This window comes from Mycobacterium simulans, from assembly GCF_900232995.1.
In the GTDB taxonomy this organism is placed as follows: domain Bacteria; phylum Actinomycetota; class Actinomycetes; order Mycobacteriales; family Mycobacteriaceae; genus Mycobacterium; species Mycobacterium simulans.
This window is the reverse complement of the sequence record NZ_OCVX01000002.1, coordinates 1-50,020: the sequence shown is the minus strand read 5'-3', so window position 1 is coordinate 50,020 and position 50,020 is coordinate 1. Positions and strand designations below refer to the sequence as shown.

General features: G+C 63.8%; 35 protein-coding genes and 7 pseudogenes. 25 read left to right on the top strand and 17 right to left on the bottom strand.

The genetic code is table 11. The annotated features are described in order from the left end of the window. The 3 genes from MSIMFI_RS00605 to MSIMFI_RS00595 form a co-directional block, all read right to left on the bottom strand. Positions 1-6,682, bottom strand: a 6,682-nt coding sequence (locus MSIMFI_RS00605; RefSeq protein ID WP_191495745.1) for a non-ribosomal peptide synthetase, incomplete at its 3' end; no start/stop codon positions are given. Between the two features lie 184 nt (positions 6,683-6,866). Next, positions 6,867-9,080 (bottom strand): CaiB/BaiF CoA transferase family protein, encoded by a 2,214-nt coding sequence (locus tag MSIMFI_RS00600; RefSeq protein ID WP_191495744.1) that lies wholly within the window; start codon positions 9,078-9,080, stop codon positions 6,867-6,869. Then, on the bottom strand, positions 9,080-10,522 hold the full coding sequence (locus MSIMFI_RS00595) for an aldehyde dehydrogenase family protein (RefSeq protein ID WP_191495743.1): 1,443 nt from the start codon (positions 10,520-10,522) through the stop codon (positions 9,080-9,082). The genes MSIMFI_RS00600 and MSIMFI_RS00595 overlap by 1 nt, the downstream gene beginning before the upstream one ends. 181 nt (positions 10,523-10,703) lie before the next feature. On the opposite strand from MSIMFI_RS00595, the gene MSIMFI_RS00590 reads away from it, so the two are divergent. The 9 genes from MSIMFI_RS00590 to MSIMFI_RS00550 are packed head-to-tail and all read left to right on the top strand — an operon-like array spanning position 10,704 to position 18,441. Further along, complete coding sequence (locus MSIMFI_RS00590) at positions 10,704-11,861, top strand: cytochrome P450 (RefSeq protein WP_191495748.1); 1,158 nt, start codon at positions 10,704-10,706, stop codon at positions 11,859-11,861. Between the two features lie 3 nt (positions 11,862-11,864). Beyond that, positions 11,865-13,082 carry an acyl-CoA dehydrogenase family protein gene (locus MSIMFI_RS00585; protein WP_191495742.1) on the top strand — a complete coding sequence of 406 codons (1,218 nt, stop codon included), beginning with the start codon at positions 11,865-11,867 and terminating at the stop codon, positions 13,080-13,082. Beyond that, a complete protein-coding gene (locus tag MSIMFI_RS00580) occupies positions 13,079-13,621 on the top strand; it encodes an FAS1-like dehydratase domain-containing protein (RefSeq protein ID WP_191495741.1) in 543 nt (180 codons plus the stop codon). Before MSIMFI_RS00585 ends, MSIMFI_RS00580 begins: the two co-directional genes overlap by 4 nt. After that, complete coding sequence (locus MSIMFI_RS00575; protein ID WP_191495740.1) at positions 13,621-14,019, top strand: Zn-ribbon domain-containing OB-fold protein; 399 nt, start codon at positions 13,621-13,623, stop codon at positions 14,017-14,019. Before MSIMFI_RS00580 ends, MSIMFI_RS00575 begins: the two co-directional genes overlap by 1 nt. 6 nt (positions 14,020-14,025) lie before the next feature. Beyond that, a complete protein-coding gene (locus MSIMFI_RS00570) occupies positions 14,026-15,135 on the top strand; it encodes an acyl-CoA dehydrogenase family protein (protein ID WP_191495739.1) in 1,110 nt (369 codons plus the stop codon). After that, positions 15,132-15,575, top strand: a complete 444-nt coding sequence (locus MSIMFI_RS00565) for a MaoC family dehydratase (protein ID WP_191495738.1) — start codon at positions 15,132-15,134, stop codon at positions 15,573-15,575. Before MSIMFI_RS00570 ends, MSIMFI_RS00565 begins: the two co-directional genes overlap by 4 nt. After that, positions 15,572-16,741: a lipid-transfer protein gene (locus tag MSIMFI_RS00560; protein WP_186242305.1), complete on the top strand. Its 1,170-nt coding sequence runs from the start codon at positions 15,572-15,574 to the stop codon at positions 16,739-16,741. Before MSIMFI_RS00565 ends, MSIMFI_RS00560 begins: the two co-directional genes overlap by 4 nt. Before the next feature lie 12 nt (positions 16,742-16,753). Beyond that, positions 16,754-17,824, top strand: a complete 1,071-nt coding sequence (locus tag MSIMFI_RS00555; protein WP_191495737.1) for a zinc-binding dehydrogenase — start codon at positions 16,754-16,756, stop codon at positions 17,822-17,824. Further along, positions 17,824-18,441 carry a TetR/AcrR family transcriptional regulator gene (locus tag MSIMFI_RS00550; RefSeq protein WP_191495736.1) on the top strand — a complete coding sequence of 206 codons (618 nt, stop codon included), beginning with the start codon at positions 17,824-17,826 and terminating at the stop codon, positions 18,439-18,441. Before MSIMFI_RS00555 ends, MSIMFI_RS00550 begins: the two co-directional genes overlap by 1 nt. Positions 18,442-18,450: 9 nt before the next feature. On the opposite strand, the gene MSIMFI_RS00545 is transcribed toward MSIMFI_RS00550, so the two are convergent. Beyond that, on the bottom strand, positions 18,451-19,629 hold the full coding sequence (locus tag MSIMFI_RS00545) for a PE family protein (RefSeq protein ID WP_191495735.1): 1,179 nt from the start codon (positions 19,627-19,629) through the stop codon (positions 18,451-18,453). Between the two features lie 407 nt (positions 19,630-20,036). Continuing rightward, positions 20,037-20,222 carry a hypothetical protein gene (locus MSIMFI_RS00540; RefSeq protein WP_191495734.1) on the bottom strand — a complete coding sequence of 62 codons (186 nt, stop codon included), beginning with the start codon at positions 20,220-20,222 and terminating at the stop codon, positions 20,037-20,039. Positions 20,223-20,225: 3 nt separating this feature from the next. Between MSIMFI_RS00540 and MSIMFI_RS00535 the strand changes: the two genes are divergently transcribed. Next, a complete protein-coding gene (locus MSIMFI_RS00535; RefSeq protein WP_449867705.1) occupies positions 20,226-21,764 on the top strand; it encodes a hypothetical protein in 1,539 nt (512 codons plus the stop codon). 32 nt (positions 21,765-21,796) lie between these two features. Here MSIMFI_RS00535 and MSIMFI_RS00530 read toward each other — a convergent pair whose 3' ends face one another. Both MSIMFI_RS00530 and MSIMFI_RS00525 read right to left on the bottom strand, forming a co-directional pair. Next, a complete protein-coding gene (locus MSIMFI_RS00530) occupies positions 21,797-24,160 on the bottom strand; it encodes an arylsulfatase (RefSeq protein WP_191495732.1) in 2,364 nt (787 codons plus the stop codon). A gap of 140 nt (positions 24,161-24,300) precedes the next feature. Next, positions 24,301-25,779: pseudogene (locus MSIMFI_RS00525) on the bottom strand (FAD-dependent monooxygenase); the annotation flags it as partial. Positions 25,780-25,973: 194 nt separating this feature from the next. Between MSIMFI_RS00525 and MSIMFI_RS00520 the strand changes: the two are divergent. The 5 genes from MSIMFI_RS00520 to MSIMFI_RS00500 all read left to right on the top strand — a co-directional run bounded on the left by MSIMFI_RS00520 (position 25,974) and on the right by MSIMFI_RS00500 (position 30,098). Continuing rightward, positions 25,974-27,338, top strand: a complete 1,365-nt coding sequence (locus tag MSIMFI_RS00520; RefSeq protein WP_191495731.1) for a cytochrome P450 — start codon at positions 25,974-25,976, stop codon at positions 27,336-27,338. Then, on the top strand, positions 27,335-28,021 hold the full coding sequence (locus MSIMFI_RS00515; protein WP_191495730.1) for a TetR/AcrR family transcriptional regulator: 687 nt from the start codon (positions 27,335-27,337) through the stop codon (positions 28,019-28,021). The genes MSIMFI_RS00520 and MSIMFI_RS00515 overlap by 4 nt, the downstream gene beginning before the upstream one ends. Then, positions 28,018-29,247: an oxidoreductase gene (locus tag MSIMFI_RS00510; RefSeq protein ID WP_191495729.1), complete on the top strand. Its 1,230-nt coding sequence runs from the start codon at positions 28,018-28,020 to the stop codon at positions 29,245-29,247. The genes MSIMFI_RS00515 and MSIMFI_RS00510 overlap by 4 nt, the downstream gene beginning before the upstream one ends. 133 nt (positions 29,248-29,380) lie before the next feature. Further along, complete coding sequence (locus MSIMFI_RS00505) at positions 29,381-29,743, top strand: ArsR/SmtB family transcription factor (protein WP_191495728.1); 363 nt, start codon at positions 29,381-29,383, stop codon at positions 29,741-29,743. Continuing rightward, the gene (locus MSIMFI_RS00500) at positions 29,709-30,098 is read left to right on the top strand and encodes a VOC family protein (RefSeq protein ID WP_191495727.1); all 390 of its coding nucleotides are present in this window, start codon (positions 29,709-29,711) and stop codon (positions 30,096-30,098) included. The genes MSIMFI_RS00505 and MSIMFI_RS00500 overlap by 35 nt, the downstream gene beginning before the upstream one ends. Here the strand turns inward: MSIMFI_RS00500 and MSIMFI_RS28840 are convergent. Further along, a pseudogene (locus MSIMFI_RS28840) lies at positions 30,095-30,987 on the bottom strand (FAD-dependent monooxygenase). The gene MSIMFI_RS00500 and the pseudogene MSIMFI_RS28840 overlap by 4 nt on opposite strands. A gap of 323 nt (positions 30,988-31,310) precedes the next feature. After that, complete coding sequence (locus MSIMFI_RS00490) at positions 31,311-31,724, bottom strand: DoxX family protein (protein ID WP_186240951.1); 414 nt, start codon at positions 31,722-31,724, stop codon at positions 31,311-31,313. 74 nt (positions 31,725-31,798) lie between these two features. Here MSIMFI_RS00490 and MSIMFI_RS00485 point away from each other — a divergent pair, with 74 nt between their 5' ends. After that, entirely contained in the window at positions 31,799-32,680 is an 882-nt protein-coding gene (locus MSIMFI_RS00485) for a sigma-70 family RNA polymerase sigma factor (RefSeq protein WP_191495726.1), read from the top strand. Positions 32,681-32,728: 48 nt separating this feature from the next. Here MSIMFI_RS00485 and MSIMFI_RS00480 read toward each other — a convergent pair whose 3' ends face one another. Next, positions 32,729-33,199 (bottom strand): hypothetical protein, encoded by a 471-nt coding sequence (locus MSIMFI_RS00480; protein ID WP_191495725.1) that lies wholly within the window; start codon positions 33,197-33,199, stop codon positions 32,729-32,731. 669 nt (positions 33,200-33,868) lie between these two features. Between MSIMFI_RS00480 and MSIMFI_RS00475 the strand changes: the two genes are divergently transcribed. From MSIMFI_RS00475 to MSIMFI_RS00465, 3 genes are all read left to right on the top strand, one after another. Next, positions 33,869-34,063, top strand: a complete 195-nt coding sequence (locus MSIMFI_RS00475) for a hypothetical protein (RefSeq protein WP_186240948.1) — start codon at positions 33,869-33,871, stop codon at positions 34,061-34,063. Further along, the gene (locus MSIMFI_RS00470) at positions 34,054-34,467 is read left to right on the top strand and encodes a PIN domain nuclease (protein ID WP_191495724.1); all 414 of its coding nucleotides are present in this window, start codon (positions 34,054-34,056) and stop codon (positions 34,465-34,467) included. The genes MSIMFI_RS00475 and MSIMFI_RS00470 overlap by 10 nt, the downstream gene beginning before the upstream one ends. 486 nt (positions 34,468-34,953) lie before the next feature. Next, positions 34,954-35,700, top strand: a complete 747-nt coding sequence (locus MSIMFI_RS00465) for a GIY-YIG nuclease family protein (RefSeq protein ID WP_191495723.1) — start codon at positions 34,954-34,956, stop codon at positions 35,698-35,700. A gap of 187 nt (positions 35,701-35,887) precedes the next feature. Here MSIMFI_RS00465 and MSIMFI_RS00460 read toward each other — a convergent pair whose 3' ends face one another. The 4 genes and pseudogenes from MSIMFI_RS00460 to MSIMFI_RS00445 all read right to left on the bottom strand — a co-directional run bounded on the left by MSIMFI_RS00460 (position 35,888) and on the right by MSIMFI_RS00445 (position 41,332). Beyond that, complete coding sequence (locus MSIMFI_RS00460; RefSeq protein ID WP_191495722.1) at positions 35,888-38,305, bottom strand: SIR2 family protein; 2,418 nt, start codon at positions 38,303-38,305, stop codon at positions 35,888-35,890. A 117-nt stretch (positions 38,306-38,422) separates the two neighbouring features. Then, positions 38,423-39,881 (bottom strand): annotated as a pseudogene (locus MSIMFI_RS00455) (Fis family transcriptional regulator). Continuing rightward, a complete protein-coding gene (locus MSIMFI_RS00450) occupies positions 39,859-40,221 on the bottom strand; it encodes a helix-turn-helix domain-containing protein (protein ID WP_191495721.1) in 363 nt (120 codons plus the stop codon). Before MSIMFI_RS00450 ends, MSIMFI_RS00455 begins: the two are co-directional and overlap by 23 nt. Continuing rightward, a complete protein-coding gene (locus tag MSIMFI_RS00445) occupies positions 40,214-41,332 on the bottom strand; it encodes a tyrosine-type recombinase/integrase (protein ID WP_191495720.1) in 1,119 nt (372 codons plus the stop codon). The genes MSIMFI_RS00450 and MSIMFI_RS00445 overlap by 8 nt, the downstream gene beginning before the upstream one ends. Before the next feature lie 638 nt (positions 41,333-41,970). Between MSIMFI_RS00445 and MSIMFI_RS00440 the strand changes: the two are divergent. From MSIMFI_RS00440 to MSIMFI_RS00425, 4 genes and pseudogenes are all read left to right on the top strand, one after another. After that, a pseudogene (locus MSIMFI_RS00440) lies at positions 41,971-43,078 on the top strand (tyrosine-type recombinase/integrase). Continuing rightward, positions 43,075-43,422: a helix-turn-helix domain-containing protein gene (locus tag MSIMFI_RS00435; RefSeq protein WP_191495719.1), complete on the top strand. Its 348-nt coding sequence runs from the start codon at positions 43,075-43,077 to the stop codon at positions 43,420-43,422. Before MSIMFI_RS00440 ends, MSIMFI_RS00435 begins: the two are co-directional and overlap by 4 nt. A 76-nt stretch (positions 43,423-43,498) precedes the next feature. Continuing rightward, positions 43,499-44,901: pseudogene (locus MSIMFI_RS00430) on the top strand (hypothetical protein). Between the two features lie 208 nt (positions 44,902-45,109). Continuing rightward, positions 45,110-45,847, top strand: a complete 738-nt coding sequence (locus tag MSIMFI_RS00425; RefSeq protein ID WP_191495749.1) for a hypothetical protein — start codon at positions 45,110-45,112, stop codon at positions 45,845-45,847. Between the two features lie 87 nt (positions 45,848-45,934). Here MSIMFI_RS00425 and MSIMFI_RS29485 read toward each other — a convergent pair whose 3' ends face one another. After that, positions 45,935-46,663 (bottom strand): AAA family ATPase, encoded by a 729-nt coding sequence (locus MSIMFI_RS29485; protein ID WP_396819233.1) that lies wholly within the window; start codon positions 46,661-46,663, stop codon positions 45,935-45,937. 1,585 nt (positions 46,664-48,248) lie between these two features. Between MSIMFI_RS29485 and MSIMFI_RS29480 the strand changes: the two are divergent. Both MSIMFI_RS29480 and MSIMFI_RS29165 read left to right on the top strand, forming a co-directional pair. Further along, positions 48,249-48,427, top strand: a pseudogene (locus MSIMFI_RS29480) (hypothetical protein); the annotation flags it as partial. 119 nt (positions 48,428-48,546) lie between these two features. Next, positions 48,547-48,732, top strand: a pseudogene (locus MSIMFI_RS29165) (type II toxin-antitoxin system PemK/MazF family toxin); the annotation flags it as partial. A gap of 288 nt (positions 48,733-49,020) precedes the next feature. Here MSIMFI_RS29165 and MSIMFI_RS00415 read toward each other — a convergent pair. Then, entirely contained in the window at positions 49,021-49,575 is a 555-nt protein-coding gene (locus MSIMFI_RS00415) for an RES family NAD+ phosphorylase (protein WP_064413224.1), read from the bottom strand. Further along, on the bottom strand, positions 49,576-49,722 hold the full coding sequence (locus MSIMFI_RS27610; protein ID WP_224770020.1) for an MbcA/ParS/Xre antitoxin family protein: 147 nt from the start codon (positions 49,720-49,722) through the stop codon (positions 49,576-49,578). Between the last annotated feature and the right edge of the window lie 298 nt (positions 49,723-50,020).

The window sequence follows — 50,020 nt, the reverse complement described above, 5'->3', positions numbered from 1 at the left end:
GGCTACGGATTTGGCGACTGCGTATGCGCCCCGCACAGCGGGCCGCATACGCCGTCGCCAAATCCGTAGCCAGCGGCACCAACGAGGCCCCATCCGCGGCGATATGGTGAATCACCAACACCAACACCTGCTCGCGCTCTGACACCTCAATCAGCTGTGCCCACAACGGAATCTCGGTGGCTAGCTCAAACCGATACCCCGCGGCCTGGTTGATCGCATCAGCCAATGGCTGCCCGCCGGCCAGATCGGCGACAATCAGCGGCACCCGCACCGTCTCGGCGGGCAGGATGCACTGATAGGCGATGCCGTCGTCCTCGGCGAACACCGTGCGCAAACTTTCATGGCGGGCCGCCACATCACCGAGCGCCGCACCCAGCGCCGCCACGTCGAGATCTCCGGTCAGCCGCAGCGCCAACGCAATGTTGTAGGTCTGCGACGGGCCCTCAAACTTGTGCAGGAACCACAATCGGGACTGGGCCCACGACAACGGAATCCGTTGTGGCCGCGGCTGGGCCACCAACGCCGCGCGCACCGCATCGCCACCATGGGAATCCAGCCATCCCGAGAGTTCGCCCACCGTGGGTGCGTCGAAGAGCGCCCGGATCGGCACCTCGACGTCTAGCTCAGCCCTGATGCGGGCTACCAGGCGGGTCACCATCAGCGAATGGCCACCCAGATCGAAAAACCCGTCATCGATACCGACCCGCGCCAGCCCCAACGCTTCGGCGAACAACCCCGCCAACACCTGTTCGCGGGTATCGCGCGGACCCCGATACGCGGCCGTGCTGACAAACTCCGGAGCCGGCAACGCCTTTCGATCTACCTTGCCGTTGGGCGTCACCGGCAACGCCTCCAGCGCCTGCACCGCCGACGGCACCATAAACTCCGGCAACCGCTCCCCCACGAACCCACGCAGCTCGGCGGCCTCGGTGTCCCCGGGTCCCGGTTTGAGCACCACATAACCCACCAGCTGCTCGCCATACGAGGTCACGACCGCTTGAGCCACCCGCGGATGCGCCGCCAACGCGGCTTCCACCTCGCCGGGTTCGATGCGGAAGCCGCGGATCTTGACCTGATCATCAGCACGGCCGACAAACTCCAAGTCGCCCTGGGCATTCCAGCGCACCACATCTCCAGTGCGGTACATCCGTGTCCCGGCGGGACCGAACGGGCACGCCACAAACCGCGACGCCGTCAACCTCGGCTGACCCCGATACCCCTGCGCCACACCGGCACCGGCGATATACAACTCGCCGGCCACCCCGACGGGCACCACACACAACCCGGCATCGAGCACAAAGACGCGCACATTGCCAACTGGGCCACCAATCGCCGACGCCTCGTTTGCGGCGTCGGTGTTGGACAGCTCGCGATACGTGGTATGCACTGTGGCTTCGGTAATGCCATACATATTGATCAGCCGTGGCAGCTGCGCCCGGTCAGCGGGATACCACCCGCGCAACCCAGACGTGCGCAGCCGCTCGCCCCCGAACACCACAAGCCGCAATGCGGAATCGGCTACCGTGGAGGAGCTTTCCCGCTCCGCGCGCATCAATTCATCGAACGCCGACGGGGTCTGGCTGAGCACCGTGACTCGCTGATCAACGATCAGTTGCCACAGCTCGCGCGGCGAGCGCACCGTCTCCCAGGACATCGCCACCACCCGCGCACCATGCAGCAGCGCCCCCCACATCTCCCACACCGAGAAATCGAACGCCGGGGAATGACACCACGCCCATACATCCGTGGAAGCGAACTCGCACACAAGCTCCAGTCCCGCGAACAGCGCCACCACGTTACGGTGAGTGACGGCAACGGCTTTCGGGGTTCCGGTGGATCCGGAGGTGTACATGATGTAAGCCAGATCGTCCGGGTGCGACCGCAATTTCAGATTCACACAGGTGTCCTCGGCACCGAGGCGGTCCAGGATCAACCGAGGAATGGCGGTCTCGGGCAGGCTGGACTCGGTCGCAGCGTCGGTGATCAGCAGCAGTGGGGAGGCGTCGGCCAACATGTAACCGCTGCGTTGGCTGGAGTAGTTCGGATCAATCGGCAAATACGCCGCCCCGGTCTGCGTGATGGCCAACAACGCGGTCACCAGCTGCACCCCGCGGGGCAGGGCCACGGCGACAATGGTTTGCGGGCCCGCCCCATAGGCCTTGAGCCGGGCGGCCAGCCGATGTGCCCGCGCCGCTAGCTGGGCATAGGTCAGACTGTGGTGATCGTCTTGGACCGCAAGCGCATCCGGGGTGGCAGCGACCCGGGCGGCGAACAGCTCCGGGATAGTCGTCTCAGGGATCGGGGTGATGGTGGAGTTGCTGAGCAGCAACTGGCGCTGGGCGGGGTCGGTGATCTCGATCGAATCAATACCTCGATCGGCATCGGCGGTCACCACATCCAGGACGCGTAGGTAATAGGCCGCCAGCGCCTCAATCGTTGGGCGATCAAACAGATCCGTGGCGTACTCGATCAGCCCGGGCAATGGCTGGCGCTGGTCATCGACGGGGGACAGGTCGAATAGGTGGATGGACAGATCGAACTTGGCGGTATGCGTGAACACCGGCATCGCCTGGACACCCAGCCCGGGCAATTCCAAGGTGGGTATGGGATTGTTCTGCAGCGCAAAGGATACCTGGAACAACGGGTGATGCGCGGTAGAGCGGGCCGGGTTGAGCAGCTCCACCAACCGCTCAAACGGCGCGTCTTGGTTCTCATAAGCCGCCAACGCCTTGGCCCGCACCCGCTGGAGCAATTGCGAAAAGCCCGGGTTGCCCGTGGTGTCCACCCGCAATACCCAGGTATTGACGAAAAACCCGACCAGATCGGCCAACGCCGCATCGGTGCGCCCCGCGATCGGCCCCCCAATGCAGATGTCGTCCCCGGCCCCCAACTTGCGCAACAACACCGCCAACGCCGCCTGCAACACCATCGACATCGTCGAACCCGTCGTGCGGGCCAGGCGCTCTATGCGTGCCCGCAACTCCGCATCAACGCTGAAGGAGACCAGCTCACCGGCAAATGACTGCTGTGCGGGCAGGGGCCGATCCCACGGCAACACGATCTGCTCGGGCGCCCCCGATAATTCGGTTTGCCAATAGGCGAATTGACGCGCCAACAACGACTCGGGATCATCCTCACCACCCAACACCTGGCGTTGCCACAGGGTGTAATCCGCGTACTGCACCCCCAACGGCGCCCACCCCGGAAGCCGCCCTTCACAGCGGGCGCCGTAGGCGGCGGCCAAATCCGTAGCTAGTGGCACCATTGAAGCCCCATCGGCGGCGATATGGTGCACCACCAACACCAACACCCACTCGCCCTCTGACGTCCCAATCAGCTGCGGCCGCAACGGAATCTCGCTAGCCAAGTCAAACCGATACCCTGCGGCCTGGTTGATCGGATCAACTAGATGCTGTCCCTCGGCGAGCTCGGTGACGATCAGCGTCACCGCCTCTGCAGGCAGGATCTGCTGATAAGCGATCCCGTCAATCTCGACAAACACCGTGCGCAAACTCTCATGCCGGGCCACCACATCACCCAACGCGCCACCCAGCGCCGCGACATCCAGATCTCCGGTAAGCCGCAGCGCCAACGCAATGTTGTACGTCGCCGACGGGCCCTCAAACTTGTGCAGGAACCACAACCGGGATTGCGCCCACGACAACGGAATCCGCTCCGGACGCGGCTGGGCCACCAACGCCGCGCGCACCCTATGACTCTTGTGGGAATCCAGCCAGGCCGCTAACTGAGCCACGGTAGGTGCCTCGAACACCGCCCGGATCGGCACCTCCACATCCAGCTCGGTGCGGATCCGTGCCACCAGCCGGGTCACCGTCAGCGAGTGCCCCCCAAGATCGAAAAACCCGTCATCAATGCCCACCCGGGCCAGACCCAACACCTCTCCAAACAACCCCGCCAACACTTGTTCGCGGGCATCGCGCGGTCCCCGATACGCCGCAGTGCTGACAAACTCCGGGGCTGGCAACGCTTTTCGATCCACCTTGCCGTTGGGCGTTAACGGCAACGCGTCGAGCACCATCACCGTTGCGGGCACCATAAACTCCGGCAACCGATCCCCCAGCCACCGGCGCACTTCCGCCCCGCGCTCGATCGCGGCCGGATCATTGACGTACCCCGCCATACCCGCCACCGATGTGGACGGCACATACACCTCTGACAACACCGCATCCGCATCCGCGGGAACAAAGATCACATCCATCAGCCCCGGCGTGGGTGACCAGGTCACTGCCACCCGATACCCCACCTGTTGCCCGAGTTGATGACACTGGTCGGGCAGCACCGCATCGGCAGTAGATTCGACAGCTAATTCGTTGAGCGTTACCCGGTCCCCCGCCCCCGGCAAAGCTTGGGAGAGCGCGACGTCGGCCCACGCGCCGCGATGCGGCACCCCGATAACGCGAACCCCCGACGGGCGTTGGCCTTCCAGATACCCCCTCAACGCGGCCAAACTTCCCCAACGATCCCACGACACACTAGGTAGTTGCGCACACGAGACCACCGCCGTCGGCGTCTTACGCAGCACCACCTCATAGCGGTAGGCGCTGAGTTCGTTGACCTCATGCATGCGCTTGAGCTGTATGTCTACCGCGCCGATCTCGGAAAGTTGGGCGGGCAGGGTGGTGAAAAACTCTGGGGCCACTAACAATTCCTGCTCGGCCAACACCTCCCGACGCACCCGCTCACGCAGCACGCTCGCGGTGTCATCCCCGTTGGCCTGTGCGCAAACGACCGCGGTGCTCAACGCCGACAACAAACTCAGATTGCGCACATCTCCGATAAAGATCGCTCCACCGGGTGCCAGCACGCCCAACGCCAACTCCAGCACATCCAGCAAATATCCCGCACTGGGGAAATGCTGAATGACTGAGTTGAGTACCACCACGTCGAAATAACCCGTCGGCAGCCCGTCGGCCGCATCGGCGGGCTGTGCCGCCAAGTGCACCCGATCCGCCCACGGCTTGGCGGCCACTTGGGTCTGCAGCCGGGTGATGGTGGCCGCCGAAAAATCGGTGCCCCAATACTGCTCACTCTGCGGGGCCAGCTCGGCCAGCAACAACCCCGAACCCACCCCGATCTCCAACACCCGCTTGGGTCGCAACTCACGGATCCGCTCGACCGCCGCCGCCCGCCACTGCCGCATCTCCTCCAGCGGGATCGGCCGGCCGGTATAACTGCTATTCCAACCCCCGAAGTCTTCACCCAACTCCCCCGCAGCACCCGCATACACCCCGCCATAGAGCTGCTGCCACTGACCGATCAGCTCGGCCTCGCGGTCGGTGTCACGCGCGAGCATCATCTGTTGATCGAGTACCACATAACCCACCAACTGATCACCCTGGGCAGTGACGACCGCCTGAGCCACCCGCGGATGAGCCGTCAGCGCCGCTTCCACCTCGCCGAGTTCGATGCGAAACCCGCGAACCTTGACCTGATCATCCACACGCCCAACAAACTCCAACGCACCCTGGGCATTCCGACGCACCACATCCCCGCTGCGATACATCCGCTCCCCGGTCGGACCGAACGGGCACGCCACAAACCGCGACGCGGTCAACCCCGCCCGACCCCGATACCCGCGCGCCACACCGGCACCCGCGATATACAACTCACCGGCCACCCCGACGGGCACCGCGCACAACCTCGCGTCCAACACAAACACCCGCGCTTTGCCCAACGGGCCACCAATTGGCACCGCATGGCCGGCCAACTCACCATCGCAGGTGAAATATGTGGCAGCCATCGTGGTTTCGGTCGGCCCGTAGGCGTTGATCACCTCGAGCTGAGGATGAGCGGCGCGCAGCCGGCCCACCGTCGCCGCCGACAACACATCCCCACCCGCCCATAGCTGACGAAGCGACGCCAAGCCTTCGGTGGAACCCGCAACCACCTGATCCAGCAACGCCGGAGTCAGCAATAGCGCGGTCACCCGGTGCGCGGCGACGAGTCGGGTCAGCGCGCAGATCTCGTGCCTGGGGCCGGAATCGATGACAAGACAGCCCCCACGAAGCAGCGGCACCCACACTTCATAGGTCGAGGCGTCAAACGCGATCGAGGAATGCACCAGCACGCGTGCTTGAGCGTCGCCCCAACACGGATCCATAACCAGTTGCACCACATTGCGGTGAGTGACGGCAACGGCTTTAGGACCACCGGTGGACCCGGAGGTGTACATGATGTAGGCCAGATCATCCGGGTTTGGCTGTAGGTCAGGGTGATCGGTTGTGTGGTTGGGGGTTTCGCCGATGTCGGCGTCCAACAGCAGCGTGGGGATGGTGATGGTCGCGGACAGAGACACGGCCGTGGCGGCGTCGGTGATCAACAGCTGCGGGGCCGCCTCGGACAGCATGTAGGCGCTGCGCTGGCTGGGGTAATTCGGATCAATCGGCAAATACGCCGCCCCCGCTTGACTAATCGCCAACAACGCGGTCACCAACTCCACCCCACGCGGCAAAGCCACCGCGATGATGGTCTCCGGGCGCGCCCCATAGGTCCGCAGCCGGCCAGCCAACCGGTGCGCGCGCGCCGCCAACTGGGCATAGGTCAGCCGGTGCTGGCCGTCGACCACCGCGGGGGCGTCCGGAGTGGCGGCGACTTGCGCGGCGAACAACTCCGGAATCGACGCCGGCGGTGCTGCGGTCAGCGCGGTCTCAGGGCCCCGCACCGATTTCCCTCTGCTGATGGCATCACAAACCCGTGCTGTTCTTCGATCGGAAACACACCGCTGAATGTCACTAAATCGAATACACGGATTTGCCCACCGCCACTATGTGCAGACTGGCCCTGCAGCACCCCGATTCTGGACATTTTGGCCATACCGCCATCCGCGGCGGTGCCGGTCGACCACCCTAGGCGTTCAACACCTGCTCTCCGATGACCCGTCGGTCACGCAACTCGGCCAGATCGTCGTCGGAAAGCCCCAGACCGTGCAGGATCTCGTCGTTGTGCTGGCCGAGCGTCGGCGGAGCCAACCGGTGCTGGCGGGCCGGTCCGGGGGTGATGCGAAACGGCCAGCCGGGATAGCGGCGCGGTCCGGTGACCGGGTGCTCGAACTGTTCGTAGAACCCACGCGCGTCGAGCTGCGGGACGTCATACATCTGGCCCGGCGCAATCACCTGCTCTGCTGGAATTCCTTGTTCTCGAAGGGTTTCCACGATCACACTCGCTGTCTGCGTCTGAGTCCAGCCGGCGACCATTTCGTCGAACGCGTCGTGGTCAAGCGCGTCACCACCGGGCACCGACAGCGCCACCCACACGTCGTCCTCGCAGGTCGGGTAGACGCCCTGGAGGTAGCCGCGCCGGCGGTTACCTTCTCGTGGGCGCACCACGCCGTTCAGTGAGTACTCGATCACCGGTTCTGCGGTCACACACGCGGCGACCTCGATTTGCGCGATCTCGATCAGTTGGCCCTCGCCGGTGCGGCGGCGGTGCTCGAGCGCGGCCAGTAGCGCGACGCCGGCGTGCACGCCGACGATGGGATCCGCGGGACCCTGCAGGTTGCACGGGGGTCCATCGGGGTAGCCGGTGACGGCCGACATGCCGGAGGTCTGCTCAATGTTCAGCGCCCAGCCAACGTATTCGCGCCACGGGCCTTCCAGACCGAACCCCGGCATCCGAACCATGATCACGTCGGGCTTGAGCGAGACCAGCGACGCGTAGTCCAACCCGAAATGCTCCACCACTCGCGGCGAGAAGTTCTCCACCACCACGTCCGCCTGCGCGGCCAGCCTCCGCGCGATGTCGCGGCCGCGCTGCGACGTCAGGTCGAGGGTGAGATCACACTTGTTCAGGTTGGTGGCCTGCCAGATGGCGCTGCGTTCGTACCAGTCGTCACCCTCGAAGGGAAACGCGCCCGAGTAGCGATGCCCGTCGGGGCGCTGGATGGACTCGACCTTGACGATGTCGGCGCCGAATGCGCCGAGGTAACAGGTCAGGTATGCGCCGGCCCAAAACGTGCTCAGGTCCAGCACCCGCAGTCCGGCGAACGGCTCCGGCCGCGAGCGTAACGTCGCTGCGATTTTCGGCTCGGATTTTCGCCGTGGCGTTACGCTCGCGCTGAACCGGAACGGAGACCCTGGCCGCCAGAACCCTCCACCATCGACGAAGAACCCACGCTTGGCGTACTGCGGACAGTCCAGCACACTGGCACCATCGTTGACCGGTGCGGCCGGAATGCGCAGCGCCTGGCTCAGTTCGACCGTTTCGGCGACCGTCCGCTCGGCCAGCAATGGCGCTGCCTTGGCGAAGAATTCGGCGCGTTCGGGTCCACCCAGCATGATCGCGATCTGGTGTTCGCCATATTCCGGCAGGCCGAGCATCGCGCACACGTCGAGCCAATGCTGCCCGGTCAGGCAATTGATGCCCACCCAGCCGTCGGCGGCCCGCACCACGCCCAGCATCGGCGACGACCTCAGGTTCGCCGGAAGGCCGAGGCTGCGCATCCGCTCGGCCATCAGCATCGGATAGGGCAGCGTCGACAGCAGCGACTCGAATTGCGAGACATCGACTTCGGTGACCCGGCCTGCGCGCGCCTGTCGCAGTGCCGTCAGCGCACCCAGCGCACCGTAAGCACCCGCGACATACTCGGCAATCCGGGCACCGGCCTGCACGGGCGGGCGGTCGGGATCCCGGGCGCTGATCCAGCCCGATACCGCCTGCAGGGTCAGCGGCGAGGCCGGACGATCACGCCACGGCCCGGTCTGACCGAACGGAGAAATGCGGAGCACCACCAGGTTTGGGCTGAGCTGGCCCAGACGTTCCAGCGTTCCCGGCGGCAGATCCTCGACGAGGAGGTCAGCCTGCGCAATAAGATCCGACACGGCCGGATCACCCAGATCCAAAGTGATGCACCGCTTGCCGGCGTTGAGATACGCAAACAGCCCGCAGCGTTCCGGGTCGGTGACGCCGCGGGGAAACGGGCCCCAGCGGCGCAGCGGGTCTCCGCCGGGCGGTTCGATCTTGCTGACCTCGGCGCCGAGGTCCACGAAAAGCTTTGTGGCGTATGGACCTGAAATCTCGGTAGCGATTTCGACCACGCGGAGCCCCGCAAAGGGTCCCGCCATCAGGGAATCCCGATGGCCATCGGCTCCATGTACTGATACAGGCCGCCGATTCCGCCGCCCTCACGCCCGAACCCGCTCAGCTTGAAGCCACCGAACGGCGCATCTCCCGGACCACAACCGTTGACCGCGATCTGCCCGGTGCGAATGCGCCGAGCAACACCGACGGCCCGGTCCACGTCGGCACCCCACACCGCACCGGAAAGTCCGTACCGAGAGTTGTTCGCGATCGCCACCGCGTCGTCGTCGTCACGGTAGCGCAGCACGCTCAACACCGGCCCGAACACTTCTTCTTGAGCGACGGTCGAGTCCGGGTCGACGTCGGTGAGAATCGTTGGCTCATAATAGAAGCCGACGTCAAATCCGGCCGGGCGCCCGCCACCGGTCACCAATTTGGCTCCGTCGTTGACCGCCCCGTTGACGTGCGTTGCAACCCGGTCCCGCTGTGCCGCACTGATCAGCGGCCCCATTCGCACGTCCGGATCCGTTGGGTCACCGACCTTTACGTCACGAGCCAATGCGACAAGCCGATCGACAACCTCGTCATGCATCGATTCGGGAAGCAACAACCGGCTGTGCAGGATGCAGGCCTGCCCGGCGTGCAACGAGCAGCAGTCGAACAGCATCTGCTCGAGCATTTGGTCGGTCAGTTCGGTGTCGTCCAACACGATGCTGGCCGACTTCCCGCCGCACTCAAGCAAAATCCGCTTCATGGTTTGACCCGCCGCGGACATGACCTCACACCCGATGGCCGAGCTGCCGGTGAAGCTGACCATGTCGATTCGCGGATCGGTGGTGAGTAACTTCGCGGCCTCGACACGCGACGGCGTGACGACGTTGACCACACCTGGTGGAATGTCGGTGTACTCGTCGATGATCCGCGCCAGCGCAAGCCCGGCAAGCGGCGTCAGCGGCGAGGGTTTGAGGACGACCGTGTTGCCCGCGGCCAGCGCGTTATTGACCTTCATGACGTTGAGACAGTGCGGGAAGTTCCACGGCGTCAGAATCGATACGACGCCCAGCGGCTCGTACCGCAGCAACGTCGTCCCGGCACCGACGCCGGTGATCGGCTTGTCGGCCAACTTCGCGGCGAGCTGGGCGGCGTGCATGGACATGTAACCGGCGCCGTCGACCTGCATCACGCGCTCATTGGCGATGCAACCCCACTCGACTTGGGACAGCGCAAAGAACTCGTCGTTGTGCTTCTGCAGCGCGTCGCCGAGCTGAGTGAGACAGGCTGCGCGCTCTTGGGGAGCCATGGTGCCCCACGGTCCGTCGTCGAACGCACGCCGTGCGGCGGCGATCGCGTCGCCGACCTGGCCGACGCTGGCATCGGGCGCGGTGGCGATGATCGCCTCGGTGGCCGGGGAGACATCGTCGTAGCGACCGTCCTGCGGCTCGATCCACTGTCCGTCGATATAGAGCTGGTACGTGTCGACAAGCATTTCATCCCACCCGATCGTCGGTCATCTAAACACTTGGTGTACACCCGTCGGACCTTCAGGTCAATTGACAGTGGTGACCAATGCGGAGTAGACACGACTCACAAGACAGATAGCGCCGATCTGTCGGATCGCAGCTCCCGGGAGGGCCGCCGTGCACACCACAAGGCATACCAGGTTCCCACTGCACTCCCCCGATTTCTACGCAGGCAACCCCTATCCGGCATTCAAGGAGCTGCGCGCGACGGCGCCGGTGTGCTGGAACGACGTCACCAACTTCTGGGCGCTGCTCAAGTACGAAGACATCCGCTTCGTGTCGATCAACCCGGCCATGTTCTCCTCGGCCAACGGCATCACCATTCCCGACCCGGCGCTGACGAACCCGGTGCAAAAAGGCAGCCTGATCTTCAGCGACCCGCCGCGGCACCGACAACTGCGCAAACTGATCAACTCAGGGTTCACCCGACGGCAGGTGGCCATCCTGGAGCCAAAGATCCGCGAGATTGTGCGCGGCATCCTCGACGGCATCGAACCCGGTTCCACCCACGAATTCGCCGAAGAGATCGCCGCTCCGCTGCCCACCCGCATCATCGCCGAGCTGCTCGGCGCCCCACCCGACGATTGGGAGCAATTCCGAGCCTGGTCTGACGCGACCACTGGAACCGCCGACCCCGAGATCGAACTCGATACCTTCGTGGCCATCGGCCAGCTCTACGAGTACTTCCAGAAGCTGATCACGGATCGGCGCGCGGAAGCGCGCGAGGACATGCTCTCGATCCTGGTCAACGCTGAAATCGACGGACACTCGTTAAGCGACGACGAACTGGTCAACTTCGCGTTCCTGCTGTTGGTGGCAGGCAACGAGACCACCCGGAACCTGATCGCACTAGGCACCCAGGCGCTGATCGAGCACCCCGACCAATGCCACCTGCTGGTCGACAACCCTGCCCTGATCCCGGGCGCCGTCGAAGAAATGCTGCGGTGGAACAGCCCGGTGGTGCACATGGCGCGCACCGCGACGGTCGACGTCGAGATCCGCGGGCAGCCGATCCGGCAAGGCGATGTGGTGGTGATGCTCTACGGCTCCGCCAACCGCGACGAGGACATCTTCGGTGACGACTCCGAACAGTTCAAGGTGACCCGCCATCCCAACCCGCACATTGCATTCGGCTGCGGTGAACATTCTTGTCTGGGCGCGCAATTGGCGCGGCTTGAGGCGTGCCTGCTGTTCGACGAGCTGTTGCGCCGCTTTCCGCGACTCGAGCTGGTTGGTGACGTGAGCCGGGTGCGGGCCACCATGGTGCCCGGGGTCAAACGGATGCCGGTGAGGCTGGGGTCGTAGCCGGTGGAACTCGAATACACCCCTGAGCAGGAGCAGTTGCGCGCCGAAATGCGCGCCACGCTGGAACGGGTGATGACGCCCGAGCGCGTCGCGGCGATCAGCGAAAACATCGAGGGTGGACCCGCGGTGCGGGACTGCATCCGGGCGTTGGCCGATGCCGACCTGCTCGGCGTGGGCTGGCCCAAAGAGTATGGCGGACGGGGATTCTCGGCGATCGAGCAGTTCATCTTCTCGGAAGAAGCCCGCCGGGCCAACGCTCCTGTCCCACTGGTCACCCTCAATACCGTTGGGCCGACGCTGATGCAATACGGTACCGAGGAACAAAAGCAGCGGTTCCTCACGGCGATTCTGGACGGCAGCGTGGAGTTCGCGATCGGCTACTCCGAGCCGGGTGCGGGAAGTGACCTGGCCTCGCTGCGCACCGCGGCCGTGCGCGACGGCGACGGGTATGTGATTAACGGGCAGAAGATGTTCACCAGCGGCGCGGCCTATGCGGATTTCATCTGGCTGGCGGCGCGCACCGATCCGAACGTCAAGAAGCACAAGGGAATATCCATCTTCATCGTGCCCACCGCGTCGCCCGGATTCTCCTGGCAGCCACTGCACACCATGCCGGGCATCTCCACGTTCTCCACGTTCTACGACAACGTGCGGGTCCCGGCGAGCGCACTCGTGGGCGCGGAGAACCAAGGCTGGCAGCTGATCACCACCCAGCTGAACTTCGAACGCGCGGCCCTGGGCAACCTCGGCGCTCTTGAGCCGCTGTTCGAAAAGACCTTGGAATGGACCAAAACCACCGAACTCGACGGTGGCCGTGTCATCGACCAGCCCTGGGTGCAGCTTGCGTTGGCGCGGGTGGAGGCGCAGGTGGCCGCCTACAAGCTGGTCAACCTGCGGGTGAACGCCGCGATCACGAAAGGTGTGCTGAATATGGGCGAAGCGTCGGCGGCCAAGGTGTTCGGCACCGAGCTGACCCAGCGGGTGGCCCGCGAGCTACTCGAAGTGCTCGACGGCAACGGCATACGCCGCGGCGCCGATGCGCCGCTGCGCGGCGCCCTGGAAACCGCCTATCGTCAGGCTGTGATCAACACGTTCGGCGGCGGCGCCAACGAAATTCAGCGTGACATCATCGCAATGGCCGGATTACGCATGCCGCGAGCACCTCGTGACCTTCGGGGCACCAAGACAAGCGAGCCAAGTCAGGAGGATCAGCCTAGGTGACCGACTCAGAAGTTCAAGCCAAAGTGCGGGCGCTGGTCGGCCGGCCCACCGGCGGTACCGGAAAGCCGTCGGCGGCACCGGATCCGGTGAACCAGCCGATGATTCGGCATTGGGCGCACGCGCTCGACGACATGAATCCCGTCTACCTCGACCCGGAGTTTGCGGCCTCGTCGCGGTTTGGCGGCATCGTGTCGCCGCCGGTCATGCTGCAAACGTGGACGATGCCGTCGCCGAAACTGGAAGGGATCGGTGACCGGGGCGGCGCCCCCGTGGAAATCAAAACCAACCCAACGGCATTCCTCGATGAGGCCGGGTACACCAGCACGGTGGCGACGAACTCGGAGTTCGAGATCGAACGTTACCCCCGGCTGGGCGATGTGATCAGCGCGACGACGGTGTACGAATCGGTTTCCGACGAGAAGAAGACGGCGCTGGGCACCGGGTTCTTTCTGACGTGGCTGACAACCTATACCGACCAGCATGGAGAAGTGCTGGGGCGGCAAAGATTCCGGGTGTTGCGATTCAGGCCGGAGCGCTGATGGCGACGCGACTGGCCCCGGCGATCAGCCCGGACACCGAATTCTTCTGGAACGGCCTGCGCGAGCACAAGCTCCTGATCCAGCGCTGCGGCGGATGCGGGACGTTGCGCCACCCGCCGCGGCCGATGTGCCCGCAGTGCCGTTCGTTGGAGTGGGAGACCATCGAGTCGTCCGGCCGCGGGACGGTTTACAGCTACGTGATGCCACACCAGCCGCGGTTCCCGTTTATCGAGTATCCCTACATCGTCGTGCTGGTAGAGCTCGCCGAAGGCGTGCGGCTGGTGTCCAACTTGTGCGATATCGACCCGACGGATGTCACGGCCGGAATGCCGATCGAGGTCTTCTACCAGGATTTCGATAACAACGTTGTGCTGCACCAGTTCCGGCCGGCCAGGTAGCCGCTCATGGATTTCACGTTCACCGAAGAACAGGAGACCATCTCCAAGCTTGCCCGCGAACTCTTCGAGCGGCGGGCCACACCGAAACGCCTGACCGAACTCGAAGCGGGCTCGGGCCCCCGCTACGACGCGGCGCTCTGGAAGGAACTCGCGAGCGTCGACCTGTTAGGCACAGCCTTGCCGGAGTCGGTGGGCGGTAACGGCGGCGGCTTCGTGGAACTCGGGATGCTGCTGGCCGAGGTCGGCTGGAGCGTCGCGCCGGTGCCGGCCTACGCCACGCTGGTGCTGGGCGCCGATCCGATTGCGCGTCACGGCAATCCGGAGCAACGGCAACGCTTTCTTCCCGGTGTCGTTGCGGGAGAGCGCATCCTGAGCGCGGGCCTGGCCGAGCCGGGCCGCTCCGACCCCACGCACCCTGCCACCACAGCGCACCGCGACGGCGGCACCTGGCGCCTCGACGGGGCCAAGGAGCTGGTGCCTGCCGCCCAATTGGCCGACGCAGTGCTAATCCCGGCCACCACCGACAACGGTGATACCGGCCTGTTTCTGCTGGCGACGGACGCCCCCGGCGTACAGGTGAGCCCGGTGAAGACCACCAACCGCGAACCGCACGCCGACGTATTCCTGGATGGCGCAGTCGTTTCCGATCAGGACCGGCTCGCTGGGGAGATCGAGTCGCTCTACACCCGCGCCCTGATCGGACTGTGCGCGATCCAGCTCGGCGTCGCCGACCGAGCGTTGCACATCGCCGCCGAATACACCACGGGGCGTGAGCAATTCGGCCGGCCGATCGGCAGCTTCCAGGCGGTCCAACAGCGAATGGCCGACGCATTCATCGACGTCGAGGCGATCCGCTGGCCCACCTGGCACGCGGCCTGGCTCGCCGCTAACGGTCGCCCCGCCGAGCGGGCGGCCCGCATGGCGAAATTCTGGGCCGCCGAGGCGGGCGCGCGAGTCGCCGCCACCACCCAGCACGTGCACGGCGGAATCGGCATCGACACCAGCTATCCGCTGCATCGCTACTTTCTGTGGGCCAAGCACAACGAACTCACCCTCGGCCCCGCTTCTCAACAGCTTGCCTGCCTTGGCGCGACATATTCGGAAGGACCCCGATGACGATAACCGCAACCTTGAAGTGGCAAGACATCTCGGTCGGCGACGAGGTCGCGCCCCTCGAGATTCCGATCACCACAACGATGATCGTCGCGGGCGCGATCGCGTCGCGTGACTTCATGCCGGTGCACCACGACCGCGACTACGCCAACAAGCAAGGCTCGCCGAACCTGTTTATGAACATCCTCACCACCAATGGCTATTGCGTGCGGTTCCTCACCGACTGGGCAGGACCCGAAGCGATGGTCAAGAACCTGTCGATTCGGCTTGGGGTGCCGTGCTTCCCGGACGATCCGCTGCGCTTCACCGGCAAGGTGACCGGCAAGTCGGAAGGCTCTGATGGGGAGAACTTCGTCGAGGTAACGTTCCAGGGCGCCAATAGCCTTGGCAACCACGTTTCCGGCACCGCGGTCCTCAGCCTGCTCGACGGGACGGTCTCATGAGCGCATCGCTGCCCGGCGCCGCGGCCATCGTGGGCATCGGCCAGACCGAATTCTCCAAGGAGTCCGGGCGCAGCGAACTGCAATTGGCCTGCGAGGCGGTTAGTTCCGCACTCGATGACGCCGGCCTGACACCCGGTGATGTCGACGGTATGGTCACCTTCACCATGGACGCCAGCGACGAGATCGACGTCGCACGCAACGTGGGCATTGGCGACCTAAGCTTCTTCGGCCGGGTGCCACACGGCGGCGGGGCAGCGGCCGGCACCGTTGTGCACGCGGCGATGGCCGCCGCGACCGGTGTCGCCGATGTGGTGGTGTGCTATCGCGCGTTCAACGAACGGTCCGGGTTCCGCTTCGGCGGCAGCGGACGCACCAGCACCGAAACTCCGCTGTTCATGGCGCACTACGCCCCGTTCGGATTGCTCACTCCCGCAGCGTGGGTCGCGCTGCACGCCCAGCGCTACATGTCGACCTACGGTGTCACCAACGAGGACTTCGGCCGGATCGCCGTCGTCGACCGTAAGCACGCCGCCACCAATCCCGACGCCTGGTTCTATGAGCGCCCGATAACGCTGCAGGACCACCAGAATTCCCGCTGGATCATCGAACCGGTGCTGCGTCTGCTGGACTGCTGCCAGGAAAGCGATGGCGGTGTCGCGTTGGTCATCACCACTGCCGAACGCGCCCGCGACCTGCGGCAGCCTCCCGCGGTCATTACCGCGGCCGCCCAGGGTGCCGCCCATAACGGCGAGATGATGACGAGCTACTACCGCGAGGACATCACCGGGCTGCCCGAGATGGGTGTGGTGGCCGATCGGTTGTGGCGGGATTCCGGTCTCAAGCCTCAGGACATCCAAACCGCTTTCATCTATGACCATTTCACGCCGTTCGTGTACACACAGCTCGAGGAGCTCGGATTCTGCGGGCGCGGCGAGGCCAAGGACTTCGCCACTGTCGAACGCCTGTCGCTGGGCGGCGAGCTACCGATCAACACCAACGGCGGGCTACTCGGTGAGGCCTACATCCACGGCATGAACGGCATCACCGAGGGGGTGCGTCAGGTCCGTGGCACCTCGTATAACCAGGTCGACAATGTCGAACATGTGTTGGTGACGTCGGGTACCGGAGTGCCGACCAGTGGGTTGATTCTCGCACCGGCAAACTGAGGGAGGAGCACCATGCCCAAGCTTGCACTGCTGACCGCGTATGGCGGGCCGATCGAACTCGCCGAGTTTCCGCTTACCACACCAGCGCCCGGGACCGCGGCGCTGAAGCTGCGGATGGCCGGGATCTGCGGATCCGACCTGCACATCTTCCGCGGCGAGCTACCGTTGCCTTGCCCGTTTGCCATGGGCCACGAAATGGTATGCGAGATAGCCGAACTCGGTGACGGATTGACCACCGATGCGACGGGCCAGCCACTGAAAGTGGGTGATCGCGTTGTCACACCATACTTTTGGACGTGCGGCCAATGCCACGCCTGTGCCCGTGGCCGGTCTTATGCCTGTCAGAACCTCATGGCCGGCGAATTCCGTACCCAAGCACGGCCGCCACACTTCGTTGCCGCCCACGGCGAGTATTATTACACCACCCGGCGTCAGCCGCTGTACAAGGTTCCCGAGGATCTTGCTGACGAGGCCGTAGCACCGCTCAATTGCGCTCTGGCCCAAGTGCTATTCGCGCTTCGCGATGTGCGGCTCGGCGACACCGTCGTCATCCAGGGCGCCGGCGGGCTGGGCATCAACGCCGCCGCCGTCGCACGTACCGCGGGCGCCGCCGAGGTGATCGTCATCGATAAAATTTCCGAACGTCTTGATGTCGCAGCCGACTTCGGGGCCACCCGCTGCATCAATGCCGACGGCATCTCGACCGCACAGGTCACCGAGCAGGTGCACAAGTACACCGGTGGCATCGGTGCCGACTGGGTGCTCGAAGTGGTCGGGGTGCCCAACGTCATTCCGGACGGGGTCGGGTTCCTCAATAACGGCGGCACCTTGCTCGAGGTCGGCAATGTCGGGATGGGACGTACCTTCGAACTCGATCCCAGCAGTCTGGTGTACGGCAACAAGTCCATCCGCGGCGTGATGCTCTACGACCCTGTTACGCTTGCCATTGGTTTGTCTTTCCTGCAGCGCACCAGTTTTCCGTTCACCAGGCTCATGCCCAAGCCGTTCCATCTGACCGACGTCAATGCTGCCTTTGCCTCAGCCGACGCCGGCCTGGTGCCCCGAGGCGCTCTGGTTCCGTGATGACCCAGGCTTCTCCTTTTCCCGCAGTAACCGATACCCGAGAGCTCATCGTCGAGTCCGCGTATGCCTGTTTCCGCAAGCACGGACTGCAGAAGACGACCATCGTCGACATCGCCAGGGCGGCCAACGTCTCCCGAAGCACCATTTACGAGTACTTCAGCGACAAGGCAGCCATTCTCGAAGCCTGCGCCGAACACGCCTCCGAGCAGTTCTACCGCGAGATGTCCAAGGCCATGGACCGAGGCGGCTCGCTGGAGGAAAAGCTCAGTCACGCAGCGGTATTCGTAACCCAAGCGCGGCGAGCGATCGCCTCCGAAAAGTACTTCGACGAGGAGGCCATCAGCCTGTTGCTGACCAAGGACGCCGGCGTGCTGCTACGCGAATGTGTTGACTTCTTCGCGCCGTACCTGTCGGCGGCCAAGCTCACCGGTGAGGTTCGCAAAGACCTTGACGTCGAGCCTGCTGGCGAGTGGTTTGCGCGAATATTGTTCTCACTGTTCAGCACCCCGTCATCCACACTCGACATGGACGATCCCGAGGTCGTCGCAGAATTTGTCCGAGCGCACGTAGTGCGCGGCTTCGCCACCGAGCGCCCCCGCCGAGGACGAACAACTTGACGTTGACGGCTACGACCCGCCCGCCCCGCCGGTGCCGAAGAAGCGCCCGGCCCAACCACCGGCGCCGACCGGCTGGCCAAAGCCGCCATCACCACCGTTACCGATAAATGCGGAGTTGCCGCCGTTACCACCACCACTGAACGCGTCCACACCACCGCCCCCCGCGCCGGCATCACCGCCGTCGCCGCCGTCGCCGGCTATCACTCCTCCGTCGCCGCCGTTGCCCCCGGCGCCACCCACCACAGCGCCGGTCCCACCAGCTCCGCCAACGCCGCCGGCTCCGATCAACCCGGCGGCAGCGCCCGCACCGCCGGTTCCCCCGGCAACGGAAGTGCCGGTTCCACCCGCGCCGCCATTGCCGCCGTTGCCGTAGAGCTGCCCACCGGGCCCTCCCGGGCCGCCCGGCGTGCCGCTCAAGCCGGCGGCCCCGTTACCACCGTTACCGCCGTTGCCGATGAAGCCGGCCTCCCCGCCCACCCCGGCGGTCCCACCGATTCCGGTCGGATTGTCGCCTCCGTCACCGCCATTGCCGCCGTTGCCGTAGATGAACCCACCAACGCCGCCGGTTCCACCGTTGCCACCCGATCCGCCCGTGCCGCCAGCCCCACCGTTGCCGAAATAGCCAGCATTGCCACCGTTGCCGGCCGCCGCGCCAGGCCCACCGTTACCGCCGGGACCGCCACTACCGAAGAACCCGCCGTTGCCGCCGTTGGTGCCAGGGATATTGGGCGTCGTACTCGAATAGCCGGCCCCGCCATCGCCCCACAGGAACCCACCGTCGCCACCGGGCTGACCCGGCGTCGTCGAATTCGCACCATTTCCGATGATCGGACGGCCCAAGAGGGTCTGGGTGGGCGCATTGATCGCATTGAGCGCGTTTTGCTGCAGAACTTGTAGCGGCGAAGCGCTAGCCGCCTCAGCGTTGGCATAAGAACCGGCACCGGCATTCAGCGCTTGCACAAACTGTTGATGGAAGGTCACCGCCTGGGCGCCGAGCGCCTGATAGGCCTGGGCGTGCGAGCCGAACAGCGCCGCGATCGCCACCGACACCTCGTCGGCACCCGCTGCTAGCACCCCCGTCGTGGGAGCCATAGCCGCCGCATTGGCCTCGCTTAGCGCCGAGCCAATGCTCGCCAAACCCCCCGCCGACGAAGCCAACATTCCCGGAACCGCCACCAGATACGACATCTGCCCTCCGACCAAGTCAGCACCGACCATCGGCAGCAGCCAGCATATTGCCCGCTCGACGCGCCCGCCGAGTTTTGACCAGACTCGGCCGTAATCGAGTGTGCTGTAAGGGTTTTGAGCGTGCACGAAGGCAGAGATTCGGCCGATTTTTTCCACCCCGAACTCACACTGAGGGCTAACGCCCTTTAACCCCTGGCTAACCCCCGTCTGATCCGTTGCTACCGAAGAACCGGCCCCCAGACCCGCCGGCGCCGCCATGCTGCGTCCCACTGCCGGCGCCGCCATTGCCGCCGTTGCCGATCAGCAGAGCGTTGCCGCCGTTGCCGCCGTTATTGCCGTTGGAGCCGCCGGTTCCCGCGTTGCCGCCGTCGCCACCCCAGCCATAAAGCAGTCCTCCGTCGCCGCCATTACCGCCTGGCCTTTAGGCGAGTGAGGGGGCCGCCCGCGGGACCCACACCGGGAGCACCGCCGGCGGGGTCAGATGGGTAGAGGCGCCAGCCGGTCAACAACCCGGCGGCAGCGGCGGCAACGGCGGCACCGGCGGCAATGGCGGTGCCGGCGGTGCCGGTGGCGCGGGCGGCACCGCCGCTCACGGCATTGCTGGCCTAGACCGCGACGGTGGGTCCGGGGGCGCGGGAGGAGCCGGCGGGACCGCCGGCAACGGCGGTGCCGGCGCAGCGGGTACCTTCTCCGACTTCAACGGCGGACGCGGCGGCAACGGCGGCATAGGCGGCAGCGGCGGCAACGGCGGAGCCGGCGGTGCGGCCGTCGGGTCAGGCAACGGCGGCCAAGGCGGAGCCGGCGGCGTCGCGGGCAGCGGCGGGTCCGGTGGGGCCGGCGGTGTCCCCCTTAGCGGCATCGCGAAGCCCCCCACTGCAGCCTTTGGCGGGGCCGGCGGCAATGGCGGTGCGGGCGGCAGCGGCGGCAGTGGCGGCGCCGGCGGCGCGGCCTTGGAGTCAGGGAACGGTGGTCAGGGCGGAGCCGGCGGCCGCGCCGGCGACGGCGGGACCGGTGGCAACGGTGCCGCCGGTGCCCAAGGCTTCGCCACCCTATCCGTCAATGTCGCAGGTGGCACCGGTGGCACCGGAGGCAACGGCGGCGCCGGAGGGACTGCCGGTGCAGGTGGGGCCGGCGGCGAAGCCAGCGGTTCGGGCAACGGCGGCATCGGCGGGGCCTCGGGCGACGGAGGTAATGGCGGGGCCGCCGGCGCTGGCGGCAATGGAGGCGACGGAGGGAACGCCGGATCTGGCCTCGGGAGCCCTGGCGGCGTCGCCGGCAACGGCGGAACCGGCGGTGCCGGCGGAGGCGCCGGCATCGCGGGCAAGGGCGGTGCAGCCTTGGGCTCAGGCACCGGTGGCGGCGGCGGCGCCGCCGGTGACGGGGGGTCCGGCGGCCGCGGCGGCGACGGCGGGGCTAGCGGCGTAGGCACACTAACGCCCAACGGCGGGAGCGGCGGAGCCGGGGGCAAGGGCGGAGCGGCCGGGAGCGGCGGAGCCGGTGGTGCGGCCCTGACTTCGGGCGACGGTGGCGACGGTGGTGACGCCGGCGCGGCCGGCAATGGTGGCGCTGGCGGCAACGGCGGCAGCGCCGGCAGCGGTTCCATCGTCACAGACGGAGGTGACGGCGGCAGGGGCGGCAACGGTGGCGACGGTGGGGTCGCCGGCGCCGGTGGTGCCGGGGGCGAGGCACTGGGCTCAGGCACCGGCGGTGCCGGCGGTGACGCCGGGGTGGCCGGCAGCGGTGGCGACGGCGGCAACGGCGGCAATGGCGGTGGTGGCGAAACCGCCTTCGGCGCAGGCAATGGCGGCGCCGGTGGCGCAGGCGGCAAGGGTGCCAGTGGCACCACTGGGGCCAGCGGCGGTAACTCCGCCGCCGGCAGCGGTGGCGACGGTGGCGACGGCGGCGACGGCGGTAGCGGCGGAGACGGCGGCAAGGGTGGCAACGGCGGCACGGGCCACAGCGCCGAAGTTTTCGGGAATGGTGGCACCGGCGGCGGTGGTGGGGCCGCGGGTAGCCTGGGCGCCGGCGGCAGCGCCGGCGTCGGCCCGGGCGGCGTGGGTGTTGGCGGCGCTTCTGGCGTTGGCGGAAACACTGGCCAGACCGGCGCTGACGGCAAATCCGGGCGCCCAGCCTAAGATCGCCCGGCGGCGGCTGCGCGCAGGCGGCTCTATTGGCGCGCTAACGCGATGCGGACCGCGTCCTCGGGCGCGACCATGTGCCCTTCGGCATCTGCTGCCTCGGCGATGGCCAGCTGCACGCCCTTGACCCGACCGTTGAACGCGTTCTTTCCCGGCGAGTAGTCGGGTGACACGCACGAGCCTGAGTCCACACCGACATCGCAGCCGTCGTCGGCGGAGAAGACGATCGCAAGCGTGCCTGCCACATGCCCCGCACCGACCTGCTGGCCGTCGACATATAGGGTCACCTCGCCGCCCTTGCCCAAACCGCCACCGGCGTAGGCGAATTCCATGCGCACCTGATGCGCGCCGGCTGGCAACGGCTCGGTGGACTCAACGTAGAAGCGCTTGATCCCACCCAGGTTGTAGCAGTACTTGAGCTTGCCGTCTTTAACGTAGAGGCTCCAGCCGCCGATGTTGGCGCCCTGCGCGACTATCACGCCGTCGGCGCCGGTCTCGGGCACCTCGATCTCGGCCGTCACCGAGTGCGACTTGTTCTTCATGTTGAGCACACAGTTCTCCGACAACCGGCCCATGCCACCAAACAGCACCTGACTGTTGCCCCTGATCAGCATTGGCCTGCCCGCCAGGTCGGAGTTGAGCCGGCTGGCGGTGTCGTCGTTCAGCGGCAGGACGTTGTAGCGGGTCGCCTCGATCAGCCAAAGCCGCTGCAGCTCATGCAGTTTCTCGGGCATCTCTTTGGACAGGTCCGTGGCCTGGCTCCAGTCCTTGGTGGTGTCGTACAGCTCCCACACGTCGTCGTCGAACGCCGGTGTCTCCTCCCCGAGGAGGATCCACGGCGTCTTGTGCTTGGTCACCGCGGTCCAGCCCTTGTGGTAGATGCCACGGTTTCCGAACATCTCGAAGTACTGCGTCTCGTGCCGGTCCGGCGCCTGCGGATCATCGAATGAATACAGCATGCTGACCCCTTCGATGGGATGCTGCTGCACACCGTTGACGAACAACGGCTCCGGCAGCCCCGCCGCCTCCAGGATCGTCGGCGCCACGTCGATGACGTGGTGGAACTGCCAGCGCATCTCACCCTTCGCGGCGATACCGTTGGGCCAGTGCACAATCGTGCCGTTGCGGGTGCCACCCCAGTGCGATGCCACCTGCTTGGTCCATTGGTAGGGCGTGTCCATCGCGTGCGCCCAGCCCACCGAGTAATGGTTGTAGGACTCCGGCCCGCCGAACTTGTCGAGGCGCTCCATCATGAACTCCGGCGTCTCGATCGCTGCCATGCCGTTGAAGTTCAACATCTCGTTGAACGTGCCGTTGATCGTGCCCTCGGCCGATGCGCCGTTGTCCCCAATGATGTAGAAGACAAGCGTGTCGTCGAGCAGACCGAGCCGGTCCACGGCGTCGATGAGCCTGCCCACGTGGTGGTCGGTGTATTCCAAGAATCCTGCATAGACCTCCATTTGCCTGCGCAGAACGGGTTTGAGGTCCTCCGGCATGTCATCCCACGCCGGGATCTCGGCGTGACGCGCGGTCAGCTGGCAGTCCGCCGGGATCACCCCGAGTTCTTTTTGCCGGGCAAAGGTTTGCGCACGCAGAGCGTCCCAGCCCGCATCGAACTTGCCTCGGTACTTGTCGGCCCACCCCTGCGGCACATGGTGCGGCGCATGGGTCGCCCCAGGGGCGAAGTAGACGAAGAACGGCGTGTCAGGGGCCAGCGCCTTCTGCTGTCCGATCCAACCGATGGCCTTATCCGTCATGTCCTCCATGAAGTGGTAACCCTCTTCAGGGGTACGGTCCACCTCGACCGGCGTGGTGCCCTCATACAGGCTCGGATCCCACTGGTTGGCCTCGCCGCCGATGAAGCCATAGAAGTATTCGAAACCGCCACCGCCGGCGGGCCATGCGTCAAACGGCCCGACGGGGCTGGTCTGCCAGACCGGGACCTCGTGGCACTTGCCGAACTGGGCTGTGTTGTACCCGTTGAGCTTCAGCGTCCGCGCGATCGGCGACATCGTGTTGGGTAACACCGAACTGTATCCGGGTGCTCCGGTGGCGATTTCGGTAATCCCGCCCATGCCGGCGGAGTGGTGATTGCGCCCGGTCAGCAATGCCTGCCGCGTCGGCGAGCACAACGCGGTGGTGTGAAACCGGTTGTACCGCAACCCGCCGCCGGCGAGGCGTTCGGCGGCCGGCGTCTGACATGGGCCGCCGAACGCGCTCGCCGCACCGAACCCGACATCGTCAAGCAGGATCAGCAACACATTCGGGGCGCCCGGGGGTGGGCGTAGCAGCTCGATCGGCGGGTATGTGCTGTCGGGATCCTTCGCGTCATACGTGATCAGCCCCGTGCGGGGAGCACTGGGAATCGGCAGATGTGTTCTTGACCGGTGCATTCTTCCTCCCTCGACGTGCGTGCCAATCGACGCTACAGCCGCAGCGTTTCTTGCTCGGTCGTCCTCACCAGAGATTCCGGTAGCAGGGAGGTGACGGTCCCTGGTGCGCACGAATTCGTCCGTTCGATCGAGGATGCGGCCGCGGTGGACGAGCCGAACCAGGTGGTGAGCGCGTCCGCGAGCCCAAGGTGACGTTCGTCCCCCACCCAGGCAACATATCCGTCGGGCCGGATCAACACCGCGGTGGGGGCCGTGACCACACCAAGCACCGGAAGTTCCCAACCGCCAACATATTTCGCGTCAACGAGTTGAACCCGATCCGCCCAACCGGTGATGTCGACGTCGAAGCCGCCCGGCCCACCAAGGTTGAGCAGCACTGGCCTGCCACGGTGCAGCAGGGTAAATACCCGCACCGGGCCGTCGGTGGTGACCAGGTCGAGATCGGGCATCCGGCGCCCAAGCAGCGGGTGTCCCTCACCGAAGTCGTAATGGATATCCAGACCGGACATCATCCCGGCGAATCGCTTGCGTGGCTCGTCCATGCTCAGCAGCTCGGACACGGTGTCGCGCAACGCGTCGATACGCTCGCCCGCGCCGAGCAGTGCGGTTTGCGCCATCGTGTTGTGCAACACACGGGCGGCGACGGGATGGCGCTCGGCGTGGTAGGTATCGAGCAGGCTGTCGGGCGATATCCCATTGACCACCTGGGCCAGCTTCCAACCCAGATTCACCGCATCCTGCACACCGGTGTTGAGGCCCTGCCCGCCGGTCGGGAAATGCACGTGTGCGGCGTCGCCGGCCAGCAGGACCCGTCTGTCGCGATAGGCTGCGGCCTGCCGCGTCATGTCGGTAAACCTGGAAATCCAAGTGGGACTGTGGATCCCGAAATCCGTCCCGTATACGGCGATGAGCGCCTCGCTCAGATCGGGCAAGGTGGGTTCGCTCACTGCTCCGAGGCGCTGCTCGGTCACCATGACCCCCGCCGACCCGCCAACCTCCAACCGGCTGAGGGCATGGATACCGAGGGCGTCGCGGCGCAGCCCCCATTCCGGTTCCTCGCCCTCCTCAACGTCCAGCTCGACCTCGGCGATCAGGCAGCTCGTCGTCGGATCCCACCCCGGGAACGCGATGCCGGCCGCTTTACGGACCAGGCTGCGTCCCCCGTCGCACCCGACGAGATACTCCGCCCGCAGCGAGTCGCCGTCGGACAGCTCGACGTCGACGCCAGTGTCGTCTTGGGCGATACCAGTCACCTCGCGTCCGCGATAAATCGGCACCGCCAACTCGCCAACCCAGCCTGCAAGAATGCGTTCGATGTTGTTCTGCCGCAGCGCGAGCCCATAGGGATGGCGGGTGGGAAAGTCGCTGATGTCCAACCGAATCCACGCGAATCCCGCGACCTGCGCCCGCTGTCCCTGAGACAGGAACCGATCGGCAATTCCGCGCTGATCGAGAACCTCGATGGTGCGTGAATGCAGACCGCCCGCGCGCATGCCAATCAGGTCCTGGCTGGCGCGCCGCTCGACGATGGCAACGTCGACTCCTGCCAACGCCAACTCACCAGCCAGCATCAGCCCTGTCGGCCCGCCTCCGGTGATGACTACCGCATGGTCGGACATCGGTTCGACCTCACGGCGCGACCATCCGGTGCCAATGAACGACGCAACTCCTAACCCCGCTTCCAGTGAGTTCTGGCCTCTGCCAGCCATTTTGCGCCACGACCTCGGTCCTGCCGCAAGTCCCCAGGTGGGGCAGCACCATGCGCTGGCGCCGAGGGCGTTGAAACAATGAATACAAATGATACATTATCAATATGAGTGTTCCGCAGCGGCTCAATCGCATGCCCGGCCCGTGGGAACCCAGCCTGGTTCAGTCGCTGCAATGGCTCACACGGCCGGACTTCTATCAGCGCATGGCCGATCGGTACGGCCCGGTGTTCCGGATGAGATTCCTTTATTGGGGCGATATCGCGGTGTTCACAACGAGCAACGCTGCGCAGCAGATCCTTACGCTGCCTAGGACTGTCGCACACAGTGGCATGGAGGCCCTGCGCGAGGGCATGGGACCCCACGCCGTCGTGTTGCTGAACGAAGACGAGCACCGACGGATGCGCAAACTGCTGATGCCGCCGCTGATGGGGAGCCGGCTCAAGCAGTGGGAGGTGTTAATAGAGCGGCGCACCATGGCAGAAGTCTCCCGGTGGCCGGTGAATGAGCCGTTCGCGATCCGGCCGATCGCCGAGGAGATCACGCTGGATGTGATCGCCAAGATCGTGTTCGGAATGCGCGATGCGGCGCGCGCGCAAGAGCTGCGGGCGCTGTTGCCTGCTCTCTACAACTGGGGCCCTGTGACAGCGCTCGGCTTTATCTCCCCGCTCGGCCGGCTTGATCTAGGCGGGTGGAGCCCGTGGGGACGCTTCCGCCGCAAGCGGGACCGCATCGACGAGCTACTGTATTCCGAAATCGCCTTGCGCAGGCGCGAATTCGCCGCCGGCGATGACCGCGCTGAGGCCAGCGACGACCGCAGCGACCTACTGTCGGTCCTTCTTCTCGCCAGAGATGAAGACGGCAACGGCCTTACCGACGCCGAGGTGCGCGACCAGCTTGTGGCCATGCTGCTGGCCGGCCACGAGACCAGTGCCACCGCGATCGCGTGGGCGGTGGAACGACTCACGCACAACCCTTCGGTGCTCGAGCGACTCCTCGGTTCGCTGGAGGAGGGCGACACCGCCTACCTGGAGGCCGTGATCAAGGAGACGCTGCGCAGCCGCCCCGTCGCGCATGAGGTGCCGCGGGTACTGGCTCGAGACGCCGAGATCGACGGCTGGGCCTTGCCCGCTGGCACTGGCGTCGGCATCGCGATCCCGGTGTTGCACCACGATCCCACGCTGTATCGCGAACCCGACAAATTCCGGCCAGAGCGCTTTCTGGACGGCAACGAACCCGACCCCAGTGCCTGGCTGCCGTTCGGTGGTGGGGTGCGGCGCTGCCCAGGCGCCAACCTCGCGATGCTCGAAATGCGCGTGGTCCTAACGACCATCCTGCGTCACGTGCGTCTGGAACCCGACCGACCCGAACCGGAGACGCCCACCGCCTACCACGTCACGACCGTCCCGGCGCGCGGCGGACGCGTCGTGGTCACCGAGCGGCTCCGACGCCATTCGGAGGTGGTGTCGTGACCCACACTGCCGTACGACTGTTGCGAGAAGCGGCCCGCGCCATAGGTTTAGGGGCAGTCGACGGCACTGACGACACCACTCGCGGCGCGATCGCCGATGCCGCGCTGCGCCAGTTCGAGCTGTTCGGCCTGGCACGCTCGACGGTCGAGGACGTTGCCAAGCGCGCCAAGGTCGGTCGCGTGACCGTCTACCGGTATTTTCCCGGCAAGAACGCACTTATCGAGGCCGTTGCGCTGCGTGAATTGCGCAACTTCCTGGCCGACTTGGACCGTCTTATCGAGCCGCTGGAGGATCCGGAGGAAATGATCGTGGAGGGCTTCGCGTTCACCCTGCGCGCTGTCCGGTCCCACCGGCTGCTGCAACGGTTGATCGAGAGTGAACCGGAATTGGCGCTGCCTTGGTTCACGGTACAAGGCGCCCCGATCATCACCGAGGCCACCGAATTCCTCGCCACCCATGTGGCCCGCGAGCCGGGCGAAAGCCGCAGCACCCCAGAACTTTTGGCTACCGCCGAGATCGTGGTCAGGCTCATCGTGTCGTTCTTGCTCACCCCAAAGGTAATCATCGATCTCGACGACGACGAGAGTTCGCGTACGTTTGCGCGCCGCTACTTCGTCCCAATGCTGGCTGCCCCCAAGAGTGCGGCGCAGCCCGTGAATGCGCGACACACCCTATCGACATGACCGACATGGCAGCGCCTGCCGACTTGCACGCGCCGCTAGAGCTGCCGTGCGGTGTCGTGCTGCCGAACCGCGTGGCCAAGGCGGCGATGAGCGAACAGCTGGCCGACCGGCAGGGCCGCCCATTGCCAGCGCTCGTGGCGCTGTACCAGCGATGGGCCGCAAGCGGTGCCGGCTTGCTCATCACGGGCAACGTTGCGGTCCAGCCATCGCAACTGGTCGAGCCATACAACGTGGTCGTAACCGCCGATGACGACCCAACCTGGCTAGCGGAGTGGGTTGACGCCGCCAAATGCCATGGCGCCCGATTGTTCATGCAGCTCAATCACCCTGGACGGCAAGCGCTTCGCGCTGTCACGGGGCGATCACTGGCACCGTCGGCGGTGTCGCCGCGTCAGCGGCTGCTCCGTTGGGCACTCGCGCGGCCCATCGAGATGACGGTTGCCGATATCGGCCGCATCGTCGAGGCATTCGCGGCAAGCGCAGCCGTCGCCGAGCGAGCCGGCTTCGACGGTGTCGAGGTTCATGCCGCCCACGGTTACCTGCTGAGTCAGTTCCTCTCACCGCTGACGAATCACCGGCGTGATGGCTGGGGCGGCTCAATCGAGCGGCGATCCCGGATCCTGATGGAGGTCGTGCGGGCAATACGCGGACGGGTTGGCCGGCGTTTTGCGGTCACAGTCAAACTCAACGCGAGCGACTTCGAAGACGGAGGCTTTAGCGTGGATGACGCGGTGTGTGTCGCGGCCGCCTTGGAGCCCGAAGGGATTGATCTGCTTGAGGTTTCGGGGGGATCGGGCAGCTATTGGCTGCATCTGCTCGGGGCGGCAACACCGACCGCCGGCTACTTCACCACGAGCGTCGAACATATCCGGCACGCGGTCGACGTGCCGGTGATGCTCACCGGCGGCCTGCGTGATGGAACAGTCGTCCGGGAGTTGGTCGCGCGGGGTGTAGTCGACGTAATCGGGCTGGCACGTCCCTTCGCAGTCGATCCGAACGCAGCCAGACGCTTGCTGGCCGGTGGCACGCTGGACAACTTGCCGACTCCGCGGCGGTCGGCTGTGCGGGCCGTCGGTGCGGCTCTTAGCAGCCCGTGGCATCAGCAACAGCTGCGCCGTCTCGGTAGGGGCCTTGACCCCCAACCCAGCCGGGGGAGGGCGGGCACAGCGGCTCGGTTGGTGGAGATGCAATTGCGGTGGCGCACCGGCCGAAACCCCGCGCTTTAAGGGCCGCATTGGGTCATACAGAGCCAATCGGCTTGGGGGCTGGTTGTTTGCGGCCGGGGTTTACGACCCGCCGATCGCCACGGCACCGCGGGACGTTGACAGGCAAGTGGTGACTTGCATAACGTGGTGCAGCGTGGGTGACGTCTTCAAGGCCTTGGCCGATCCCACGCGCCGCATCCTCCTCGACGAACTGACCGACCGCAACGGGCAGACGCTCTTCGAGCTCTGCGCACGACTGGCGACCAAGCATCGACTTGGCTCGTCGCGACAGGCGATCTCGCAGCCCCTCGACGTTCTCGAGGCCGCGGGTTTGATCGAGACCCGCCGCGAGGGCCGCTACAAGTTCCACTACATCAACACAACCCTGCTCGAGTCGATCGTCGAGCGATGGCTCAAGAAGGCCGTGAGCAACGCCGACGGCCCCGTGGCGCCGGATCACATACCGGCCGGAAAGGATCACCATGAGGATCAACCTCAGCAGCGTGCTCGTCGATGACCAGGACAAGGCGCTGCGGTTCTATACCAACGTCCTCGGGTTCCAGAAGAAGACCGATGTTCCGCTGGGCGAGCATCGGTGGATCACGCTGGTATCCCCAGAAGATCCGGACGGCACCGAGCTCGTCCTCGAACCCGATAGCCACCCAGCCGTCAAGCCATTCAAGGCGGCGCTGATCGCCGACGGCATCCCATTCACTTCATTCGCCGTCGACGATGTCCGGGCGGAGTTCGAGCGACTGCGCGGACTGGGAGTGCACTTCACTCAAGAGCCCACGGATATGGGGCCGGTGACCACGGCGGTTCTCGACGACACGTGCGGCAATCTCATTCAGATCGCCCATCAGGACGGTTAGAAGCCACTCACAACCGGTGCGTCACGGTCATGTGCAGGGCTCCGCGGCCGGGTTCCCCGGTCTGCCAACGCGACAACTACGGGCGTACGTGTTCGGGGCGGATGCCGATGCCGATGAATCGGCCGACGACCAAACGCAATGCTGGAAACCGGCTGAATAGGCGCAGCAATAGGCGTACATTGTAAAATGTTGTCTCCCAGGCGCTTTGGATACAGTCCGCGCAACGCCCGCACCTGGACGGCCTGAGTGACTCGCGCCGGTAACTGGCGACGCCGTTGCACTCGACGCAGTTGCCGTGTGGGAGGGCTTTCCCCACGCAGCAGAGCAGGAGCCAGGATGTTGGCGGTCGCGACGGCATCCTGGACGGCCAGATTGATGCCCACGCCGCCGGCGGGGGACATCGCGTGTGCGGCGTCACCGATGCACAGCAGACCGCGACGGTACCAGCGGCGCAGGTGATCGACACGCACCTGCAGAAAATGGACGTCGTCCCAGGTGTCCAGATGCGTTACCCGGTCGGCCAGTTGGGGGAGTAGCTCAATAACGTTGGCTTGCAGCGTATTCAGTCCAGCGGCCTGCACCGCGTCGAATTGTCCGCTAGGGATGACGTAGGCCATCTGCCAGTAGTCACGCCGATCGATGCAGACCACGACATTTCCGGTGCCGAGTTGAAAGAACGGAAGCTCCTCGTCAGGCCGGCGGGGGCGTCGGCACCGATCACGAGTTCAGCCCGGATCTGCAATGGTCCTTCGGCGGTAGCGACGTGCACGCCGAACACCCGGTCAGAATCCATCGCCAAGCCGGTGACTTCGGCGTTCATCATGAGGCGAAAGTGGGGATAGGCGCGAGCCTTGTCGGCCAGGAAGTCGAGAAAGTCCCACTGCGGCATGAACGCGACGTAGGGGCAGTGCACCTTCAGGTTGCGGAAGTCGGCGAAAGTGATCAGGGCACCCGCCACCCTGGACGGTGACATGGTGCAGCTTCGAATGAGGCAGTCGCAGAAACTCGTCGAGCCAGTCCAATTCGTGCACGAGCTCCAGGGTGGAGGGGTGGATGGTGTCGCCGCGGAAGTCGCGCAGGAAATACCCGTGCTTTTCCAGCACCAGCTCCACGCCCTGGCGCCAACAGCAACCCGGCGACCATTCCGGCCGGTCCGCCGCCGACGATGCAGCAGGTGGTTTTGTGGTCTCGCACAATGAGGTACACGCCGGGTCAGCGCGCGTCGGCTAGGCGGCGAGACGTCGGGCGCAGCGCCCAGGAGGTGAAGGCGAGGGCGAGGAAGAGCAGCGGGGCCACCAGCATGCGTACATGATCGTCGACCGCCAGGTGAGACACAACGGCGCCGGTATAGACGAAGGTGGCACCGGCATACGCCCATTCCTTGAGCCGTGGGAAGCCGGGGACGAGCAGCGCCACCCCGCCCAGCGTGTACCACACACCGAGCAGCACAGCGAAGTAGTCCGGGTAACCGAGGTGCTGCATCATGTCGCGGGCATACGGAATCCGCAGGATGCCCCACGTGCCTCCCACCAGCATTTCGGCGGCCAGCAGGACGGTAGCGACCCAGTACCCGATGACCCGACGGCGGGAAGCGGCGGCGGCTTTTGCGTCAATCAGAGTTGTCATGTTGATGTCCTTGTCACATTGGTGGGACATGGATTCGTCATCTATATGACGCATGGCGACTGGAGGATGTGACCGTGGACGACACCGAGTGGTTGGCGCAGCGATTCGAGGAGCGGCGAGCACACCTACGCGGAGTCGCCTACAAGATGCTGGGGTCGCTCTCGGAGGCGGACGACGCCGTGCAGGAGACCTGGCTGCGGTTGAGCCGCAACCGTGCCAGCGGGATAGACAACCTGACCGGATGGCTGACGACGGTCGTGGGGCGGGTGTGCCTGGACCTGTTGCGGTCTCGAAACGCGCGGCGCGAGGAGCCACTGGACGCGCGGCTGCCCGATCCGATTGTTGGCCGCGACGAAGGTTCGGATCCCGAGGACCAGGCGCTGCTGGCGGACTCGATCGGTCTGGCGCTACTGGTCGTGCTGGATACCCTGGCTCCCGCCGAGCGGGTCGCGTTCGTGCTGCACGACATGTTCGCAGTCCCGTTCGAGGAGATCGCCCAAATCGTGGACCGCTCACCCACCGCCGCACGCCAGCTCGCAAGCCGGGCCCGTCGCCGGGTACGCGGAGCCCCGGTGCCCGACGCGGATCTGACACGTCAGCGCGAGGTCGTCGACGCATTCCTCGCGGCGGCGCGCGACGGCGATTTCGAAGCACTCGTCGCGACGCTTGATCCGGACGTCGTTGTGCGGGCCGACGCCGGAGCGGTGGCCCCGGGACTCCCAAGGGAGGTCCGTGGCGCACGCGCCGCCGCCCAGCAGGCGCTGTTGTTCTCCCATCGCGCCGGGTTCGCCCGTCCCGCGTTGGTCAACGGCGCCGCCGGCGTTGTCGCGGTGTCGCGTGGGCGACCGCTCTCTGTGATGGGATTCACCATCGTCGGCGGCAAGATCGTCGAGATCGACATCCTTGCCTCCGCCGCGCGTCTTCGCCGACTCAACCTGACGGCCATCGAGGACTGACAGAAACAAATCGACATAACCACCCCGCAATGTCGCCAGACCGGACCCTTACGTGCTGTCATGTGCCTCGATCGCCGCGGCGACACGCTGTTGCCCAGCGATAATCATGTCTCGGTAGGCGACCTCTTCGGGACGGTCTCCGGTAAGCGCTCCGTTGGCGGCGAGGCTGGATTCCAGGTGCCGGCCGGCCGCCTCGAAACGTCCCAGCCGTCGGTGACCGTCGGACAGGTTCAGATGCAGCGACGACATGAATCCACTCACCCGGAGGGCGGGATAGATGGCTCGCAGATCATCGTCGGAGACCTTGGCCGACTCGACAAGAGCCGTTTCATCCCAAGCGATTTCGTCGTTTAGGTCATCTTGCGCATCGGCCAAGTAGTGCGCCAGAATGCACCGCCCGGCCGCATCGCTGGGAGCGAGCGTGTCCCACAGCCGGGTCAGGGCCCGTCGGCCCGCCGCGCGGTCCGTGGTCAGCTGTCCGAGCGCTGATGCCAGACCACTCAAGAGTGGATGTGTCATGTCAGCGATCGACGCTAGCAGTCGCGGATGACAACGGGCCGATGAGAATGTCGTGGTAACGACACGGCTCTCTACGACGGAGGTGCCGGCCAGGGGCGACCTGGGCTGACGATCTTCATGATCTCTGAGAAGAAGTTCCAAACGCCTAGCTGCTTGGCGTTCGAGTTGACCACCGTTTTGCCTTGCGGGGGAAGGTAATAGGCGTAGGTCTGGTAGCCCGCGATATTGCCGTTGTGGCCGGCACTGTATTCCCCAAGCCGACGATCGCCCCCGGGATCGAGGCTTGCGGCATGCCTCGCAGAATCGTCTCGGTGAGTCGCTGGTCGCGCGTGGCTGATTGCGTTGCCTCGCGCATCCGACAACGGCGGCTATCACGGTCGTGTGAATGGGACGCCGAGCACTGACGGCACCGCGTCGCCCCGGCAATGATGTCTGTGAGCGCCGATTCATCGTGGATATCGGCGTGGGTCAAGATCGTGTTGCTGTAGGAGCGCAACGTCGACAACGCGATCGGCGAATCCTTCGATCTGAGATGCGCCAGAATCTGATCAACGTCAATGTCCGTTCTCACTGAACCTGGGGCATTCTCATCGAACCTGGGGCGTGTCGCCTCCGACCAGACCGTACCCGTGCGTATATATCGCGAGACTTCTTGTATATACTGGGTCTATGGGGAAGCATCTGATCGACATTGATGAGCAGGCATTGGAGATGGCTCGCGCAGAACTGGGGACTTCCACGATCAAAGAGACGGTGAACGCGGCTCTGCGCAGCGCGACCTCGAACCGATTACAGCATGTGGCCGCCGCGCTGGACGTACTGGCCGCCGCACCATCTGAAGATCGCGCTGAGGCATGGCGCTGACGTTTCTCATCGACACCAGTGTGATCAAACGACTTGGCCAGCCCAAAGTGCGGCAAGCAGTGGAACCCCTCGCGGCTTCGGGCGAACTCGCGCGGGCCCGTATCACCGATCTCGAGGTCGCCTATTCGGCACGGAACGAGGCCGAGTGGGACCGCTTAATAGCGGCGTTGGACGCATTCAAGCCTGTCGAATCGACCGAATCGCATTATCGTCGTGCGCTTCAGGTGCAACGACTCCTCGCTCAGCGAAGCCAGCGCGGCCGCAAGATCCCTGACCTGCTCATCGCCGCCGCCGGCGAAGAACATGGGCTGACCGTCCTGCACTACGACTCAGACTTCGACCTGATTTCCGCAGTGACCGGCCAACCCTGCCAGTGGGTGGTGCCTTCTGGGACCGTCGACTAGAGCGTCCTAAGGTACCGAGAAGATTGATTGGCTGGGTCGCGGATGTCACCGTTCCCCCCCTGCGACTCAAGGCAATTCGTCACTGTGACGAATCAACAGTGGCGCAGCGGGGAGGAGGAGCGGTTGCAGAAAGCGGATCTCACGCGGTCGGACAGCGGCACGCTCAAGGATCCACCTAACTGCCGAATCATTCATTAAGTGATTGAAATGTACGACGGCCTCGGGCGTAAGCACAACACGTGCGGCGGACGCCGGTCCGCCCAGAACCGTCGGACCGGACCTCAAGCGCTTTCATCTAATGCAACTCGGTGTCGTTAACTGGTAACGGTGCGTGCTCGAGAGGTGCGAGTTGTTCTGGACGGGGGATCCGGCGAGGCCCGTGCGGTAGTCAAGATCGGGCCGCCGCTGATTGCTTCGGCGCCAAGCTGACCGCCGAGTTAGCTGAGCTGTGCTGTCGCGGTCGGAGCAATATGCGATGATTGCCCCGTGGCAGGCGACTACTCACGCGAAGAAATCATCTCGTGGATTCGGCATGTCACTGCGCAAGCCGGCGGTAAACCCGTGGGCTACACGCGGTTTGCGAACCTGACTGGCATCACCCGGCGCTCGTGGTTGGGTGTCTACTGGGCGTCGTGGGGCGACGCGCTGCGCGAGGCTGGGTTTGAGCCGAACAGCCTCGTTCAGCGGCGTGACGACGGCGAACTGCTTCTCGACGCAGTGGCTTTGGTCCGCCATTTCAGGAAGCTACCCAGCGAGGAGGAGTGGCGTCTCGCCAGCCGCAATGATTCGACGTTGCCTCGCCGAACAGCACTGCGCTCATTTGGTGGCCGGAAGGGGCTGGTGACCAAGTTGCGCGATCTCGCAGAAGCGGAATCGGCGTATGCGGACTTGCTCGACCTGCTTCCCGCCGCATCGTCAGACGGAGCGACTCCTGACGACGACGGCGTCACGGCATTGCCGTTGCGGCTGACCGTCATTGGCTATGTATATCTCATGAAGTCGGGGAAGCACTATAAGATTGGGCGCACAATCGACGTTGATCGGCGCAGGTCACAGCTAGGGACGATGCTCCCCGAGCCGCCGAACATTGTGCACAGGTTAGAAACGGATGATCCGGTCGGCATTGAGCGGTACTGGCACAAGCGGTTTGAAGACAAGAACGTCAGAGGTGAACTGTTCGCGCTATCGCGCGAGGACGTGGCCGCATTCAAGCGGCGCGGCCGGTTCATGTAGAGGGCGCTAATCACCAAGAGGAGCAAGCACTTTCATCGATGTAGCGTGGCTAGCTGGTAATCGTGCATGATCATCGCGCGCGAGTTTAGCCGCTGACGTCAATCCCGGTTGACTTTCATCTCATAGGCCAGCAGGCAGCTGTGGGTCGCTAAGCGACCAAAGCCGCCTCCCGCTTGGGTGATGTTGTTCAATTGTCGGATGGGATTTTACGGCGCTCAGTCTCAAGGCGCCGGCGGATCTCAACCAGCGCAGGGTCCAGAATCCTTGATTCGGCACCGCGAGTTCGCTCGATCGCATCGTCGAGTGCCGCAGCGGCACCGCCGACTGAGGCGAGTGCCACCGCGACATCGCCGTAGATGCGGAATGCGTGAAGATCGGTCGGATATCGATCAATGTTCTTGAGCGCCAACGCCTGGGCGTTGAGGAGAATCGCCGCGCGGTCTTCGTCCATAAGACCCGGCGTTAACTGAGCCTTTCTTATCAGCAGCAGAACTTCATAGCGACCGAGAACTGGATTGATCTTGATCGATTCGATCGCATCGCGTAGTTCCTTCGCCGCTTCGTCGAGTCGCTGCTGGTCGATGAGGTGCCGAATCAGTCGATGACGTGGGATCCCCTCGCCAGGAATTAGCCTGACGATTCTTCTAAGCAATTCGACCTGTTTCGCTGCATCAGCCAGTTTGTCTATCCCAAACTCGTCATCCGTGCATAGCGCCTTAGCGGCTTCCCGTTCCAGGCGAACGGACGGGTTTATCGAATCGATGAGAGAGCCGAACAGGGCTTCCAGGTCTGCCGGAGCTGCGAATTTGTATCTGGCGATAGTCTTAGCGATTTCTCGGTGGCGCGTCTCCCACCCATAGAGTCCGTTACCAGGGTCGATGTCATATTCGGACACGATTCCAGTCAAAGCAGTCAGCGTCGCCATAAGCCCGCCGGCGTCGACGCCGAGGGTCCGCATAATTAGCTGTCGGTGAACTCGGGCTCCAGTTGCGTCCAAAGCGGCCACGTTTCTGTAGATCTCTTGTGCAGGCTCGTCCAGATCGGCATACTCCCGCAGCAAGATAAAATCGAGTTCTTCTGAGGCGAAGATATTCTTCATGCAGACATACATATCTGCCGCGCATCGCTCGCGAAGTACCCGGATCTGCTCTCCTCTTGGTAGGCTCAGAAATCGATCCTCGACGAGTTCGCGAATCTCGGGCTTTTGACTTGTTAACTCAATCAGGCTCAATATGTCATCGTGACTCAAAATCGTGAGTGTTTGAGCTTCCCCATGACTGAAGATATAGCGTGATTTCGCTCGTTGTGCCCACTGGCCCGTATTCGCAGTCAATATCAATTTCAGCGCAGGATCGGTCGTTGTCCCTAGATGACTCGCGAGTTGACCCACCTGAACCAAGTTCTCGATACAATCGTCGATAACAAGAAGTGCTTTTTTCGACTGTCGTTGGAGGCGAGTCTCATATTCGATCCAATACTTTGCTTCAAGTGCAAACGAGTTTGTGTGCTCCCAAACTGCATCGAACCCCTGGCCCAGTTCAGTAGTTAGTTGACGGGCTAGCGTCGTTTTGCCAACTCCTCCCGCGCCGAGAATGACGGCGATCGGCTTTTCCTGTAAGGATTTCAGGATCGGGAGGCGACTTGATCGTTGAAAGGTAAAGCCATTCGAAATATCCGCATAAGAGGCGGGCGAGCCGTTGAAGAGTTTACGTGGATTGGGGTCAAGGGATACTGCGTGACGAACATCAGTTGTGACGCTAACAAGCTCGGATGGCAGAAGCGTCGATTCGAACTGAGCACCTTCGGCCGATGATTTGACCTCATCGCCAGGAAGTGCTGAGAGTAAGCCGTTGAAAAGGCTATCCAAGTCGCCAAAATACACTTCGGCCCCGCGAGATAGGTACATTTGAGCGCGCTCTTCATCGCGAGCGTATGTCAGGATGAAGATCCTGCCGGGCGTTCCAGAATTCCCGTGCAGTCGTAAGGTTTCGCGCACAAGATCCCTAAGATGCGAGTCAGCAAGCGATTGACCAACGATTAGGGTGTCCTTTGTTACGATATCGGCGGATAAGGTCCTAAACGAAGCTTCTCGAAAATCAGCGTAACGCTCATAGTCTTCTTCTGTGAGCAGCATTCGAGTTCGATGTCCGAAACCGGCATCCTCGGTTATGCAGCCGTGAACTTTATAATACTCAGTGGTTCCGGCTGCGGATTGCCTGCTGAAATCAAAGTTGCTGCGAAGCACACGAAGTTCGGAACCAGCAGCCTTGTACACCTTTTCGACAAGAAGGTCGAAGTTTGTCGAGTAGATCCGATACCAATCAAACTTCGGAAGCAGCTGTATACCTTTCGTCGGTTCCAGCGGACTCAAGATATTTGCGACCGCGGCGGCGAGCTCCTTACGACCCTGGCGCCGTTCGTAGACACTGCAAAGCTCACTCAGGGTGTAGGTGTCTGCGCCTGCAAGACCTGACAAGTCGCGGGCGAGACGCTGCGCAAGTTGGGCACCTGAAGGCGCGCCTGACGGAATTGAGGCTCCTGCGCCGAGCAGTAAAACTGTTTGGCGGGGATTGATTCGAGTTATCAGCTCTGATATCTCAAACACTTGTGCCTCCGTCGATTTGCTGCTCACCGTAGCTGGCTCCAAAGCCTAACGGCGTTGGCTGTCGATCCTAGGTATGAACATGCCGGCACGCTCTTGAGGGATGCGATAGCGGGCGCGTCAGTCAAGTCGAGTAGCTACATACCGCGCGTAGGTTGATGCGGACGCTCGGGCGTGGGCTTCTAACGTCTGCGGGCGATATCCGAGCGTTTCGGCGAGAATTGCGATCGGGGTGGTCTGCGTCAGTTCGTTGAGAGTGCCTAAGCGGGCTTCAAGCGCGGCCAGAACGGGCCGGAGGTGGTTACGGAGGTGCGTCGGCGACACATGCCTGCCGGGCGTGTAACCGCGAAATACCCAGGGCGAGTCGCGATGAGCTGCGGTCTGGCCATTGTAGTTGCTTGCGGCTAGCGCACGAACGGGTTCATCGAGAGGGGGTGGGAGATGAATCGGCACGCCTGCGAGATCGATCGTGACCATATCGGCAGTGATCGATATTTGATTCCATGTCAAGGCCGCGACGTCTTCAGCGCGTTGGGCGAAGACGATCACCAGGATCGCGGCGAGCCGGTCGCGGGGATGCAGCATCTGCTGGTGGGCGACCTGTTCGATGACGGCGTTCTGCTCTGCGATCGGCATCCTCGGTGCGGTTCCGCGGCAGTGCGGTGTCACTTCGAGGTCCGAAGCGATGAGCTTGGTCTTGATGGCCCATCGGATGAAACGCAAGATGTGCTCGCGGGTCGTGGGTCCGCTTGACTGCCACAAATCGAGGTGGGCCTGGGTCAGCTGTTCGACGCTCAAGTTGTGCTCGGCGGTCAGCCAATTGCAAAAATCGATCGTGACGGTGACGGCTTGTTTGGCCCGTAGGAACGCCGAGTCGGTGACCGGGCTCATCGATCGGAGTCGCTTCTCCAGACTCCAGCGTATGAAACCGGACGACCAGTTTTCGGTGCTCGTCGGTGGTGATGCGCTGTCGAGCCGTGACCGCCCAGGACTGGAACCTCGCCAGCTTCTCGTCACGTGACGGAAGCACGCCGTGCTCGACGAGCAGGCTGCGCATGTAGTCTGTCGTCCGGCCGGCAGGTAGTTGGTCAAACACCTCGTGGGTAAGGACGGGGTGGCGGGCCAACTCACGCAGAACACACTGGACGTGGGGTTGACGAATCCACACCAGCCCACTGTTAGGCCGGTGCATCGCGGTGAGCGCACCGACAATGACTTGCAGCTGCGGCGCGATCAGGCCGGTCTCGTGGTCAGTGAGCAACCACTGCGCCGTCTCGCCGAGCACGCACCGTTGGCATCGTCCACCGCTATAGAGTTCGGCTTCCGCTCCGCAACCGACGCAGTCGACATTGAGCTTGACGCCACTACAGCGCCGGCATGCCGGGCGGTCATCAATGAGACCGGGCAGCACGCCTTGGTGGCCGCAGGCGCAGATCCCGGTCATGCGTTTGGCGGCTTGGTAGCAGTAGCCGCAGATGGATCCGTCGGGCCAGGTGGCTACCAATTCGTAGTGGCTGTGGCATCTGGCGCATGCGATTGGCCAGCGCTGGGGGTCGTCAGGTTTGCGGGGTCGTGCCACCGTCGTCCTGCACGATGCGAATCCGTTTGGCAACCGGGTTGCCCGGCGTTACTCCCAGGTCCCGCGGGTGCGGTGCATTCGCCGTCGCCGCTGCCTGCATCTCAACGTATGGCTCGAAGAGGTCGTTGGGTGTGCAGCCGAAGATGTCACAGAGCGCGGCAAAGGTCCGCGACGGAATCCGTTGTGGTTCACCGGTCACCAGGCGGTAGACCTGCGCATCGGAAAGATTGATGCCCCGTGAGCGCAGCAGCGGCCGCAACTCCGTGGACTTCCATAAATTGTGCGCCGCCATCACTCGCCGTAGATGCCAATGAAAGCCGATACGTCGCTGCTCAGCCACCGGAGTCCTCCATCCGGAGTCGTCGCGTGATCATTTGTTGAACCACCCGCTGTTTGAAGTCTGATGACACCGACGTATAGAGCGAGGTCGTAGACGCATAGGAATGTCCGAGCTGCTGCTGGACGAACAATGGGTCGTAACCGGCCTCGAGCAGATGCGTAGTGAAGGAGTGTCGTAGTGCGTGCAGGCTCAACTCAGGTGGCAGGCCAGCCCGCTGGCGAAAGGCGGTGAAGGACCGCCCCAGCGCGTTGAGCGTCAATCTGCCGCCGCGCTCGCTGGGCCACAGAGCGGGGGAGCGGTCGGCCGTACTGAACAGTTTCCGTCCTTCGGTGCACCAATACTGCAAAAGGTCGACAGCCCAAGAGAATTCCGGAGACGTGAGAACCGTGCGTCGGCGCGGTCCAGAGCCTTTGGTGCCTTTGGCCCACCGCACCGTAAGTGCGCCGTAGTTGCCGTAGCGTGGGACGTGCGGATTGGGCCCGAAGTCGGTCAAGTCCAACATCACCAGCTCACGGCGCCGAAGCCCGTACGCATATCCGATCTTGAATGCGATCGAGTCACGTAAGGCGGTCAGCCAGCGCTTGGAACCAGTGCGGTGTGCGTCGTCGACGAAGTCATCGATGACATCGAACATGTGCTGTAACTCAGCCTTGCTGAACGCCCGCCGTCGTGGTGGAACGGCATCATCAACGGTGTGTTGCGGCGTATTCCACTCGAAGCAAATTTGCGACGGAACATCTGCGAACTGCTTCTCGCAGAACGCAACCCAACCGTATCGGCCGTCACTGACATAACTACAGAACATCGATATCGCGTTGCTGTATGACCGTAGCGTCGAAAATGCGATCGGCGTCTCCTGGGACCGCAGGTCCGCCAGAAACTGGTCAAGATCTAGCGGGCGCCACTGCCAGGGATAGTCGTTGGTGAATTCGACGAACCGAGACACGACGCCGCACCGGCCCTTGATCGTATCCACCGCCAGGCCGCGTGCAAGCATTTGCGCTCGCCATCCATCGACCATCGCGTTGAACACCGTCTCGTCAGCTCGAAGCAGGGAAACGTCATCGCGGCGCAGAACATGTGGAATGAAGCCGGGCAGTTCCTCAACCATGCCGGCGGCCACCTAGAGCCTGGTCGGTCATTGACTCAACGCATCGTATCAATAGCCATGCGCCGCAGGTAAATTCGTCACTGTGACGTATTGCTGGTGGTGCAGCGGCAGGGAACGTGGGTAGTCGATCGCCGGCCACCGGGCGACCTGGCTGGGGCACGTTCAAGCTTTCACCTAACACCCGAATCATTCATTAAGTGATTGAACTGTACGCCAACCTGGGCGGATGGCACAAGTGAGGTTGCAGGCCGGGACGGCGCGGGAACCGAGATTAGCATTGTGACGTGCTCATATCGGCCAATCGTCAAGAGGTGCGAGCACTTTCATCTAATGCAACTCGCAGTGGTTCTTTACCGATAAGCGACATTATGTCAAGTAAACTCCCGCATATTGCAACAGATGAATCAACGGCCCCTCCTGCTTCATGCAGTAGTGCACAGTCTTGCTGAGGGGCAACAATGCGGTGGCGCAACGGGTTTGGGGCGTTTGGCGGTGGATTGGGACGATCACGCCAGGGCGCCGCGCCGCGATACGCACAACGCACCGTTTCGGATGGGTCACGTTGACCTGCTGTGATGTGGTATTGATTCATCAGATGATTCATTGATTCATTAGATGAGACAGCCTCGGAGGCTCCTTTGCCCGTCGACAACAGTGGCCGCTTCTACGTTGTGGGCTCGGTCCCGCTGCTGCATCCGGAGGCTCAGACGGTTGCCGAGATGCTTGAGGGTTGGCGCAACCAGCAACTGTGCCGCAATCTCGCGCACGACACGATCGACCAAAGGATCCGGCTTGTCGAGCGGTTCCTCTCCTACACCAATGAGTTCCCGTGGACATGGACGCCGGCAATGGTTGAGGAGTTCTTCAGCGACCTGCGCTCAATCCAGAGGCGCAGGCACTCCACGATCCGCGGGTACCAAAACGCGCTGCGGCTGTTTTGTTCCTACGTGTGCAACCCGGACTACGGCTGGGACCGGTTGTGCGAGCAGCGCTTCAGCACCCACCTAGCTCAGGTGTTCTTCGATTGGAACACTGCGGCACATGTCCAAGACAACGAACAGTCGCCGGAAAAGCGCGCGTTCACCAAACAGGAACTGCAAGAGTTCTTCGATTACGCCGACGAGAAGGTCACTTTGATCGCCGCCTCGGCACGTAAGGGCTGGCTACCGGCCTACCGCGACACGGTCATGTTCAAACTCGCCTACTCGTACGGGCTGCGGTTCAACGAGCTACGGCATCTGCAGATCGTGGACTTCGCGCGTAATCCCCACGCCCGTGAGTTCGGCCGTTACGGGCTGGTCCACGTGCGGTACGGCAAGGCCAAGAAGGGCTCCCCGCCCAAACGCCGTAGCGTGCTCACCGTCTTCGACTGGACACCGGAGGTGATCACCGACTGGCTCGTCCACGGCCAGCCCCACCTCGATGACGGGATTGACCTGTTTCCCAGCGAGCGCGGAGCGCTGGTCGCCGAAGACACTCTGTTGCGCCGATTCCGCCGCTATTGCGACGCTCTGGAATTTTCGCCGGGTCTGGAATCTGCACTCTCTGCGCCGTTCGTATGCCACTCATTTGATTGAAGACGGCTGGGACCCAATGTTTGTGCAGCATCAGATGGGTCACGAGCACGCCAGCACGACCTCGCTGTATACCTGCGTGTCTAGCGACTACCGGATTCGCACTCTGCGCCGCGTTCTGGACGCCACCATTGACGACGCGCTGGCTTTCGTTGACGAGGAGACTTCATGAAACGCCAAGTCGGTTACAGCTGGCGGTTGGCCGAGATCATGGCCGCCCACGGCATGCACAACAGCACCGAGCTGATCCCCCGCCTGGCTGAGCGCGGGATTGAGCTGTCGCGGCCACAGGTGTATCGCGTGGTTCATCAACGGCCCGAACGGGTTTCGGTACAACTCCTAGCGGCCCTGTGTGACATCTTCAGCTGTGGAATCGAAGACCTCATCGCAGTCACCGCCGCCGACGTGCGCGCCAAGAAGGCCGCCGCATCAACCGCAGTGACATCCCCCAACGTCGTCGAGCTGAACAAGTCAGTGCGACCCCGGCGTGCGCGTGTGATTCGCGATGCCGATTAAACCCAACCGGCGATCCACCACACGGGGACGGCCACGAGTCACCAACGGAGGATTACGTTGCAGCCGTTGCGAGCGCATGGCCAACCGTTTGCGCGTGTACTGGCCCGGCGACCAACTCTGCAACAGCTGCTTCTACTCCGCCATGCGAACCCACGGCATCTGCCCTAACTGCACACACGAGGGGGTACTGCCGGGTCGGCTCAACCACACCGATCAGCGCCAGGTGTGCCTGACGTGCGCAGGCATCCTCGGGGACTACTGCTGCCGAAATTGCGGCACGGAAGGCGAGCTGTATCGGAGCCGACAGTGCGCACGCTGCGCGCTGCGCGACGACCTCACCGCTTTGATCGTCGACGGCGCCTCAGACCCGCGAACCATGTCCACGATCGTCGAAATCCTCTGTTGCGTCGAGCGTCCCGAAAGCATCTTCACCTGGAAACGCTCACCCCAAGTCCAGGCGCTCCTGAAAGGGCTCGCCCGCGGCGACATCCCGCTGACCCATCAAGGCCTCGACGCGATCGGGCGCGGCCGCCACATCTCGCACCTGCGTAGCCTGCTCGAACACCACGATTTGCTGCCCCGCCGCGACGAACACCTGGCCCGCTTCGACCTATGGCTCGCCGCCAAACTCGACAACATCACATCGCCAGCCGTCAGAGTGCCCGTTGAACAATTCGCGACATGGCACCACCTGCGCCGGCTGCGCCGCAACTCCGAACCCGGTCAGGCCAACGACGGCCCGAAACGCTCCGCGAAACAAGAGATCACCGAGACGATCAAGTTCCTCACCTGGCTCGAGGCTACCCATCAGCGCACCGCAGGCACATGCCGCCAACAAGACGTCGACCAGTACCTTGCCTCGGGACCGACCACACGCCATTTGATCCGTACCTTTTTCGTCTGGGCCAAGAAGAGCAAGATCAACACGGCCGTGCTCATCAATCATCGGCAAGCCAAGTCCACCCAAGTACTGACCCAAGAGCAGCGCCTGGCATGGCTGAAAGAGCTCCTCACCGACGACGCAGAATCGCTGCCCTACCGAGTCGCTGGCACCCTGCTGTTGCTCTACGCACAACCACTCACCAGAATCGTGGCGTTGAAAACCACGGCGATCGTGCTTAGCCAACGCGAGACGCGCATAACCCTTGGCGCCGAACCAGTTCCAGTTCCCGCCCCGTTTGCCGACATGCTCAACCACCACCTCCACAACCGGCCGAACCTCCGCACGGGAGGCGGCATCGTGGCGAACCCGTGGCTATTCCCGGGCCACTACCCCGTACGCACCTCGACCCGCAATCAATCATGCAGCGACTACGAAAACTAGGCGTCAACCTTCTACAGGGCCGCAACTCCGCGCTGCAGAACCTTGTTGCCGAGGTCCCGGCTCCCCTTGTCGCTGAACTGCTCGGTTACAGCTACCAAGTAACCCAGCGACATGCCGAACTCGTTGCCGGGCCCTGGTCCCGATACGTCACGTAGTGGTTGCGCCGGCTAGATCCACCGCCAACAACGACTCGCTGCATTACGGCCAGGGACGGACTATGTCGCCGAGAAATGCTGCCCGTGTTCCTTTGTAACGTCGAACCCAGCCACTTTGACACGAGCGCGCTCCCCAGGCGTTTTCACTAATACTCTGTCGGCGCCGGTGACTAACGTGGTGACTCCCGGGATGAAGTAGGAGCCGTCGATGTTCGATGATCAGGTGGATTACCCCACCGCTGTGGCCAGCTATGACGACGACGGTGTGGCTGAAGCCATCCGCTGGTGCACGTCGCACATGGAGAAGGGCGACACCCTCGCCGTTTGGACGAAGCTGAAGGCCAACCTGCGCAACTGCGACGCGTTGAACCGACTGGTCAGTCGCCACTCCGACGTCGACCACGTGACCGGCAGAGGCGGCGCATACGTGCGTGGCCATGGCCCGGTGCTGATGGCCTGGCCGGACATGGACGATATCGGCGAGCTAGTCCGATTCAGCAGTCACATGATCCGGGGGCTGTGTGTGATCACTTGGAACGCCGATCGGATTCGGCCGTGGGTGACGCAGATGAGACCGGATATCCTCGGCGACGGTTCGGAGTGGGAGCACCTCACGCCGAAGCTAGACCCTGTGGTGGTCGAGGCGATGAAGAGTCTCACGCTGACGATCAACCACAACAACACAATCGCGGCTGGCTACGAGAAGGACGACGTCGTGAGTGTGCTCCTCGGACTCCACGATGCCGGCATCCCGATGGACGGCGACGCGATGCAGGGATGGGCGCTTGCCCACGGTTGGTCCGGGAAGAACCCGGCACGGCTGGCCAAGTACGTCGAGGACATCAATGGCGGCAAGCGCCCCCGGTGTAACCGAGTGATCCGCTCCGACTACATCGACCACTTGAGGGAGCGGGTGGCCGGAAGCATTAATGACCACGAGGAGTAACCGCGGCCGTACGTCGCGGCCCTCAACGGTAAACCCCCCGCGGCCGCTATCGCGTTGTGTACTAACGCGTTTGCCCACCGCCTCAGGTTAGGAGGGCGCGTCCTTGTAGGCCTGTCTGGCATTCTGCAATTCCTGCCAGTGCTGCTCAAGTCCATTTAGTGTCGGGCTGACGTACATGGCGGCAAGAGGCTGGGAATGGCCGTCGATGAACCGGCAGGCATCTTCAAAGATTCTGGTCACTGTCGCGATAGCGGCTGGCAGCGCGTTGGCTTTGATCTGCGGCAGTGTTGTCATGCGCACGTTGGGCTGGTAACGCTGGGTAACGCCCTGCAGTAACTCCTGCTCGGTGAACACCTCGCACCAAGAGCGGATCCAGCTATAACCGGTCCAAACTAGCGCGGCGCGCGCCTCGCCGGACTCTTTCTGCGCAGCCGCGATCTTCTCGTTGATTCTCTTGGCGATGCTCGTCACGGTATCCCAGCGCGGTCCGGAGGCGTGGGCGACCTCGCCCTTACCGGCTTCGTCGGTGACTTGGAAGTAGGTGCATCGCTTAGACTTCTCGAACAGCGCGAGCAGGTTGGTGGCGAGCAAGATGTCGTGGGTGAACACGATGACTTGGTGGTCTTCGGCGAGGCCCGCGATGCGCTGAGCGACTTCGCGTATTCGCCGGTGGTCGAGGCTGGAGACGGGGTCGTCGAAGATGATTGGGGCCGTGATACCGGCCAACCTTGCCTCGGCGAGGAAATCGGCCATTGCCAACACCTTCTGCTCGCCCTCAGAGAGCACTTTAGACGGCTTGACCTTGTCGCCGATCATCTTGCGGCGCTGAGCTTTACCTTGCCGGCCAATAAAATCTACCTTGAGTTGGGGGGCTCGAAGCGCCTGGCATTCCTCCTGGAAGAGTGTTTCGAAGTTCTGGTTGATCAACTGATCGCTGGCCGTCTTGGCCAGTGAAGTCACACCGCGGCTCAATGTGGGGATGGCCTTGGCGAGGATCGCGAGCCGCTCAGCTTCCTTGGCGTCGTTGACTTGTCGCTCGATGGTCGGCCAAGACCGTGTGAGTTCCGCTGCGGCGATGAGCTCGTCGCGCTCCTTCTTCTTCTGCGCCAAGGCCGTCACACGGTCCTCGGCTTGTCCCTTGAGCGCGGCGAGCCGGCGCTGAGCGTCGTCGTGGGCTTCGTCGATGGTGGTGGCGAGACCGGCAAGACTTTGTGCGTCAAGCGCGGCCGGCTCGGCTGCGTTGATGGACCGCTGGAGCCCCGTAAGGAGGGCGTATGTCTGGGCGACCGCGTCGTGGAACGACGGTCTGCTGGCGTCGCCGTCGGCTTGTTCGGCGAGGAAAGAGGCGACGTCCGATGTCGCCGCCTCCCGCAATCCGAGGGTTGCGGCGGCGATCGCTTGATCGGTTACGCCGATGTCGGCACTGATCTTGTCGGCGAGGTAGTCACTGTATTTGGTGATCAGGCTGCGTGCTGCATCGGTGAGCGGCTGGCGGCAGTACAAACAGTGGTCACCGTCGTGGGCACCAACATCGACGAGGTGCGCGCGGTAGGTTTCGCCGGCTGCGATGAAAGCCTGCCATGTTTCCTCTGGAGGCGCGGGCAGGCCCGCAGCGCTGAAGAGCTCGTCCCGAAACTGCTGGTAGTCGCTGCGTAGTTCGATGCGTTGCTGCAATAGCTCGTTGTAATTGGCGGCGTTGAAAGCAGTTAGGGTGGTGGCCGCGCCTTTGGCCTCGGCGAGCACGCGAACGAGATGCGCGGTGGTGGTGATCTGGGCGCCTATGGTGTTGGCCTCAAGTGCGGCGACTGCCTGACGGAGTACGTCGATTCGTTGCGTAACGTCGGGATCGGAATCGGCCATGTCCCGGAGCGAAGTGAGATCGGTTGCTGCGCCCAATGTTTCGATGAGTGGGTAGATGCTGGACTCTCTGGGGAAGCGGTCACGCAGTGTCTGTGTACCCGACCTGAGCTGTGTGGTCGCCTCGTCAATCCGCGCTTGGACGTTTTTCAGGCCCGCGATTACGTGGTTGAACAGTGCCAGCGCTGCGGGCACATAAGTGTATTCGAGGTCATCATCGACGTGGAAGTTCACACACGGGCTGTCGAAGATCGACATCCGGGTGAACGGAGTGACGCCTCGTTCACCCGTCCAGGTCAAAGTGTTGGAATGGTCGCCGAGGCGGTAGTTCACAGTCGCTGACTGCGATTGAGCCGATGGGGCATCGATGTTGCCGAGAATCATCTCGTCCGCTGTGCGGCTGGCGGCGAGGGCTTTGAAGATTCGTGAGTAGCCAGTTTTGCCGGTACCGTTCTCACCGAACAGAATGGTCAAGGCTTCATGCGGCTCGATGACTGCCCCTGCCACGAGCGCGTTGACGCCGGTTACGTCACACAGTTTGTCGATAGTCAGGGGTTCAGCCGTTTCCAGGCTGCTGAAGCCGAGCGTCAACGGCGCTACGGCCGGCTCAGTGCGTATGTCGAGCGCCTTTTCCTGTCGGAAGTGGCGGTAGACCTCATCAATCTGGCCAGCACCCAATGCTTCGCCCGTATCGAGCACGTGGCGCACGATCAGGCGCACCCATTCGTCGTTCTCATTGGCAAACCTGCCCAGCATGGTGCGCGGATCGGCGCCGCCGCTGGAGCCGTCCTGACCGGTGACTTCATCGTCCGCCACGATGTCGAACTGTACCGGTGACCCATGTCAGCATCCGCGGTTCGCCGTGCGTGACGTCCCCAAGTTCCGACCCGATCCCGCACCCGTTCCGCGGCGAATTTGGACTCGGTCGAAAGTGTCTTGGTCAGGGTGTTGACGAATCGGCTTGGCCGTCTCGCCGAAACCCGGATGCGCGCCATTTGCGTGATTTTATGGTCGCGGTCGACTGCTCTGGACGACAAATCAGCAAACTAGTGCGAATGCGAGCCGGATTTTGGCGAGTGCTTTCGAAGGGTTCCGGCTCAACGGGCTAGAAGACAGCGCGGGGGGCAGGCGAGTGATGGTCGAAAGCATTACGCAGAGGCTCAATACGCCGGAATCGAATATGCAGCTTTACCTGAAAAGTTCGTCGTATTACCCTGCGGTCCAACGGTTTTCGTTCGTTGACGACGATGATGAATACGCCGGTAAGCCCTTGGCGGCGTCAGGTAGGTCGCAGATCCCTTCCGGAGCCAGATTGTCTATAGAGGGCGGTTGAGGCTCTTGGCTGCCGCGACAACGGCTGGATGGTCGAGGTTCAGATGCTCGAGTTCGACGAGCTTGGGCCGTTCCCAGCTGGCGATGACGGTCCAAGTCGGCCGGTGGAAGGACCACCACTGCACCGCCTGCCATTTTCGGTCATCAATGGCAGGAGAACGCTGCGACCAGATCCGGTGCGCCCACTCCGAAGTGACTGCCAGGTTGCGAGTGACGATCTGTGTCGGTCGAAGCCCTAGCTCTACTAGGCGGTGCGGATCATCAAGGTCGCAAATGCGCAGATCGTCGGGCAGTTCATACAGTCCGAGCGTCTTCCGTGCACCGGGTACTGCCGGAAAATCGAACATTGAGTCGATCCAGCGCGACAGGTTGCCGAACGCCTCGCCGCACGCGGCTTCGGATTGGCGGGCCACGTACCACACGTAATAGTCGGGGTGGTCAGCCCGGCCACCGCGCTGCGGGCGGTGTTCATAGAGAGGATGCCCCGGCTCGCCGAGCGGAGCCGCTTCAAGGTAGGGAAAGACGCGATATACCAGCACTCACGCCGCCCCGCCCCACATCTCTGCGTCAAGCGCTTGAAGGACCCGAGAGGCTCCTTCGGTTATTAGAACATCAAGCGGTCGGGCTCCCCCGAGGAAGGCGTTAGCGCTTTCCATCCAGATACGCGCTGAGTCGCCACCCCACACCAAGCGCGCGCGCGAATACACATGTTCTAGATCAATTAGCGCCGGAGCTGCGGCGGGGCCAGGACGCTCTTCGCCTGATGCCCATCGGGAGGTCTGCGATGGGCTGACGCCAATCAACTTCGCCAGCTGTGCACGCGAGAACACGTTCGCGAGGTACAGGACCCGCTGTTCAGACAAGGGATCATCAGCCGCCACCCGGCCCTTCCGGGCCCCGACTACGGCCGCCTTTGCTGTGGGCGCCCTCTTCACCGGAGCTCTGACGGCCACCTTCTTCGACGCACTCTTAGCGCCGCCAGCC

Coding starts and splice junctions, on each gene's coding strand:
- MSIMFI_RS00545 (WP_191495735.1), bottom strand. CDS start 19,629: ATGTCGTATCTGGTGGCGGTTCCGGGAATGTTGGCTTCGTCGGCGGGG.
- MSIMFI_RS00520 (WP_191495731.1), top strand. CDS start 25,974: ATGAGTGTTCCGCAGCGGCTCAATCGCATGCCCGGCCCGTGGGAACCC.
- MSIMFI_RS00445 (WP_191495720.1), bottom strand. CDS start 41,332: ATGGTTGAGGAACTGCCCGGCTTCATTCCACATGTTCTGCGCCGCGAT.
- MSIMFI_RS00565 (WP_191495738.1), top strand. CDS start 15,132: ATGACGATAACCGCAACCTTGAAGTGGCAAGACATCTCGGTCGGCGAC.
- MSIMFI_RS00435 (WP_191495719.1), top strand. CDS start 43,075: ATGAAACGCCAAGTCGGTTACAGCTGGCGGTTGGCCGAGATCATGGCC.
- MSIMFI_RS00510 (WP_191495729.1), top strand. CDS start 28,018: ATGACCGACATGGCAGCGCCTGCCGACTTGCACGCGCCGCTAGAGCTG.
- MSIMFI_RS00550 (WP_191495736.1), top strand. CDS start 17,824: ATGACCCAGGCTTCTCCTTTTCCCGCAGTAACCGATACCCGAGAGCTC.
- MSIMFI_RS29485 (WP_396819233.1), bottom strand. CDS start 46,663: ATGATCGGCGACAAGGTCAAGCCGTCTAAAGTGCTCTCTGAGGGCGAG.
- MSIMFI_RS00600 (WP_191495744.1), bottom strand. CDS start 9,080: ATGGCGGGACCCTTTGCGGGGCTCCGCGTGGTCGAAATCGCTACCGAG.
- MSIMFI_RS00480 (WP_191495725.1), bottom strand. CDS start 33,199: ATGACACATCCACTCTTGAGTGGTCTGGCATCAGCGCTCGGACAGCTG.
- MSIMFI_RS00575 (WP_191495740.1), top strand. CDS start 13,621: ATGGCGACGCGACTGGCCCCGGCGATCAGCCCGGACACCGAATTCTTC.
- MSIMFI_RS00500 (WP_191495727.1), top strand. CDS start 29,709: ATGAGGATCAACCTCAGCAGCGTGCTCGTCGATGACCAGGACAAGGCG.
- MSIMFI_RS00555 (WP_191495737.1), top strand. CDS start 16,754: ATGCCCAAGCTTGCACTGCTGACCGCGTATGGCGGGCCGATCGAACTC.
- MSIMFI_RS00530 (WP_191495732.1), bottom strand. CDS start 24,160: ATGCACCGGTCAAGAACACATCTGCCGATTCCCAGTGCTCCCCGCACG.
- MSIMFI_RS00425 (WP_191495749.1), top strand. CDS start 45,110: ATGTTCGATGATCAGGTGGATTACCCCACCGCTGTGGCCAGCTATGAC.
- MSIMFI_RS00595 (WP_191495743.1), bottom strand. CDS start 10,522: ATGCTTGTCGACACGTACCAGCTCTATATCGACGGACAGTGGATCGAG.
- MSIMFI_RS00490 (WP_186240951.1), bottom strand. CDS start 31,724: ATGACAACTCTGATTGACGCAAAAGCCGCCGCCGCTTCCCGCCGTCGG.
- MSIMFI_RS00560 (WP_186242305.1), top strand. CDS start 15,572: ATGAGCGCATCGCTGCCCGGCGCCGCGGCCATCGTGGGCATCGGCCAG.
- MSIMFI_RS00470 (WP_191495724.1), top strand. CDS start 34,054: ATGGCGCTGACGTTTCTCATCGACACCAGTGTGATCAAACGACTTGGC.
- MSIMFI_RS00475 (WP_186240948.1), top strand. CDS start 33,869: ATGGGGAAGCATCTGATCGACATTGATGAGCAGGCATTGGAGATGGCT.
- MSIMFI_RS00570 (WP_191495739.1), top strand. CDS start 14,026: ATGGATTTCACGTTCACCGAAGAACAGGAGACCATCTCCAAGCTTGCC.